The sequence below is a fragment of the Streptomyces sp. NPDC048523 genome (assembly GCF_043199815.1).
Lineage (GTDB): Bacteria > Actinomycetota > Actinomycetes > Streptomycetales > Streptomycetaceae > Streptomyces.
Genome location: NZ_JBICWQ010000001.1, coordinates 1 through 57,671, shown reverse-complemented (window position 1 = coordinate 57,671; position 57,671 = coordinate 1). Strand labels below are relative to the sequence as shown.

Here is a 57,671-nt window from a genome sequence, read left to right as displayed (position 1 = left end):
AACGACATGCCGATCTCCTGGGGCGGTTACTGGAAGGGGCCGGGGCCGAACGGGTCCGACGTCGGCGCGGACGCCATGGCCCTGCCGGTGACCGCGGCCGGCCACCAGGTCTTCGGCGTCAAGGTCACCCCCGGTGTCGGCTACCGGCTCGACCACGCGAGGGGAGTGCCCACCGGAGCCCAGCCCGAAGGCATCTACATGGTGACCTCGTCGAACTACACGAGCCAGTGGTGCTGCTTCGACTACGGCAGCGGTGAGAACTCCCACACCGACACCGGCAACGCCACCATGAACGCCATCTACTGGGGCACCGCCTGCTGGTTCGGCGGCTGCACCGGCAGCGGCCCGTGGGTCGAGGCCGACCTGGAGAACGGCATGTTCCACACCAACACCGGCTCCAACAAGGACCCGAACAACCCCGGTGTGCACTACCCGTTCGTCAGCGCGTGGCTGAAGAACAACGGCACCAGCAACTTCACTCTGAAATACGGCAACGGCGCGAGCGGCGGCCTGACCACCACCTTCTCCGGCCCCCTGCCGAACGGTTACTCACCGATGAAGGTCGACAGCTCGGTCCTGCTCGGCACCGGGGGCGACAACAGCCCCAACGGCGTGGGCGAGTTCTTCGAGGGCGCGATGACGGCGGGCTACCCTTCCGACGCCACCGAGAACGCCGTGCAGGCCAGTATCACCGCGGCCGGTTACGGCGCCGGGGGTGGCAGTAAGTCGACCGCGCTGCACGCGGTGGGCGCGGGCAAGTGCCTGGAGGTGCCGGGCGCGTCCACGACGCCGGGTACGCAGACGCAGATCCGGGACTGCACCGGAGCGGCGAACCAGACCTGGTCCCGGACCGACTCCCGCGAGTTCGCCGTGTACTCCGGCAGCAGCCGACTGTGCCTGGACGCCTCCAACCAGGGCGCCGGCCCCGGCACCAAGGTCATCACCTGGACCTGCAACGGCCAGACCAACCAGCAGTGGAACGTCAATGCCAACGGCACCGTCACCAGCGTCCAGTCGGGCCTGTGCCTGGACGTGACCGGCGCCGCCACCGCCAACGGCACCCCTGTCGAACTGTGGACCTGCAACGGCGGATCCAACCAGCAGTGGTCACTGAGTTGACCCCGGGAAGGCAGGAGGACCGCATGACGACGAGAGCGAGACCCGGCCGCCTGGTACTGGCCGTCGGCATCGTCCTGGCGTTCGTGCTGCAGCTGTCGGCGACTGCCGAGAGCCGGGCCGTCCCCGGCGAGGCGCTGAGCGTGAACCTGGCGTCGCCGAGAGGCCCGTCGACCGGTGTGGGTGAGGGATTCCTCTACGGCTTCACGCAGGACGGCAGTCAGCCGGCCGACCAGTTCATCAAGCCGCTGGGGATCAACGCGTTCCGCGGCGGGGGATGGTTCTCCGGCGGCTGGATCCGGGACAACTACCAGTACGGATCGGCCACTCGGGCCGACCTCGACTCGATCGTCGCGCAGGCGAAGCGGCTCACCCAGCCGCCGTATCACGCGCAGTACCAGGTACTGGTCAGCGACATCTACGGCGCCAACGGCGGGCAGCCGTCCAACACGAGGTACCCGTGCGACAACGGCGACTGCTCCAACTGGATCGGCTTCATCGACTCCACGGTGGGAGCACTGCAGGCATCGGGGCTGAAGTTCGCCTACGACATCTGGAACGAGCCGGACATCTCCGCCTTCTGGACCCGGGGGGTGAACAGCGCCCAGTACTTCCAGATGTGGGACACCGCCTACCGGGAGATCCGGCGCATCGCCCCCTCGGCGCAGATCGTCGGGCCGTCGCTCGCGTTCACACCGCAGAGCAACCCGGGGGAGTGGCGGACCTGGCTGGCGCACGTGAAGGCGGCCGGGACGGTCCCGGACATGATCACCAACCACGACGAGGGTGACGTCGACGACCCGGTCACCGTCTCCCAGTCCCTCAACAGTGCCCTGACCACGGCGGGCATCGGCCCGCTGCCGCTGTCCGCGAACGAGTACCAGCCCGCCGACCGGCAGACCGCCGGGGTGACGGCCTGGTACCTGGCGCGGTTCGCGCAGTCCGGGTACACCAACGCGATGCGCGGCAACTGGGTCTGCTGTGTCACCCCCAACCTCACGGGAGTCCTCACCCAGAGCGGCGGCAGTTGGCAGCCGACCGGCAACTGGTGGGCGCTGCGCGACTACGCCGACATGACCGGAACCCTCGTCGACACCTCCGGGCAGGTCGGCTCGACCGCGATCTCGGCCTCCGAGGACCCCGCCAACAAGCGCGCGGTGGCGATCATCGGCGACGCGAACGGCAACTCCGGTACCTCGTCCGTGACCTTCAACGGCCTGTCGTCCGTGCCCTGGCTGACGAACGCCGGCAGCGTGCACGTCACCGTGCACCGCATCCCGGACCAGGCGCCGCTCGCCGCGCCCCAGACCGTCTACGACCAGAACCTGAGCGCCTCGGGCGGCTCGATCACCGTGCCCTTGACGTTCCAGGCCGCGCACGACGCGTTCGCCGTCTATCTGACCCCGGCCTCCTCCGGCGGCGAGGGCTTCCCGACCGGCTACCACCAACTCGTCGTCGCCCACGACAACCTGTGCCTGGACGTGTACGGCAACTCCAGCAGCGCGGGCGCCGCGATCGACCAGTGGACCTGCAACGGGCAGAGCAACCAGCAGTTCCAGTTCGTACCGGCCTCGGGCGGCTACGGCGAACTGCGCGCCCAGAGCTCCGGCCAGGACGTGGCGGTCGCCGGCAGTTCCACGACGGCGGGCACCCCGGACATCGTCCAGCAGCCCCCCGGCACAGCGGCCAACGGCCTCTGGCTGCCGGTACGCCAGTCCGACGGCTCCTACGCCTTCCAGAACCGCAACAGTGGCCTGTGCCTGGACGTCTACGGCGCCGCAAGCAGCGCGGGCCAACAACTCGACCAGTGGCAGTGCAAGAACGCACCGGGCACCAACCAGGACTTCTTCGTCCGCTGAACCGTCCGCCGACCACACCGGCCGTGGACACCCCCCACCTGCGAAAGGAACCCACCGTGTCAGCATTCGGACGGCTGTTACGGCGCCTGCGCGTCCCGACGGCCGTACTCGCGGGCCTCGTCCTGGCCGCCGGCGGCGTCGTGGGCACAGCCGCCACCCCGGCCCGGGCCGCCACCTCCATCACCCTCAACGGCGCGTCCGGCGGACGGACCTTCGACGGCGTCGGCGCGATCAGCGGCGGAGGCGGCAACAGCAGGCTCCTGATCGACTATCCCGAGCCCCAGCGCGGCCAGGTCCTCGACTATCTCTTCCGGCCCGGCTACGGCGCCTCCCTGCAGATGCTCAAGGCCGAGATCGGCGGGGACACCAACTCCACCTCGGGAGCCGAACCCAGCCACCAGCACACCCGCTCCGACCTGAACTGCGACCGGGGCTACGAATGGTGGCTGATGGAGCAGGCCAAGGCCCGCAACCCGAACATCAAGCTGTACGGGCTCGCCTGGGGCGCCCCGGGCTGGATCGGCAACGGCAACTTCTGGTCCACCGACATGGTCAACTACCTGGTCTCGTGGCTGGGCTGCGCCAAGCAGCACGGGCTGAGCATCGACTACCTCGGCGGATGGAACGAGCGGGGCTACAACGTCTCCTGGTACCAGCAGCTGCGGAGCGCCCTCAACAGCAACGGCTACGGCAGCGTCAGGATCGTCGCGGCCGACTCGGACTGGTCCGTGGCGAACGACGTCAACTCCAACCCGGCGTTCGCCTCCGCGGTGAGCGCCATCGGCACGCACTATCCCTGCGGCTACCGGTCCTCCCAGTCCACCTGCTCGGTGCCGGCGGCCGCCATGTCGTCCGGCAAGCCGCTGTGGGCGAGCGAGAACGGCTCGGACGACTACAACGGGGGAGCGCAGGCCATGGCCCGCGGCATCAACCGCGGATACATCGACGGACGCATGACCGCGTACCTCAACTGGCCCGTGGTCGCCGCGCTCACCCCCAACCTGCCGTACCCCACCATGGGCATGGCCCTGGCCTCGCAGCCGTGGTCCGGCGCGTACTCGATCGGCAAGAACACCTGGGTGATGGCGCACACCAGCCAGTTCACCGCCCCCGGATGGCATTACCTCGACGCCTCCAGCGGCTACCTCGGCGGCAACCGCGCCAACGGAAGCTACGTCTCGCTCAAGTCCACGAACAACTCCGACTACTCCACGGTCATCGAGACCGTGGACGCCGGCAGCGCGCAGACGCTGAACTTCAACGTCACCGGGGGACTGTCCGCCGGAACCGTCCACGTCTGGTCCACCGACGTCGGGTCCGCCGACCCGGCCGACCACTTCGTGCACACCACGGACATCACCCCGTCCGGCGGCGGATTCAGCCTGACCGTCCAGCCCGGCCACCTGTACACCCTGACCACCACGACCGGACAGGGCAAGGGCACCGCCACCGGTCCCGCCCGAAGCGCGCTGAAGCTGCCGTACAGCGACTCCTTCGACGGCTACGCCACCGGCAACGAGGCGAAGTACCTCATGGACTGGCAGGGCGCCTTCGAGGCGGTGGGCTGCGGCGGCGGCCGCAGTGGGAAGTGCGTGCGCCAGATGAGCCCGCAGAAACCGATCACCTGGGACGCGCTGACCGATCCGCACGCCCTGCTCGGTGACACGAGCTGGGGCAACTACACCGTCTCGTCCGACGTGCTGCTCGAACAGCCCGGATACGCCGAGCTGATCGGCCGTGCGGGCGGGCACGACTACGACCGCACCGGCGGTCAGAACGCCTACCGGCTGCGGGTGAGCGACACCGGGGCCTGGTCGATCCTGAACTCGAACACCAACGGCAGCGTCACGACGCTGGCCCGCGGCACGACCGCGGCGCTGGGCACCAACCGGTGGCACGCCGTGGCCCTCACCTTCTCCGGCACCACGATCACCGCCGTCATCGACGGCTCCACGGTCGGTTCCGTGAGCGATCGCACCTGGGCGGCCGGGCAGATCGGCTACGGGACCAGCCAGGGCGAGACGGCACAGTTCGACAACCTGTCCATCACGCCCGGCAGCGGCGGGAACGACGGCGGCACGACCGGCGCGATCGTCGGAGTCGGCTCCGGCCGGTGCGTGGACGTACCGAACCAGTCGCAGACGGCCGGTACCCAGGTGGCGCTGTGGGACTGCAACGGCGGCAGCAACCAGCAGTGGACGAACACCTCCGCCGGTGAGCTGCGGGTCTACGGCAGCGACTGCCTGGACGCCGCGGGCCAGGGCACCAGTCCCGGCACCAAGGTGGACATCTGGGACTGCACCGGCGGCGGCAACCAGAAGTGGACGCTCCACGCCGACGGCACGATCACCGGCGACCAGTCCGGCCTGTGCCTGGACGCCACCGGCGCCGGAACGACCAACGGCACCCTGCTGCAGCTGTGGACCTGCAACGGCAGCAGCAACCAGAAGTGGACGCGCGAGTGATCCGGGTGCCCGGCCGACCATCAGCGACCGAAGGCACGACGTCCGTCATTTCCTCCTGAGAGGCCCCCACATGTCCTCCTCCTCCCTGCCGCTCAGCCGGCGCCGACTGCTTGCGGCGGCCGGCGCGTCGGCGGCCGCCGGCCTGCTGCGGTTCGCGCACGAGGCCGCCGCGACCGACGGCCCCGGAAGCTACACCGCGAGCTGGTCCTCGGTGGACCAGCACCCACCGGCCCCGGCCTGGTTCCAGGACGCCAAGTTCGGCATCTACTACCACTGGGGCGCCTTCAGCGTCCCCGCCTTCGGCAACGAGTGGTATCCGCGCAACATGTACATCGGCGGCTCGGCCGAGAACAACCACCACAAGGCCGTCTACGGCGACCCCTCGGCGTGGCCGTACCACAACTTCATCGACGGTGGCCGTGACAAGGCGGGCAACTTCGTCCAGTTCGCCCCCAAACTCGTCTCCCAGGGCGGCAAGTGGGACCCGGACGCCTGGGCCCGGCTGTTCAAGGCCGCGGGCGCCAGGTTCGCCGGCCCGGTCGCCGAGCACCACGACGGCTTCTCCATGTGGAACAGCCGCTCCAACCCATGGAACTCGGTCCAGCACGGCCCCAGGCTCGACCTCGTGGGACTGCAGTCGCAGTCGATCCGCGGACAGGGCCTGAAGTTCATGGCATCCCTGCATCACGCCTACCACTTCACCGGCTTCTACGACAACGTACCGTCCCAGTCCGACCCGAACCTGCGCATCCTCTACGGCCAGCAGGGCTCGGCCGCGGAGAACAAGCTCTGGTACGACAAGCTGATCGAGGTCATCGACGGCTACCAACCGGACCTGGTCTGGCAGGACTTCAACCTGCACCTGGTGCAGGAGTCCTACCGGCTCCAGTTCCTCGCGCACTACTACAACCAGGCCGTCGCATGGAACAAGGACGTGGTCGCCACCTACAAGGACGGCCTCAACAACAAGGGTGAGATCTTCGACTTCGAGCGCGGAGGCCCGGCAGGGCTGCTCACTCCCTACTGGCTGACCGACGACAGCATCTCCTCCTCCAGCTGGTGCTACACGGTGGGCATCGGCTACTACTCGACGCAGGCCATGCTCCACTCGCTGATCGACCGGGTCAGCAAGGGCGGCAACATGCTGCTCAACATCGCCCCGATGGCCGACGGCACCATTCCCTCCGGGCAGCAGTCCATCCTGCTCGCCATGGGCGACTGGCTCGGCCGCTTCGGAGAGGCGGTCTACTCCACCCGCGCCTGGTCCAGCTACGGCGAGGGCCCCACCAAGATGGGCGGAGGCTCGTTCAGCGGACCGGTGGCCGGCAAACCGCAGGACATCCGGTTCACCCGCAGCCGGGACAACAAGGTCCTCTACGCCACCGCCCTGGGCTGGCAGGGCGGCACCATGACCATCACGACGCTGAACTCCAACCAGATCAACCTCAGCAGCCTGACAGGCGCCCAACTGCTCAACAACACCGCCGGCACGTACATCAACCTGCCCGCACCGACCCAGGACGCGTCCGGCCTGCACCTCACCATGCCCTCGTCCAACGCGCCGTTCAATGCCCTGGCGTACACGGTCAAGCTCACGTTCTCCGGGGAGATCCCCGTCCTGGGCGCGCCGGGCGGCTCCACGACCTGGGTCAGGATCGCCAACGTGACCAGCGGACTGGTGCTCGACAGCGGGGGCAGCGTCGCCTCCGGCTCCAACCTCAAGCAGTGGAACTACGACGGCAGCACCAACCTCCAGTGGCAGCTGATCGACCTCGGCAACGGCTACTACCGCATCGTCAACCGCACCAACGGCATGGCCGCCGACAGCTGGGGCAACACCGCCAACGGCGCTCCCGCCCGCCAGGAGGCGTGGAACGGCGGCAACAACCAGCAGTGGTCGCTCAACAGTCTCGGCGACAACCGCTATCAGATCGTCAACCGGGGCACCGGCACCGCTCTTGACGGCAGCGGCAGCACCACAGCCGGCTCCACGACGGTGCTGTGGACGCCGAACTCCAGCACCAACAACGCGTGGACCATCACCGCCGTGTGAACCGGCGCTCCCCGTAGGACAGAAGAACTCGACGACGGAAGAAGGAGAGCATGGGACGTAAACCGCTCTTGATGTCCATCGCGGCCGCACTGCTTCTCATCCTGACCACCGCGGGCACCTCGTTCAGCAGCGCCCTCGGCGCACCCGCACCGGCCACGAAGTCCGCCGCGGCAGCGAGCGCCGGCTGCGGCAAGGCGCCGACGCTGACCAGCGGCAACCACACGATTCAGAGCGGCGGCCAGAATCGCAGTTACATCTTGCGGGTCCCGGCCAGCTACGACAGCAACCACCCCTACCGGCTGGTCTTCGGCTTCCACTGGCGGGGCGGCACCGCGAACGACGTCGACTCGGGAGGCACGGACGGCTACAACTGGTCCTACTACGGCCTCAGGCGCCTGGCGGACAACGCGAACAACAGCACGATCTTCGTCGCCCCCCAGGGCAACGGCAACGGCTGGGCCAATCCCGGCGGCCAGGACGTGGCCTTCGTCGACGCCATGGTCAACCAGATCGAATCAGGTCTGTGCGTGGACACCACCCAGCTGTTCTCCGCCGGCTTCAGCTACGGCGGCGCGATGTCGTACGCCCTTGCCTGCTCCCGTGCGACGGTCTTCCGCGCGGTCGCGGTCTACTCCGGCGCGAACATCAGCGGCTGCAACGGCGGCAACCAGCCCATCGCCTACATGGGCCTGCACGGCCTCAGGGACAACGTGCTGCCGATCCAGTCGGGACGAGACCTGCGCGACACCTTCGTCCGGGCGAACGGCTGCACCCCGCAGAACCCGCCCGAGCCGGCCAACGGAAGCCTGACGCACATCATCACCACCTACTCGGGATGCAGGTCCGGCTACCCGGTCGTCTGGGCCGCGTTCGACGGAGCGGGCCACGACCCCGGTCCCATCGACGGTTCCACCGGTGGCGGCTGGCGCACCTGGACGTCGGCGGCGGTGTGGCAGTTCTTCACCCAGTTCGGCTCGACCACTCCGCCGACGCCGCAGCCCTCCGAAAACCAGGAGATCGTCGGCCAGCAGTCCGGACGCTGCCTCGACATCAACAACTCGACCACGGCCAACGGCACGCAGGCACAGCTGTGGGACTGCAACGGCGGCTCCAACCAGCGGTGGACCCACACCACCGGAAAGCAGCTGGTCGTCTACGGCAACAAGTGCCTGGGCGTCGGCCAGGGCGCGGGCAACGGCACCCCCGCGGCGATCTGGGACTGCAGCGGGCAGCCGGACCAGCAGTGGAACATCAACCCGGACGGCACGATCACGGCAGCGCAGTCGGGGCTCTGCCTGGACGCCAACGGCCAGGGAACCGCCAACGGGACGAAAGTCCAGCTGTGGAGTTGCTCGGGCGGCGCCAACCAGCACTGGCGCCTGCAGAACTGACGGGCCGGGGCCAGGTCCGACACGGTACGGGCCTGGCCCCGAGGATCTGGCCTCCAGGCGGGTCAATCGCCGACGTTCCCTCGGACCACCTCCTCGACGGGTGCCGGCCCGGTCGCGTGAGGCAGCAGACCGGTAGTGCAGCCGTGGCTCCTGGTCGGCCGATGCCACGGGGCCGCGGGCACGTAACGGTGCAGGCGGACCCTTGCGGAGAAGGCGTACTTCAGGAGCTGGCGCCGTTGACCCCGGGGGCGACGAAGCGCCGGTGCAGGGGGTGGAACTTCGGCTCGGGGTCGCTTTGCACGCCCAGTTCGCCCTTGAGTACGGGGGCGATCCTGGCCGCGATGAACCGGTTGAAGTGGTCTTCCGACTCCCAGATGTCCATCACGTTGAGGCCGCCGTCGACGAACCAGGCGGCGTGCAGCACACACCCGTCCGGTGCGTCTTCTTCCCAGCGCACCTTCTTGCGCACCGCGTCGTACACGTCGGGTGTGATCTCCGGCCAGGAAAAAGTCATCACGACTGCCATGGAGTTTCCTTTCGCCGCCTGGACGCGCCGCGGCCGGACGGCCCGCGGTATGGCACTCCGAAGCTAAGCCGCTGGTAGCGACGGTGCACTCCGGGGCGTCCATCCGAGAAGGGGTACTGATCTCCGGTGCGTGCAGGACGTATGAGAACGTGGTCGACCGGGAGCTGCCGCCCGGCAGGACCGTACGCGCCGAGGTCGACCTTCCGGGGTGGTCGTCCGTCGGACGACGTGACAGCTCGTCAAGTAGAGGGTGTGACGGACCGAGACGTCCGGGGAGCCGCGTGCCGGGCGACCACCGCCCCGGCAGCGACCGTCAGAGCGATCAGCAGCGGATGTCCCACCAGCCACGTCTGTACGCCCTCGAACGGGTCGGAGTCGGTCAGCGTGGCGCGCTCCAGCATCCAGGACACCGAGAACACGAGCCCGACGACGGCCACCCCGATCCGGAACGCTGGATAGACGGCGGTGCGGGCCAGGACCAGCAGCGACGGCATCAGCAGGGCGACCACCAGAAGCTGGGTCAGCTCGATGCCCAGGTTGAACCCGAGCAGCGTGGTCACCAGCGACCCGCGGTCCAGGCCCAGTTCGCCGATCAGCGAGGCGAACGCCAGCCCGTGCACGAGCCCGAAGCCGCTCGCGATCAGCACCTCGCCGCTCGTCACCAGGGGCCGCAGCGCGTGGACCGCGGACACCGCGATCGAGAATGGGATCAGCGTCTCCACCGGCCGGGACTGCGCGTGGATCACCCCCGCCGCCGCCAGGGCGAGCGTGAGTGAATGGCCGACGGCGAACGCCGACACGACGTGCACGATCCGCACTACAGTGCGCCGCGCCGACGGGGTCCCGGCCCGCCACCGCCCCCCGGCCGCCACCAGGGGGGCCGGGACGAGCAGCATCAGCAGGAAGAGGAGATGGTCGGCTCCCTCACCGACGTGCTCGATGCCCAGTCCGGCGGTGGCGACGAAACCGCGCAGCCACGAGCCCTGGCCCGCGGGGACCTCCAGGCTCTTGGTGTTCCAGTCGATGACCCCGAGGGTCTCGGTGTCGCCGCTCTTCACTATGCCGCGGTCGAAGTCGTACCGGACGGTGACGATGATCCGGTGCGTGAGGAGTTCCTCGACGACGACGTCGTAGCGCAGGTCGAAGTCGGTCACGGACTGCCCGGCGGGCGGCCGGAACGTCAGCGGGTAGACGAGGTGCGGCGCCCCGTCGATCGTGCGGACCGTGCCGGTGCCGAGGGTCACCGCCCACGCCCGGCCGCCGTCGCCGACGGCGGCGATGTGCTCAGCCGTATAGCGCTTGAGGAGCGCCCGGTCGGCGCCGAGAACGCCGGCTGGGGTGAGGTCGCCGCCCCCGTAATTCACCAAGACGATGGAATGGATCTTCCAGACCCCGGGCGTTGCGATACCTGCTGGCCGCGTGAGGGAACTGACCGCCACGGTCGTTCGGGGCCCCGCGGGCGGCAGCTCTCGGTCGACGCCTGGACCTGAGTGGAGAGCATCGCGGAAGAGGAGGCGGAACCGGAACTCCTGACCGGTTCCGCACACCGACCCACCGGAGATCCAGCCCGACGGGGGCGAACGGCGACGCGCCAAGGCAGCTGGCTGAGACTGAGCTTGTCGTTCAACAGCACGAGGGCCCGCGTCCCTCGAGGAGTGCGGGCCGTCGTCCTGTCGCGTGACCCCGTCGGCCACGGCGGGCCGCGCGTCCCCCCGGCGCGTGGAACCGGGGGAGTTGGCGCCCGATTCCCTCGCCCGTCCCCGCGCCGCCGGTCAGCGCTGGCGAGGAAGCCATCGGGCGGCCCTTCAGGAGGCGGGGTGACAGGATGACCCGGTGTCCGACTCTCTCCGTGAACTGTGGCTGCGCGGCATCGCCTTCAACGCGGCGGCGCCCGCCGACGTGCTGATACGCCTCCTGGACGAAGCGGCCGGTGAGGTCGGCTTGCTGATGTGCGAGGGACGCGACCTGCCCGGCGCCGTCATCGACGCGGCCCTCTATCACCCGGTCGAGCAGATCCGCCGCGCCCTCGCCCGCAACCTGCACGTCGACCCGGCGCGACTCGCTCCCTTGGCATCGGACCCTTCGGGACTCGTCCGTGCGTATCTCGCACGCGGCCCCCAGCTCGAGCCCCGGTGGGTCCGGCCCCTGCCGGCCGACATCCTCGTCACCTTCCTGACCGCCCAGGACGGAGGCGAGGACGGCAGGGTCACCGAAAAAGAGATCGAAGGGGAGCTCTGGTCCTCCCGGCAGGTCCCCCTGTCCTTCCCGCGGGACATGGCCGGTCATGACCACCCCGCGCTGCGTCTGTACGCCGCATTCCAGTGGCAGTCGCTCACCGCTGCGCAGCGCCATGCCCTGCTCGACGACCCGGACCCCGCCGTACGGGAAGCAGCCAGGAGGGGTAGCCGTCAGCTGGACCCGGAGGCAGTGGAGGCCGAGCTGCCGCCCATGGGATCACGCTACGCGGTCTCTGTGCTCAGCACCTGTGCCCTGTCACCCGCGGTCGTTGAGCGGTGCTTCGCGGCCGACGAGGTAGACCCGCTGGCCCGGAACCGCCATACCCCGGCCGACGCCCTCGCCCGGCTCGCCCGCCACCCCGATACAGAGATCCGCAGGCTGATCGCCACCCGTCCCGACCTGGGACCGGCGGCGGCGGAACTGAGACACGATCCGGACGACGACGTGCGGATGCGTGCCCGTCTCCAGCCCTCCATCCGTACCTGGGTCGAATTCAAGGAGGTCCAAAAGGTCGTCGATCACGGGGCGGACTGCACCTGCCCGATCACGCAGCCGGCCCCCGAGCCGTCGCCGGACTGGTACGCCACCTGCGCTGCGTCCGAGGAACCGGTGCTCCGCCGGGTCGCGGCGAGCTGGCCCGGCCTGCCCGCTGAGCTCGTCGGGACACTGGCGCTGGACGACGACGAGGAGGTGAGGATCCGGCTGGCCTGCCACCACCCGCTGGCTCCGCCGCACCTCCTCCTGGACGTCTTCGTGACCCGCCCGGCCCACCGTCCGCACCTGCTGACGCTGCCCGCGTTTCCCCGCACCGGCCGGACCCACCTCATCGCCCACCCGGACCCCGAGGTGCGCGCCCTGGCCGCGGCCGACCCCACCCTGCCCGAACCTCCGCTGGGAGACCCCGACGATGCCGTACGCCGGGCAGCTGCCGCCAACCCGACCCTGACACCGAAGACCCTGGAAAGCCTCCTCACCAACCTCCGCACCGCAGAGGGCGCCGCGGCCAACCCCTCCCTCCCCGTCCACCGCATGCACGCACTCCTCGACCAATGCCTGAACGGCGCCGTCACCGCGCCGACGGCGGCCCGACGCCGAGAGACGACACCCACGTAGCGATACCGGGCATGGCAACCTCGCAACTCGTCTGCAAGCGTTCCTCTTCTCACCTACGCAGCCACAGCACGGTGCTCCGGCCGGGCCCGCAGGATCTGAGCGGTGAGGGCCTCGGACACGGCTGGACGGAGCGCTGTTCGACACCGTCGCCGCCGTGGCGCCCGGCTCCCGGGCCGTGCTGCGCCGCCTGGTTGACGTGGGCGGCACCGCCTCGTTCGACGACGTCCAGGACCACTTCGCCGGGCACCCCCAGGCGCCGATCGACCTGAGGCGGATCGGCGGCACGCTCACCAGCATCCGCGCCGCAGGGTGCCGGGCCCGCCCCGACAACCGGTTCAACCTCCTTGAGCGGGACGACCGCAGGCGCATGCTGTCGCCGGGCCGCACACACCTCGTGCGGGCCACCGGGAAGGACACGACGTGGCGCCACGACGGCGATAGCGCCGAGCGTCATGGCCAGCGGGATCTCGGCGATGACCGCAAAGGGCATTGCGGTGTACCAGTCGCTCCCGGCTAGTGCGGTCATCACGTCGGACCAGGCATCGACTTGCGCCGCAGTTCCAGCGGCGTTCGGGAGTGCGTCTCCTGCCGGCGGCGCAGCACGGTGGAGGTGTGGCGGCCCAGGGCCGACCAGGTGTGCCCCACACGCAGCGGCCGGACCTCGGTGCAACCGGGGTCGAGGACGGCGGCGACGGCGGCAGCGGCCCGGACGCGGAACGCCTGCCCCGCGTCGGTCAGTTGCAGGTGGTGGGTGGAGCGCTCGATGAGCCGGACCCCGCGGTGCTCCTCCAGCGCCCTCAAGGTGCCCGGCCCGGTGTCGTGACCTCGTGAGCGCACGGTGTGGGCAGTGTTGGGCCCGACTGAGCACCGCAGAGCATGGAGGTCGGGCAGTGGCGCGGCGCAGGGTTACGAGCAGAAGGACGGCGCCGCCGCCCACGTATCCCGAGGACCGGCCATGAGCATCCCCTACCTTGCGCAACGTCGTCCTCGGCCCTCCCCGCTGACGGCGCGACAGCCCGGCCGCGAGGCGAAAGCCATGAACACGATGCCGGGATGAGCGCCGCCGCGTGGAGCCCGGTGTCGCTGGCCGTCCTGTGTGCCGGCGTCGGCTACGGGCGCCCGACTCGCCTGCTCGCGGACTGGGTCGCGGAGGCTGTGTGCCGGTCACTGGCGGCTGGTGGTTCGCGCGCCGAGGTGGAGGTGCTGGAGCTGCACCGGCTGGCGGCCGACCTGGCCCAGCACGCCACGCACGACCGCGCCAGCCTCGACCTGCGGGAGGCGATCGCGGCGGTCGTGACAGCGGACGGGCTGGTGGTGGCGACCCCGGTGCTCGCCGTATCACCGAGCGAGGTGTTCGACGCGTTCCTCGCCGCTCTCGGGCACGGAGTCCTCTCTGGCATGCCGGTGCTGCTGGCGCTCAACAGCAATTCCGACCGGCAGCCACCCGACATCACACAGGTGATGCGCAGGCGCCTGACCGACGTGCGCGCCGACCCCGTGCCCACGGTCGTCGTCGCAGGCCCCGCCGACTGGCAGGCCACGGCGCACAGCGATGCGGCGCGGCTGCGCGCCTGCATCGACCGAGCCGCCGTCGAACTCGCCGTGGCGATGCGCTCGCACAGGGCAGTGACCGACAGCACTTGCTTCGAATTCGAAGCAGATGTATCGTCTTCAACAGTTACTTCGAATTCGAAGCAACTCCGATCGCGGTGAAAGTGAGAACCCCCATGAAGGCAGTGCGTTTCCACGAGTACGGCGACCCGAGCGTCCTGCGCTACGAGGACGTGGAGCAGCCCGTCCCCGCGGCCGGGCAGGTCCGCATCCGCGTCGCCGCGACGTCGTTCAACCCCGTCGACGGCAACATCCGCGGCGGCTTCATGCAGGGACCCATACCGGTGCAGCTGCCGCACACGCCCGGCATCGACGTCGCCGGAACCATCGACGCGGTCGGCGAGGGCACCGACGGAATCGCGGTCGGCGACGACGTCATCGGCTTCCTGCCCATGGACGGCACCGGCGCCGCCGCGGAGTACGTCCTCGCACCGGCCGATGTCCTGACCCGGGCCCCCAAGAGCGTCCCCCTGGCCGATGCCGCCGCACTCCCGCTGGTGGGCCTGACCGCGTGGCAGGCACTGTTCGACCACGCCAAGCTGACGGCCGGCCAACGCGTGCTGATCAACGGGGCCGGCGGAGCCGTCGGCGGCTACGCCGTGCAGCTGGCCAAGAACGCCGGCGCCGACGTCATCGCCACGGCCGGCCCGCGCAGCAGCGAGGCGGTCACATCGGCCGGCGCCGACGAGGTCATCGACCACACCACCACCGCCGTGACCGCGGCAGTGACCGAACCGGTCGACGTCGTACTCAACCTCGCACCGGTCGTCCCGGACGAAGTGGCCGCACTCATCACCCTGGTCCGTCCCGGCGGCGTCCTGGTGAACACCACGGTGTGGATGCCCGCCCCCAGCGACGAGGAGCGCGACGTACGCGGCATCAACCTGTTCGTCCGCAGCGACACCGACCAACTGGCCCAGCTGGTAGCGCTGACCGACCGCGGCGAACTGCGCGTCGACGTCGCCGAACGGCTGCCGCTGGCCCAACTCCCGGCACTCCACGCCCGGGCCACCGAAGGCACCGTGCACGGCAAGGTCATCGTCGTCCCGCCCGTCGCCTGACTCCGCTCCTCCACCGAAAGGAAAAGACCATGGCACTCAGTCTGGATCCCGAAATCGCCCAGGCGCTGGCCCCGATGGCCGGCGCGATGGCGGACGCCACACCACCGGCAGTGGGAGACATCGCGGCGCGGCGCGCCATGTGGGAACCGATCATCGGCGCCGCGGGAACGGCCCAGCCGATCCCGGACGACGTGAAGACCAGCGAGCACCACACGACCACCGACGACGGCGCGCAAATCACCATGCGCTGGTACACCAAGGACGGCGCTGCGCCGGGCCCGGCCGTGCTGTTCTTCCACGGCGGCGGATACATCTTCGGCCACATAGACCTGTTCGACGGCCCGGTCTCCCGCTACGTCTCCACCAGCGGTGTGCCGATGCTGTCGGTCGAATACCGCCGCGCCCCCGAGCACCCCTTCCCGACCCCGCTCGAGGACGCCTACACCGCACTGCGCTGGCTGCACGCACACGCCGCCGAACTCGGTGTCGACCCCGACCGGATCGGTGTGATGGGGGACAGCGCGGGCGGCGGCATGGCCACGGCACTGACGATCCTCGCCCGCGAGCGCGGCGGCCCGAAGATCGCCCGCCAGATCCTCATCATGCCGATGCTCGACGACCGAACCACCACCCCCGACCCGCACATCGTGCCCTACCTGCTGTGGTCCTACGACGACAGCCTCACCGCATGGCCGGCCCTGCTCGGCGAGGCCGTCGGCGGGCCCGACGTCCCGGCCACGGCGGCCCCGGCCCGGCTCGAGGACGCGACCGGCCTGCCGCCGGCCTACATCGAGGTCGGCCAGCTCGACGCCTTCCGCGACGAAGACACCGCCTACGCCACCAAACTCAGCCGCGCCGGCGTGCCGGTCGAATTCCACCTGCACCCCGGCGCCCCGCACGAGTTCGACTCCATCGCCTTCACCTCCGACATCGCCCGCCGCGCCATCGCCGACCGTATCCGAGTCCTCAAATCCATCTGAGCCGGCACCGAGCGCGCTCACCCCATGCCGCAGGAGGGGTGTGCAAGCCCGTCACACAGGCGGCCCCGGCCCCTCGCTCCGTTGCCCGCCGCGATGGGAGCCCCTCGGACACCGGCGAGAACACTCTGAAGTACCGCACGGCCGGGCCCAACTCCCACTACGCGCAGCATGCGCATCGACGGCCGCGAGACTGCCGGCCTCCATGAGAGCTACCCGGCACCTGATCCTCACCTGACTGACCTTCGAAGAGACGAGACCCCGATGATCCCCGACGACGACCCGTCCCGCTCGCTGACCGTGGCGGACCCCGACGATCCCGGCACGACGTACATCTCTCTGGTGGGCAACACGTACGCCATGCTGGTCACCGGCGAGCAGACCGACGGCCGGTACTGCCTGATCGACATGCGTGTCCCCGACGGCGGCGGCCCGCCGCCGCACCGGCACGACTTCGAGGAGATGTTCACGATCCTCGAAGGCGAGATCGAGTTCACCTTCCGCGGCGAGAAGCACACCGTACGGGCCGGGTCCACGGTCAACATCCCGGCCAACGCCCCGCACAACTTCCGCAACGTCTCGGGTGCGCCGGCCCGCATGCTGTGCATGTGCACCCCCGCAGGCCAGGACGAGTACTTCACGCGCATCGGCGATGTCGTCGCGGGCAAGGACGCGCCGCCACCACAGCTGTCGCAGGAGGAACTCGCGGAGCGCCGCCGCCGCGCGGCCGAGCTGGCCTCGGCCTACCGGAGCGAATTCCTGTGACTCGCAGGGCCGGCAAACCCGACACCGGTCGGCAGGGTGAAGTTCCCCGCTGAGCTGAGCAGCAGGACCAGATCGTTCGGGGGCCATCGCCTACACCCGACCGACAGTTTCTGGCTCACTGGAAAACCGCGATCCGGTGAAACCACGTACGGGCTCACGTCGCGGCGCGATGAGCCTGTTGCGGTAAGCGGCGTTGAGTGTGAGAGGAACAGGAACAGGGACAGGGACAGGGACAGGGACAGGCCGACGGCAGCGCGAGCCGATGCGCTGGTGCCCGGTAACGGGAGCGAGCCATGTTCGACGGGAGGCTGTCGGCAGCGACAGATGCTTCCCTTGGTGCGTACCTGTACAACCGGGAGGCATCGGCACGTCCACGTTGCTGCGCCACGCCGCCCCGGCAGGCGGAACTCGCCGGTCGCAACGTGGTGCCTCAAATCGAGGAGGCCGCCGCTGCGGCGTGCGTGCAATCCGGCGACGCTTGGTCAGACGAGCACAGGACGTATGGCGGCGAAACCGCCATCCGCCCGCCGCGCGTGCCCAGTTGGCCGAGAACGGCAGCGTTTTCGGTGTGGGCAGTGCTGAGCACGAGTGAACACTGCGAGACGCAAAGACCGGGCAGCGATGCAAGGCAGGGTGGGAGCCAGACGGACGGCCGCCCACGGACCTCGATGGACCAGCCATGACCATCCTGCAGCCCCTCGAACCGCGAGAAACAGGCAGGCCGCCCGCCGAACCCTCAGCCCCCACCCCGAAGGAGAGTGAGCGTGTCCGTCGAAAATCCCGACCCCGACAGATCTCTCTCTGCCGAGGCCGCTCCGGCACCGTCTCGGCGCACGTTCATCACCACAGCCACAGCCGTCTCAGGGACCGTCCTCGTCGGCGGACTGGTCACGGCGCCGACTGCCCTCGGCGGCCAGGAGGCGGTGGCCGCCGAAGGGCCTCCTGGCGGCACCGTCCATCTGACGATCAACAGCGTCCAGCACACCGTCACCGTCGACAACCGCACCTCTCTGCTCGACCTGCTGCGCGAACACCTCGACCTGACCGGTGCGAAGAAGGGCTGCAATGCCGGAGCCTGTGGCGCCTGCACCGTCCTGGTCGACGGCCACCGCGTCAACTCATGTCTGACCCTGGCCGTCCGGCTGGACGGCGTCGAGGTCACCACCATCGAGGGGCTGGCCGACGGCGACCAACTGCATCCGCTGCAGCAGGCGTTCATAGATCAGGACGCCTATCAGTGCGGCTTCTGCACCTCGGGCCAGATCGTGTCCGGTGTCGGCTGCATCAAGGAAGGCCACACCGGAACGTCCGACGAGATCCGGGAGTGGATGAGCGGGAACCTCTGCCGCTGTGGCTGTTACATCAAGATCGTTCGTGCGGTCGAGCAGGCCGCAGGCCAGAACTGAGGTGGACGATGCACCCCTTCACCCTCACCAAGGCGTCCAACACCACGGAAGCCCTCCAGGCCGGTGCGCGCGGCGGCCGGTACATAGCCGGCGGCACCACCCTCGTCGACTTGATGCGCGAAACCGTGGAGCGCCCTGATGTCCTGGTCGACATCACCGCTCTGCCGCTGCACGATGTGACCCGCACCGAGGACGGCGGCTTGCGCATAGGCGCCTTGGTCCGCATGGCGGAAGCCGCAGCACACCCCGCCATACGTGACAGCCACCCGGTCATCTCCCAGGCACTGGAGCTGAGCGCCTCCGGCCCAGTTGCGCAACATGGCCACCATCGGCGGGAACATGATGCAGCGCACCCGCTGCACGTACTTCCGGGACGTGAACGCCGACTGCAACAAACGCGAGCCGGGTTCCGGCTGCGCCGCACTGAACGGCTTCAACCGCAGCCACGCGATCCTCGGCACCTCCGACCACTGCGTGGCCACACATCCGTCCGACCTGGCTGTGGCGCTCACCGCATTGGAGGCGAGCGTCCACGTGATGGCTCCGGACAAGGGCAGGCGCACCCTCCCCATCACCGACTTCCTGCTTCAGCCCGGCAGCACGCCAGAGCTCGAACAGGCGCTCCGGCCAGGTGAGTTGATCACCTCGGTGGAGATTCCCGCGCTACCCCGCCCGCTGAAGTCCGGGTATCTGAAGGTCCGCGACCGCCAGTCCTACGAGTTCGCGCTGACCTCGGCCGCGGTGGCCCTCCACATCCGCGGCGGAACGATCCTCGATGCGAAGGTCGCCGCCGGCGGTGTGGGCACGGTGCCCTGGAAGCTGCCGGCCGTCGAACAAGCCCTCATCGGCGAGCGTCCCTCCGCCCGGCTGTGGCACAAGGCGGCAGGCCACGCGGCGGAAGGCGCGCACCCCCTCAGGCACAACGGCTTCAAGGCCGAGCTGCTCAAACGTACCGTCGAGCAGCAGCTGCGCACCGTCGGAGGCACTTCATGAGCCAGCCACAAGCCGCCGTCGGCGCGTCCGTGGCCCGGGTGGACGCACGGCTGCGGGTCACCGGGAAAGCGAAGTACGCCGGCGACAACAACCCCGACGGCGTCGTTCACGCAGTCATCGTCGACAGCAGCGTCGGCCGCGGCCGCATCACCGCGGTCGACGCAGGTCATGCCCTCGCCCAGCCCGGCGTCCTTGCCGTCATCAGCCACCTCAACGCGCCCAGGCTCCCGCCCGTCGAAAGCAACGGCTACCCACCGGGCAAGCCGCTGAGGGCCTTCCAGGACGACCAAGTGCGCTTCTTCGGACAGCCCGTCGCGGTCGTGGTGGCCACGGCACTCGAGGTCGCCCAGCATGCAGCGAGCCTGATGCGGGTCACCTACGACGCCGAGCGCCCCTCGACCGACATGAGCGCGGCGCCTCCCGCCGACGACCCCGAGACCTATGCGCGGGGCGACGCGGACCAGGCGCTGAAGTCCGCTGACGTCCAGCTCGACCTGTCGTACCGGATGGCCCGCCAGCACCACAACGCGATGGAACCGGCCGGCATCGTCGCCCGCTGGGACGGGGACAGGCTCACCCTCTGGGAGAAGACCCAGGCGGTCCAGTTCGCCGCGTTCAACATGGCGGCCGAATTCGGGATACCGCCCGAGAACATTCATGTCATCTCGCCCGTGCTCGGCGGTGCCTTCGGCAACGCCTTCCGTACCTGGGTGCACTCCGTCATCGCGGTCATGGCCGCCCGCCAGGTGGGCCGTCCCGTCAAACTCGTCCTCACCCGCAAGCAGTTGTACTTCGGGATCGGCTATCGGCCCGCGTACTCATACGGGCTTCGGATCGGCAGCGACCGGCGGGGCCGTCTGACCGCTGCCGTGCACGACGCCGCCTCCGAGACATCCAGCTATGAAACGCACCTGGAGGACACCCTCGTCCCCGGGCGGATGCTCTACAGCACGCCGAACGTCAAGCAGATCCACCGGTCCGTCCCCCTCGACGTCAACACACCGACGTGGATGCGTGGCCCGGGATACTCCAGCGGCGCCTACCCCCTGGAGTCGGCGATGGACGAACTCGCCCATGAACTGGGCATCGACCCGATCGACCTGCGACTGCGCAACGAACCCGTGGACGACCAGTCCAACGGTCTGCAATTCTCCACCCGTCGCCTGCGCGAGTGCTACACCACCGGCGCCCGCGCATTCGGCTGGAAACGGCGGAGCGTGAAACCTGGCTCCACGCGCGACGGCGACTGGCACCTCGGCATGGGCATGGCCGCCGGCGCATACGACACCCAGCGCGCCGCAGCCCAGGCTTCCGTGCGGCTGAATGCCGACGGCACCGCCCTGGTCCAGTCCGCGACCAGCGACATGGGGCCCGGCACGGCCACCTCCATGACACAGCTCGCCGCCGATGCCCTGGGCCTGACCATGCGCCAGGTGATTTTTCGACTCGGCGACTCGACCCTGCCTCCGGCCCCGGGACACTTCGGATCGCAGACCATGGCGAGCGTCGGATCCGCCGTACAGGACGGTTGCGACAAGCTGCGGGAAAAGGCCATCGCCCTCGCCGTCACAGACGCAGGCTCTCCGCTGTACGGGGCCGACCCCGCCAAGGTCGAGGTGCGCGCCGGCCGGCTGTACGTGAAGGACGCCCCGGGGCGAGGGGAGACGTACCAGCGCCTGCTAACCCGCAACAACTCCACCCACCTCGAAGTACTCGGCTCATGGACTCCGCCGGAAGGACCCGCACGGTACTCCCTGTACGCCTACGCGGCGACGTTCGCGGAGGTCGCCGTGCACGCCCGGCTCGGCTTGGTACGGGTCCGGCGCATGCTGGGCGTCTACGACGCCGGTCGCATCATCAGTCCCGCACTCGCCGACAGCCAGGCACTTGGCGCCATGATCGGGGGACTGGGCACGGCCCTGCTCGAACACACGGTCACCGACCATCGCGACGGCCGGATCGTCAACGCCAACTTCGCCGACTACCTGATTCCGACGCATGCCGACATACCTGATATCCAGGCGGTCTACCTCGCCGGCGGCGAGGACCGCATAGCCGACCCGATCGGCGTGAAGGGACTCGCCGAGATCGTCTGCGTCGGCGTCACCCCGGCCATTTCCAACGCCGTCTTCAACGCCACGGGCAGGCGCATCCGCGAGTTGCCCATCACTCCCGAGCAACTGCTCTGACTCCTCCGGGGGGTGCCTCTCCCGCGGGTCACCCCGACTTCCTCGGCGCCCGGGGCCGACGACGACTCGGCCCCGGGCATGAACGCCGCCGCCACGGACATCTCCCCGAGGGGAGCATGCCGGTGGCCCGACACTCCAACAATTCACCGCACGGGAGCCCGTCATGCTCAATATCGCGGACACACTGCGCCAATGGTGCCGCGAAGCAAGCCCATTTGCCCTGGCCACCGTCGTCGACGTCAGCGGCAGCGCTCCCCTGCCTCGTGGCACCGCGCCGGCGGTGGACAGGAACGGCAACGTTGTCGGTAATGTCTCCGGCGGCTGCGTCGATGGGGCCGTGTACGACCTGTGCCGGGATCTGTTGGCCACAGGCGGCGCCCCTGGCCGCGTTCGGTTCGGCTATTCCGACGACGACGCCTTCGCCGTCGGCCTGACGTGCGGCGGCGAAACAGAGGTTCTGGTGCAGCGCGTCGACCCTGCCGCCGAGCAGCACCTCGGCACAGCACTCGACCACGTCCTCCGGGGCCGGTCCGCGGCTGTGGCCCAGGTAGTGGACGGCCCTCAGCACCTCCTCGGCCGCACCCTCTCCGTGGCCGGCGACAGCGAGGAACACCACGGGACCCTCGGTGGCACGCGCGAAGACGAGGCCGTCGCGTCGAGGGCCCGCGCGCTGCTCCGGGCAGGCCGCACAGCAAGTGTTGAGATCGGCGGTGACGCCTCCACCTGCCCACAGCGGTTGACCATCCTGGTTCATACTCACGTCACCCGCCCCCGCATGCTGATTTTCGGCGCTGTCGACTTTGCCGTTGCCCTCAGCCAGGTCGGCCACTTCCTTGGTTACCACGTCACTGTCTGCGACGCCCGCTCGGTTTTCACCTCGCCCGCCCGTTTCCCCCATGCCGACCAGGTTGTCGTGGACTGGCCCCACCGCTACTTGGGGCGCACCGAGGTCGACACGCGCACTGCGATCTGCGCTCTGACCCACGACTCCAAGTTCGATGTGCCCCTGCTCCGCCGGGCCCTGGCTCTCCCGGTGGGCTACGTCGGTGCACTGGGGTCGCGGCGTACCCATGAGGAACGCCTGAGGCGATTGCGTGACGCCGCGGTTCCGGAGGACCGGCTCGTACGCCCGCACTCACGGCGCCACGGGCCTACCCCTGTCACAGGGCACCGGACCCATCCACCAAGCCGTCCGGACGGCGGACCGAACATTCGAAGAGGAGTCCCCGTCTTGATCCCGTACGGAACAGCGCAGATAGAAGACTGAACGAACAGGCGCCGGCGGGTGGGCCCAGGCTCCGTCGTTCTCGCGATCGGCCGGGAATGATCACCTGGGTCCGAGGGTCGCCAGTGGCCGGACCATGTCTCGCCCATGATGGCGCAGACCCTCGGCGACGCAGTCCGGTTCCCGGCGACCACCCCGCGAGCCCCCAGTTCCTGAAGCCTCATCGAACCGGGTAAATCGCCGACGCAGCCATCTCGGCCGGATCGACGTCGTGGTCTCCAACGACCAATCTCACGGCTTCGATCCAGCTCGCCCTGGCCGCTGCCCCGCATCTGCGCCGCCGGTTCTGGCCGAGCCCGCCGCCGACTCCGCCGGCCCTCACGGACAGAAAATCCCGGTCTCCATCTTCGACTCACCCCAGGTGGTCCCATGAGCGACGAAACGCCCCTCCCCGACGGATTCGAGAGCATCACCGTCACGGCGAACGGAACCGAGCTGCACGCAGTGGTCGGCGGGTCCGGTGCCCCCGTACTCCTGCTGCACGGCTGGCCCCAGACATGGCGGGCCTGGCGCCACCTCATGCCGACCCTCGCCGCGGACGGCTACCGCGTCATCGCTCCCGACCTGCGCGGCACGGGTGCCTCCGACCGTCCCCCGAGCGGATACGACAAGGACACACAGGCGGAGGACATGCGCGAACTCCTCGCACAGCTCGGCATCCACGGCGGCGTACGCGTCGTCGGGCACGACATCGGTGGCATGGTGGCCTTCGCCTACGCCCGCCGCCACCCCGAGGAGGTCGACCACCTCGTCCTCGTCGAACTCGCCCTACCCGGCTTCGGCCTGGAGCAGGCGATGGATGTAGCCTCCGGCGGTCTGTTCCACTTCGGCCTCTTCATGACCGAAGAACTGCCAGAGCTGCTCATCGAAGGCCGGGAGAGCGACTTCCTCACCTGGTGGTTCGACTGGTTGTCCGCGGTACCCGGAACCTTCCCGCAGGAAGAGGTCTCCACCGTCGCCTCCTCCTACCGCGGATACGACGCACTGCACGCCGGCTTCGCGCACTACCGCACCCTCCTCGAGGACGGCCGCGTCAACCGGGCCTGGCACGAAACCGGAGGAACCCTTCCCATGCCCGTACTCGCCGTCGGCGGCGAGCACAGCACAGGCGCCCGACTCGCCGGCAGTCTGGACACTGTCGCGACGAGGCTGACCGGGGCGGTGATTGCGGGCAGTGGCCACTTCGTGCCGGAGGAACGTCCCGACGCCTTCGCCCATGAGCTTCTCCCGTTCCTGTCCAGCCCACCCCGACCCGCCGGGCACGTCTGAAGACACACACCGCCGGTACTGCAACGGTGCTTGCCGTGACTGCGGGAGTGTCTGATCAACGGCGGATCCGATGATCAAGGAGACACGCCTGATGACGGAGACCGCCGTGGAGAACGAGCAGGCCGGCAAGAACAACGGCAACAGCCGCAACGGCACCCGGGCGAAGACCGTGTGACCGACGTCGGCTCGGTCGGGGTGAGGGTGCCCCGCGAGATTCCCTCCTTGCCGATCGGACAGGCCCTGGCCCTTCTGTAGGAGGCCGACACTGCTCGGACGATCGAGCGGACCACGGCGTGGCTCGGCGCTGCCACAGAATTTCACCGCCTTCACAGCCATCGCCTGCACCCTGGTTGGCTACCGTCGTCTCGCCAAGTGAGCCAACCTCTCTTCGGGTTGCGGAGATTCGTCATCAGGCCCGGATCGACGTTGTCCTGATCCGCGCGGTGTCCCGGCTTGACAGTGATGTGCGGGTTGGCCGCTTCCTTGGTACGGAGGTGACTCCCGGGGCCGGTGTGACGCAGGCCACGGGAACTCGCCCCCACTCGCAGTCAGTTCAGGACGTGACCACAGATATGCGAACCCGGGTGCGAACTGGAGATCCGGACGCCTTCGCGGAACTTTTCGACGCATACGCCCGTGCGGTGTACAACCATGCTTTCCGGCTGACCGCCGACTGGTCCGCGGCCGAGGACGTCATGTCGACCACGTTCATGGAGGCGTGGCGGCGTCGTGCGTCGGTCGAGGCCGACGGAGGCTCGCTGCGGCCGTGGCTGCTGGGTATCGCGACCAACGTCGCCCGCTCCCAGTACCGCAGCAACCGGCGCTACCGGAACGCGGCCGAGGCGGCGGCAGCCGCTGGCGCCGCGGAGGAGCAGGTCGAGGACCATGCCGAGGAGACCGCCGGACGGCTTGACGACCGGCGTCGGATCGCCGCCACGCTCACCGCACTCAGTCTGCTCAAGCGCCCCGAACGCGAGGTCCTGACGCTGTGCCTGTGGGAGGGCATGGAGTACTCCGAGGCCGCCCACGCCCTCGGCGTCCCCGTCGGCACCGTCCGTTCCCGGCTCTCCCGCGCCCGCGGCAAGCTCCGCAAGCTCGCCGACGCGGAACTGCTCAGTAAAGAACGGGAACCCACCACCGCGAACCGGCAGATAACAGGTGATCGCGGATACGTGATCCGGTCCGCACAGGAAGGAAACCGATGAACGCCAGCCCCTCCCAGCCAAGCCCGGCTGAGTGGACGGAGACGCAGGGTCTTCTGCCCTCCGTCGAGCGGGATCTGCCGGCGGGCCGTCACCAGTTCCACAAGGAGCAGATGATGACCCAGATCCACGAAGACCTCCGCACCGACCGCACCAACACCCGCCCGGCCCTCGCCTCGCGGCGCCGCAACCTGTTCCTGCGCCGTGCGATCCTGCTCCCCGCCGCGGCCTTCGCCCTGGCCGGCGCGGTCGTGGCCGGCGTCGCCCTGTCCGGCGGCAACGGCGGCGGCGAGACCGCCCTGGCCACCGGCCCCGCGCTGACCACCCAGATCGGCGCCGCCGACGCCAAGGGCGCCCCCCAACTGCTCGACCGCATCTCCCTGGCCGCCGCCGATGTCTCCGGACCCACCCCGCACGCCGGCCAGTTCGTCTACATCGCCTCCAAGGTGGCCGGCACCTACCCCCACACCGTTGACAACAACACCACGGTGGTCAGCCAGAAGCTGCACTCCCGCCAGGTCTGGAACTCCCTCGACGGCAAGAACGGCTGGCTGATCGAAGCGGGCGAGACGAGCGACCAGGGCATGACCCTGTCCAGCGACATCCCGATCGACTCGGCCTACGACGCCCTGGTCAAGCTGCCCACCGACCCCGCCCAGCTCCTGCAGCGGATCTACCGGGACTCGGACGCCGTCCGGGACCACGAAGTGCCCCGCGACCAGGCGGCCTTCGTCGCCATCGGTGATCTGCTGACCGAGAGCTACCCGCCGGCCGATCTCACCGCCGCCCTCTACAAGGCCGCGGCCAAGATCCCCGGGGTGGTGGCGGTGGACGACGCGGTCGACGCCGTGGGCCGTCACGGGGTGGCGATCGCCCGGCAGAACGACGCCGCCGGCGAGCGCACCGAGTGGATCTTCGACAAGAAGACCCTGCAGTTCCTCGGCGAGCGCAACGTGGTGGTCAAGAAGGTGGCGGACAGCCCGTTCAAGGTCGGCACCGTCACGTTCACCAGCGCGATCACGCAGCGCGCCATCGTCGACGCCAGCAAGCAGGTTCCGGGGCGGGCCGCCTGATGCGTATCGGATCCTCATCGGCGGCGCTGGCCGCCCTGCTGGTCGCCGGAGTGATGACCGGCGTCTCGGTGACGGACACCGGCACGGGGCTCGGGCTGCGCACCGCCGACACGAACACCGCCTCCGAGTTCGGCGCGCGGACCGCGGGGGCCTCCACCGCCGCAGCGGCGGGCGCCGGTTCCCCGGCCCGGTTCGTCACCCTGATCACCGGCGACCGGGTTCGACTGGACGCCCGGGGCCGGGTGACCGGCGTGCAGCGGGCGCCGGGACGCGAGGACGTCCCGGTGTCCGTCCGGCGCCTCGGCGGCAAGCAGTACGTCCTGCCGGCCGACGCCACCGCCCGCATCGGCCAAGGCACCCTGGACAAGCGGCTGTTCGACGTCAACGCCCTTACACGCGCCGGATACGACGACACCCGGCGCGGCACGCTCCCGCTCATCGTGACGTACGACGGTAAGGGCGCCCGACGCAAAGAGACCCAGAAGTCGCTGGTGGCGGACGCGCACGTCACCGTGCGCCGGAACCTGCCCAGCGTGGGCGGCGCCGCACTCACCGTGCCCAAGGCCCAGGCCGGCGACGCCTGGAAGACCCTTACCACCGCCTCGGGAGTCGCCCGGGTCTGGCTGGACGGCCGGTTCACGGCACGGGCGGTGCAGGGAGAGGCCGGCGGCAACGTCACACAGATCGGCGCACCCGGCGCCTGGGCCGCCGGGTACGACGGCAAGGGCGTCAAGGTCGCCGTCCTGGACACGGGCGTCGACACCACCCACCCGGACCTCGCCTCGGTGGTCACGGAGTCGAAGGACTTCAGCGGCACCGGCAGCACGGACGACCGTAGCGGCCACGGCACGCATGTCGCGGCGACCGTGGCCGGCTCGGGGGCCAGATCCGGCGGCCTGTACAGGGGCGTCGCGCCCGGCGCCGAGATCCTCAACGCCAAGGTGCTCGACGACAGCGGCGAGGGCAGCGCTTCCAGCATCATCGCCGGCCTGGAGTGGGCCGCCGCACACGGCGCGAAGGTGGCCAACCTAAGCCTCGGCCAGAGCGACACCCCGGGGAACGACTCGGTCGAGACGGCTGTGAACGCCCTCTCCAGGAGCACCGGCATGCTCACCGTCGCCGCGGCGGGCAACGAAGGTCCCGGGCCCAGGACTCTCAGCTCCCCGGGCACGGCGGAGTCTGCGCTCGCGGTGGGCGCGGTCGACGGCAAGGACCGTATCGCCGACTTCTCCAGCACCGGCCCGACCGCCGACAGCGCGCTGAAGCCTGACCTCACCGCCCCGGGCGTGGACATCGTCTCGGCGAAGGCGGCACACGGCGAACTGGGCGACCCGGCGGCTGACGGCTACGTCTCCATGTCGGGTACGTCGATGGCGACGCCGCATGTCGCGGGGGCCGCCGCGATCCTGGCACAGCGGCACCCCGAGTGGACGGGAGAGCGGATCAAGCAGGCACTGACCGCCTCCGCCGCCCCGACGGCCGGCCTGACCGGCTATCAGCAGGGCACCGGCCGGGTCGCCGTGGCGCCGGCGCTCACCCAGACCGTGGTGAGCCAGCAGACCTCGGTGTCCTTCGGCGAGCAGCGGTGGCCCCACTCCGACGACCAGCCGCTCACCCGGCGCGTCACCTACCGCAACGACGGCGACGGTCCGGTCATCCTGGACCTAGCCGCCACCGCGACCGGCCCGTCCGGGCAGACCGCGCCCGAGGGCATGTTCAGGCTCAGCGCCTCGCACCTCACCGTCCCCGTGGGCGGCACCGCGAGCGTCGACCTCACCGCGGACACCCGCACCGAGGCGGCGGACGGCACGTATTCAGGCGCGGTCATCGCCGCCGAGCCGGGCACCGAAACGGTCGTACGGACGGCTTTCGGCGTCGTACGCGAGGCCGAGGCACACGATCTGACCCTGAAGTTCCTGGACCGCGGCGGAAAGCCCGTCAGCTCACCGCTGACCGAGATCTTCGGCCACTCGGGCGACTACTGGACCACGGAACTGAACGACTCGCAGCAGATCGCCAAAGGCGTCTACAAGGTGCGCGTCCCACGGGGTGACTATGTCGTCGACACGGTGATGTCCGCAGCCGAAGGCGGAACCGGAGCCGAGGGCACCACGGCCCTCGTCCGGCCGAAGCTCTCGATCACCAGGAACACGACGGTCACCTTCGACGCCCGCAAGGCCAGACCGGTCGACATCACTGCGCCGAGGGGTGGCGGGAAGATGCTGGACGGCTGGCTCAACTTCGGCGTGGGCGCCGGAAGCGAGGCGCACAACACGACTCTGTTCTGGGGCCCGTTCACGAATCTGCGCACCGCGACGCTGGGGCCGGCCGCGACGCCCGGGAAGCTCAGCACGCAGCTCGGCGGCCTGTGGCAGAAGGGCAGCACCACCTACAACCTCCTCTACAACCTGCCCGACCGCTTCCCCACCGGCTATCGGCACACCGCGCGGATGAGTGAACTCGCCCTGCTGAAGCGGCACTTCGGCTCCTCCGTCGCCCACCGCAAGGGCATCGTCAACCCCCTGTGGCACGGGCCCTCCCTGTCGCTGGGCACGGTGAGCGCCCCGTTCCCGCTTCCGGCGACGGCGAAGACCTACGTCACCACACCCAAGGGCTTCCGCTGGACGGTCGGCCTCGGCCAGAAGGACGCCTCCGGGGACGATGACGACGTGTTCTACGGCGCGGAGAGCCCGGTGTCCTACCGGGCGGGCCGGACGTACGAGTCGACGTACAACGTGGGCGTCTTCAGCCCGCTCGTCGGCGGCGCGTACGGCGCGCGGCGCAGCGGTGACACGCTCGACCTGTGCGTCCCCGACCTGGCCGACGGCGCCGGCCACCCGGCGTCCTCCGTGGCCGCACGGCACACGAGGGTCACGGCGGGCGGCAGCACCCTCCTCGACAACGACGGCGACCTCTGCCAGACCGTCGACAACCTCCCGGCCGGGCCGACCCGTTACACGATCCGCACGGACCTGACCCGCCCGGCCACGGTGGCCGCAACCACCAGCCGCCTCACCGCGGCCTGGACCTTCACCTCGAAACACACGTCACAGCAGCCGGGTACCTCCACCCCCCTCCCTCTCTCCACCGTCCGCTTCCATCCCACCCTCACCCCCACCGGCACGGCCGCCTCCGGCCGCCGCACCACGGTCCCGCTCTCCATCGAGGGCCCGGCCGCCAAGCACCTGAAGTCCCTGGTGGTGAAGGTCTCCTACGACGCCGGAGCAACATGGTCCGCCGCCCGCGTAACCACCGACCACGGTAAGAAGACCCTTGCCATCACGCATCCGGCCAAGGCCCGCTCCGTCTCCTTCAAGACGACCCTGACCGACACCGGGGGCAGCACCTACTCGGCGACGATCCTGAGGGCGTACCTCCTCACCTGACCCACCGCCTCCGTGGCCGCCGGTCCGGGAGCGGCCCTCGGACTGATCGTCACGTCACTGACCGGCGGGCACCCCACTCCTTGAACCGGCGGCTTCACGCCCGGAGAAGAACAGAACCGAAGGAGAGATGGACATGGACGAACGAGCGGAAGCTCCGGGCGAGGAGACCGAACCGCAGGAGTCGCAGGAGTCGCAGGAGGCGATCAGGACCGCCCTTCGGGAGGCCTGGACGGCAGGGGGGCCGACAGAAAGGACGGACAGGAAGCGGGGCCCCCGTCGCGTCCGCCATGGGTCGTCGTGCAGTCTCGCCGAGTAGGGCTGGGCTCCCGGCGCCGAGGCGTGGGCCGCGAGGAGCCCGGATTGGGTGTGGTGGGTTTGGTGGATCGGCTGGCGGAGGCTCGGGCCGGTGCGTTGGTGGGAAGGGAGCGGGAGCGGGGGGTGCTTGACCGGATGCTGTCGGGGGCGCGGGATGCTCCGCTTGTGGCGTATCTGCACGGTCCCGGTGGTATCGGGAAGTCTTCGCTGGTGCGCTATGCCGCTCGGCAGGCGGAGCTGGCGGGGCGCCGGGTGGTGCGTGTGGATGGACGGTTCCTGGACGCGGATCCGCGCCGGCTGGAGGAGGCGGCCGCTGCGGCGTGCGTCGAACCCGGTGTGGTGCTGCTCATCGACACCTTCGAGCAGTGTCAGCCCCTGGAGGCGTGGTTGCGTGAGAGTTTTCTGTTGCGGCTTGCCGACCGGGTGATCGTGGTGGTGGCCGGCCGGACTGCTCCCGACGCCGAGTGGTCGCTGGATCCCGGGTGGGCGCAGCTGTTCACCGCACTGCCGATGCGGTCGCTGGATCCCGCCGAGTCCGATGCGCTGCTCGCGGCGCGGGGTGTTCCTGCCGAGCAGCGCGGTGCCTTCGTGGCCTTCGCGGGGGGCAGCCCGCTGGCTCTGTCGTTGGCCGCCTCTGTGCCCCCGGCCGCGCCGGGTGCGCCGTGGGAGCCCACGGGCGACACCTTGACGAGCCTGGTGGAGCGGCTGGTGGGTGACCTGCCCAGCGCCGTCCATCGGCGCGCCCTTGAGGTCGTTGCGCAGGCGTATGTGACCCGCGAGCCGCTGTTGCGCGCGGTATTGGGTGACGAGGACACCCATATGGTGTTCTCCTGGCTGCGTCAGTTGCCGTACATCGAGGTCACACCGGAGGGGCTGTACCCGCATGATGCGGTGCGGGCGACCCTTGAGGCGGATCTGCGCTGGCGGGATCCCGAGCGCTACGACGATGTCCGCGCCCGCGTCTCGCTCGCCGGTCTGCAGGCCGTGCGGTCCGCCACCGCCGACGACGCGCTCTTAACCGCCCCCGTGAGGGGCCCGGGCGATCAGCTGCCGCGCGCCGCGTTCGAGGAAGGCGTGCTGGAGGCGCTGCGCACCTGGCACACCCCGCGCGAATTCGCGACCAGTGTCCTGGTGCGTTCCCATCTCGTGGCGCCGGGTTCCCCCGATCCGGTCGCGGAGCTGCGCGGCGCCATCACCACGGCGCTCGACGCGATACAGACCGACCCGGCGGGCGTCAAAGCCCACGAGGCCCTCACCACCACCTACATCACAGCCCCCCGCACCCACAAAGCCGCCGCCCGACGACTCGGGGTGCCCTACGGCACCTACCGACGCCACCTCGCCCTCGCCAAGGAACGCCTGATCGAACAACTGCTGCGACAACCGGCCACGACACCCGTCACACCAGTTGCCGGTGGAGTGACCCGTGGGCAGCGCTGAGCACGGTTGAGCAGCCCACATGTGTGTCTCGGGCAGACGCCGGCCGCGATGCTCGTGGCATGACCAAAACAAGTGTCCCGATCACCGTCTTCGCCCGTACAACGTCCAGCCCCGCCCACACCTACCAGCTGGTTCACCGACGGCTCCAAGGCCGACGAGCGGCTTACCGAGATCGCGGAGGGGCACGGGTTCGCCCACGAGCTGAGTGGCTTCACCAACGTGCTGGCCAAGCTGACCTCCGGGGTGCGCGGCGAGTGGTCGTTTCTGCCCGATGGCACCGGCACATCGATCCGGTGGACCTACGACTTCCGGCCGCTGCCAGGGCGCCGCTGGATCCTCGCGGGGCCGTTCAAGCAGCTCTGGATCCGCTACATGCGCGCTGCACTCACCAGGATGGTGACCGTGGTGCAGGAAACGCCCAAGGACATCATGGGGGAGTGAGCGACCTAGCGCGGGTGGGGTAGCCGGAGAACTGCCTGTGTTTGATGATCAGGGGATGCGTCCGCTGAAGCACGGCTACACCAACCGCACCGTCGGCGATGGCGCCGTCGTGGAAAAGACGTACGAGGGCCCCGAAGCTGACCTCAGGTTCCGTCGTGAGCACGCGCTGCTGACCCGGTTGCAGGGCCGGTTGCCCGTGCCGCCGGTACAGGGAACGACGGAGGCCACGCTCACTCTGGGCTTCATGGCCGGTGCGCCTGGCCAAGAACTTCTTTCCACCGGTCAACCAGAAGCTGTGTTGGCGAGCTGTGGGGAGTTGCTGCGACGTATCCACGGAATCGCACCGAGCGTGCTGCCGGAAGACGCGCCCAGAGCGGAGAAAGTGCTTGTGCACGGTGACTTCGGGCCCAACAATGTGCTGCTCGACCCCGTCACCTTCGAGGTCACCGCAGTGGTCGACTGGGAGTTCGCCCACCTCGGCGACCCGGTCGAGGATCTGGCCTGGTGCGAATGGATCGTGCGCACCCACCATCCTGAGCACCGCATTGCACTCAACTCCTTCTTTCGGGCCTACGGCGGGGAGGTGCCGCCCTGGCCGGTCCGCAGGGCGGCCATGCTGACCCGGTGCGAGGAGCTGCGGCAGTTCTGCGACCGGTGGGAGCCGAACGGTCCGGGCGTGAGGCTATGGCAGGGGCGTGCCGCAGCCACAGCGGACTGGCAGGAGTAGCCCGCTATCAGGGCACCGGCAGAGCAGGCCGAGACTGTGGATGCCAGCGGAGCGCAAGCACTGCCGATTTTCGGGCTCTGGCTCACTTTCTGTGGAGGGCTGACTGAGCGTGATGTCAATGGCCCCCCAGGCTGTGAGCAACGGACAGTCGGAGTCACGTGCCCACGGCCTCGCTGCGACGCCTGATCGCCGTTCTCTTGGTGGCGTCGCGACGGCAGACTATGAAGGTGGACTCTGACCTTTACCCTGATCTGGCTGCTGCGGGCAGCCTGACCGCAGCGCTGGAACAGCTGGCGGCCGAACTCGGTACCGACCTCACAGTGGTACCCGGCGACTGGGGCCCATTCGTTTCGGCGGGCATCGCCTCGTCGGTCCCTGAACGCAAGCCGCTATCCGTTCACATCGGGGCGGAGAGCCGCTGGTTCGGTGTCTCCGGCTGGAGTCACGGAGTCGAACTCATCACCGGAGCCACGTCCGAGCTGGCGAATGTCGTCAGGGCCGGAGCGGCATGGGGGCAGGGCAGGAGCCTGCGGGAGCTGCGGGCGGAGCTGTCGTTTCTGCGCTCCAGCAAGCGCGCCGAAGCTTACGAACGGGGACCGGCCGCGGTAGTGGAGCTGCAGTGGCGCACAATGGGGGAACAGGCGGCCGAGGAACTGGGTTTCACAGGGTTCGGCGAACTCGTGGAAGCGGCTCATGCAGAATCACGGCTGCGACAGCTCTATGTATTCTCCAGCCACTGGACGCTCGGCTTCAGCTCCTGCACTGGATACCCGTTCCGCAATGAGGTTGCCATCGTCCCGTCACGCAGTGGCAGCCCATTCCGGGTGAAGAGGCATCCGCTCTCCGATGACGTTCTCGGCGAAGCCGCCACAGCCGAGGAAGCCGTCGCCCTGGCAGTGCGCCACCTCCCCACCGATCTCGGCCCGGCCGTCGCGGGAACTGCCGAACAACATGGATGACGAGCGCAATTGAGTCACGAACCGTCACCGGCCCCGTGGCCAGATCCAACTGGCCGTCCGACAACGGTCTGACCTGCGGTTCACGAGTAGAGCAGGACGCGCTTGCGGAGGAGGGGAAAGCCGGCGCGGCCGAACATCTGGCGTTTGCGCTGCATACAGCCTGACGGTTGTGGTCCTGGCCGTCGCGGATGTCGCCCGGAACCCGGGCGCCGGCCTGATGCCGCAACCGCAGCGCGACGACACCCTTTGCAGCGCCATGGGAAGAAGTCGTGCAGGACACGATGGAGATCTACAGCCGGTTGTTCTCACGTGTCGCCGCCAAGAACGCGGCACTCGCCAGAGGTCGGCCAACTGTTCGAGCACTTGTCCTCAACCGATCTGGCCGACGTGAGCCGCCTCATCAGCGGGGCCCGTTCCCTCTTCGCTGCCGCCGAGGCGGCAGAAGAAGCCCGGGACGACGCCGCGGCGTACCTCGCCGTGTGACTCCATCCTGGGCTTCACCGGTTTCCAGCAAATGGCCGGTCTGGCTGCGGACGCCTTGGGAGTTGGGGAGACTCCTTGCGGCGACGAACTTGAGCGGCGAACCTTCGGCCGTTCATGACCGGCCGTGGAGCCGGTCGTACTCCGCGACCTTCGGCTCGTTGTCCAACCAGTATTCGGGACCTGGTGGCAGACGCGTGTCACGGACGACGGCAGCCTTCGGATCCACTGGAGGGTATGCCAGGAACGGACTTGGCAAGCGGTCACGTTCCTGCGGCGGTGCCTGACCGAAGCTGGACCGGGCGGCCCAGTCCTGGCCGCGGCCCCGTGCCGGTGGTCGTCGGTCGGCAGGTCGCCAGCGGGCTCGCGCAGGTCCGGTGTGGCCGCGACTGCTGTCGGGACTCTTCCCCGGCCCGTGAGTTCGACGTACTTCTTCTCGCCCCGCTCCTCGCGTTCCGTACCAGGGGCACCCTGGGTTCGACGAAGTCGTACAACCGCGTCAGGACCCGGGACACCGCGCCTATGGGTGTGGGAGCCTACGGATCGGCACCACCGGCTCCTCGTCGTGGAGGACAGCCAGGCCGTGGTGAGCCGCGGTGGCGGTGATGGCGAGGTCCACCGGTGGCATGTCAGGTCGGCGCGGCAGCGCGTCGGCCCCTCTGCAGCAGTGTGCGCCGTGTCACGCATCGCACAACCTCCCAAGTTGCCCAGATCACAGCGCAAACGCCCCTGTGGCATCCATGCTCGAAACGGACATGGAGTCCCTAACCGGCGCGCATTGTCATGGACTTGGGTGAATAGCTCACAAGTGATCTGTGGCACAGCGTCCGTGACAATTCATCTCGTTCTCTGTAGAAAGGCGCCAATCATGGCCGCTTACCTGTGCCCGCCTGCCGTGATACACGGCAAGCACGCCGTGCGGACCAGTCAGATTGTGGACGAAGTGCGCGGTCGGCACCCGAACGCGGTGTGGGCGCCGCGGATCGACGGCATCGCGGCCAGTACGGGCATCGAAACCCGTGGCTGGATGCTGCCGTTGGAGGCCGCCGTCGCGCCCGGCAGCGGAAGCGGCCTGCCGGCCGCCGGCATCGGGCCGGCCCGAGAGGCGCTGGCCGGTGACGGGTTCGCCGAACAGGACGTGGATCGCGTGATCGCAGCCCTTGAGGCGATACCCGCGCCGCAGACCGTCCAGGAACGCACTGCGCCGGCCTGGTCGGCAGTGCAGTCCTACGGTGAGCGTGCGGCGCGCGGGGCCCTGCAGATCGCCGGGCTGGACGCCGCGGACGTCGACTGTCTGATCACCAGTCACTCCACCACCCCGGCGCTGCCGGGGCTGGACGTCTCCCTCGCCAACAGACTCCCGCTCCGGCGCGACGTGCTGCTGCTGCCCGCCACGCAGTGGGCGTGCATAGCCGGGACCCGTTCCCTGGCGCTGGCGGCGGATCTCGTGGCCGCGGACCCCGACCGGGTGGTCCTGGTCGTGATCGCGGAGGCACTGAGCACGACGTACCAGCCCGCGGACGACACTCTGGAATCCCTGATCGTCCGATTGCTGTTCGCGGACACTGCGGTCGCCACGGTGGTCACGGGCCGCCCGAGGCCCGAGTCGACGCTGCGGCTGGACACCGCCTGGCACCACACTCTGCCCGGCACCCAGGACCTGCACCGCCTGGAGACACGGGAGGACGGCACCCACTTCGTGATGGACCGGCGCGGGCCGCGCGCCGTGCAGGAGACGGTCACCGCCATGTGGGAGTGGTTGCGCCTCCGATACCAGGACGACCCCGACTCCTGGCACCCCGACCTTCTGCTCGCCCACCCCGGCGGGACGCGTGTGCTGGAGTACATGGAGCAGACGATGCCCGACGGGTGGCCGTCGGGGCTCCTGCGCTACAGCCGGGACAGCTACACCAGCGGCAACCGCGGAGGCGCCGCCGTGTTCGACATCATGCGGAGGGCATACGACGCCGGGCAGAAGGCGGGCAGCCGTGCCGTCCTGTACGCGGCTGCCCCGGGCCTCACGGCCACCGCCCTGGAAGGGGAGTGGCTGTAGTGCGGACTCGCGCCCCTCGTAACGCCGGTGCCGCCGCCTGACGAACAGCTCCCGCGCCGCCCGGCCAAGCGCCCCGTCACCACCCGGCGGAGCCTCGCCACCAGCCCGCTGACGCCTCATCACCGCCCGGCCGACACCCCGTCACCGCTCGACCCAAGCCCACACCACCTTCCCGGTGTCGGTCCACCGCACCCCCCACCGGGTGGTGAGCCCATGCACTACGTGCAGGCCACGGCCGGCGTCGTCGAGGAGACCGCCCGGGCCCAGTCGCGGCCTGCCGTTGCCGGTGTCGCCCACCTCGCACAGCAGCCCGTGACCGGTCCTGATCAGCCGGACGGTGATGGGTCCGGCGGCGAAGCGGACCGCGTTGGCGACCAGTTCGTCGACCACCAGCAGCACGCTGTCCCTGGTGTGCTCTCTGGCGCTCCACTGCCCCAGCAGCTCGGAGACCAGTGTGCGGGCCCGGGCGGCCGCGTCGCCGCGGGCGGACAGACGCCACGTCGCGGTGTCCTCCTTGCGGTAACCGATCATGCGGGCGATCAGCAGAGTCACGTCGTCGCGCCGACGCGTGGGCGCCACCGCCGAGACCACGCGCCGCGCCGCCTGGTCCAGGGCGTCCCACGGGTGCACCGAGGATACGGCGTCCGTCAGCCTGTCGATGCCCTCGTCGATCGACAGGGCGGGATCCTCCACCAGGCCGTCGGTGTAGAGAGCGAGCAGCGAGCCCGGGGGCGCACAGAACGCGTGCACGTCGTAGGGCTCCCGCAGCGCGAACTCGGCGCCGAGTCCGGGGTGGGGGCGTATCGCGACCGGACCGGCGGGGCCGTCCGGAGGTACCAGGACCGGGGGGAGGTGGCCGGCGCTGGCCACCGCCACGTGGTGGCTGACCGGGTCGTACACGGCGATGCAGCAGGTCGAGCCGAGGGCGCTGTATCCGGCCGCCAGCCCGGAATCCGCGTCGTCCAGCAGCGACACCGTCTCGTCCAGGTGCTCCAGCACCTCGTCGGGCGCCAGCCCCGCCGACAGCAGCGCGCGGGCCTCCATGCTCAGCTGTCCCATGGTCGCCGCGGCGCCCAGCCCGTGCCCGACGACGTCTCCGACCACCAGAGCGGTACGGCCGTCCGGCAGTGGAAAGCTGTTCACCCAGTCGCCGCCGACACCCGCACTGTCGGGGGTGGCGGGCTGGTAGACGCTGGCCGTCTGGATGGTGTCGCCGCCGGACCGTGGCAGCAGTCGGCGCTGCAAGGCCAGTACCTGTGTGTGCTCGCGCTGGTGCTGACGGGCCAGGTCCACGTGGTGGGAGGTCCTGGCCACCAGTTCCTGCAGGTCGATGAGCTCGTTGTCCGAGAAGGGGCGGTCCGCCCGCCGCCAGACTTCCGCGACACCCAGGACGACTGGCGGCGTGCCGTCCAGGACCAGCGGTATGCACACCACGGCCGCCGCCTGGTCGCCGGGCACCAGGGCACGCACCAGCCGAGGACTGTCGAGCACCCGTTCGATCGCTTTTCGGTCGGGTATGACGATGGCCTGCGCGGCATCGTCACGCCGTATGGCCTGCGACAGCAGTCGACTCGCATCGCCGGGAAGATCGTCGCCCGGGGTCACGTAGCCGTCGGGCCACGCCCGGTCCGGCACCAGGGCCGCCCGCCGCAGCCGGAGGCGCCCCTGCGGCTGCTCGGTGACCGCCTCACCCGTCCACACGGTGAAGTCGAGGTCGATGGCGGTGACGTCACCCCAGGCCAGCAGGGACTTCGCCAGCGACTGCGCGGTCTCGCCGATGTCCAAGGAGGTGCCGATCGCGGTCTCGGCGGCGTACAGGTGCAGTCTCCTGGCCATGGCGATCAGGGAGACGGTCAGGCCCTCCTGAGGCGCCGCGGCGGACAGGATGCTCATCGAGACCACCAGCTCCGACCCGTCGCTGCGTCGCAGGCGCTGGACCCGGGCGACGTGCGGCTCACCGGTCCCGAGGACCTGCCGCAGGCGCCGGGTGACCGTCGGTACGTCCGAAGGAGGCAGGAGATCGACGAAAGGGCTCCCGGCCACGGCCCCCACCCCCGCGAAGACCGGGGCGTCCAGATTGCAGCGGGTGATTCTCAGATCCCGGTCCAGATTGACCGCGCCGAGGATTTGCTCCTGACCGGCGGGGGTCGGGTTGTCGGATACGTCTCGGCGGGCGGCGTTGTCCCCCTGTGGGTCGGCGGAACCGGCGGCCGCTGCCGCTCCGTCGACTGGCATGTACTGCCCCAAAGCGCTGCTGACCATGTCGAACGGTGACGCAGACGAGGGGGGTGGGGTGGAGTCCATGCGACTCTCTCAGCTCGCTCGCCGACCCCGGCACCACGTCGGAGCCGTACCAGAACCCGGGCGACAGAGTCCCGGGATTCTTGACCGCAAACCTCATTCAATAACACTCGGGGCCGCTACGCCCACACCAGCGGGCCGCAGGACCTACTTGGCGGAACGGACCCGCCGAGAGGTCGATGCTGACGTGCTGCGCGATCGCCGACTGGCGGCGGTCGGATCCGTCTGAGAGGCACTGCGTCCGCTGGGGGTGGGCCTGCACGAGGCCGAGCGAGTGGTGCACGCGCGGTATGAGGCCCTTGGCGATCGAGTGCAGCGCACACCGCCGGATCCGATCGACCTCCCCTCACTCGCAGCCCGCGCCGCGGCTCTCCCGGGCCGTGCGACGGCTGTGGAGGCGCTGTGGGACGGCGATACGGTGCACGACTGGTTCGTGCTCCTGGTAGCGATCTTGGACGGCCCGCACGGGGAGGGACACCTGGGCACTATCTACCACCGCCCGGACGGCGTTCCCGCGGCCGATGCCGCCGCCAAGGCCGGCCGGGCGCTGGCCAGCCACCTTGGTGTGCCGTTCCATTTTGCGTCTCCGGACATCCCTGATGACGGCGCCCCGCGCTGGCGGGCGGTACAGCGGTTGGGGGAAGGGCCGTGCCATGGGAGCCATGGGTAGAGCGAGGCGACCCCGAGGAAGGGGGGGTTGATTGTCCACGTACTCGCCCGATCGGTATCGCTCGCTGTACGAGATCGTGCATCCGTGCCCCGAGCTGGTCCCCTCTCACCGCAGATGCCCTCCCACAGCGTCCTCGTACGCGATGCCCTGCATGTGTCTGAACGCGAAGTGCTGCACGGCCATGCCCCCTGTTGCTGTGTGCGCCCGTGGAAGCTCAGTCGTGCATACAGGGGAGATCGGTGGAGGTAGCGCCAGTTCAGGGCAATGTTGCGCAGTGCCTCGCTGACCACGGCCTGGAGATCGTCGGCGGCCACACGTTCGGCAGGAAGGGTATGCGTTGCCCCGACCGAGGTTTCCGGTGTCGTTGCGGAGACCGATGACGTCCGTGTTGAGCAAGGAGTCCAGCTGCAGGCGCTGCTCGCCGGTGGCGATGTGCAGTTCGACGGGCGGCGTCGGCATGAAGGCGGTGCCTCCTCCGTGAGTGCCGTGTTTTTAGTGACGCCGTCGGAAAGCCGGAAGCAGCACGCCTCCGCGAGAGCGTCACCAACGTCGAGCCCTCATACAGCTGCCCCAGAACGCCTAGCGGCAACATCTCGGCGCCGGTCGCGAGGAGACCTTGGGGAAGCCAACGGCCTCGCCTGCGCCCACGACGACTTCCGGAAGTATGAGCGCGCCGGCGCCCACCATGAGAACCTTCTCCGACGCCGCCGCCGACGCCGTATTCCTCGTGGTGGGTTCCGGCGGAGTCGACGCATCAGGGATGTGGGGGCGGCGGGCTCACCTCTTCCCGTGCATGACCTCCCGCCGTGCTCAGCGCCAGCCCAGGGCCGGAGCGACGTGGGTCAGGATGCTCTCGATCACGTGGGCGTTGTAGGCGACTCCGAGCTGGTTCGGGACGGTGAGGAGGAGCGTGTCGGCGGCGGCGACCGCTTCGTCCTCGGCGAGCTGCTTGACCAGCACGTCGGGCTCGGCGGCGTAGGAACGGCCGAAGATCGCGCGAGTGTTGGCGTCGATGTAGCCGATCTGGTCCTTGGAGTTGCCCTCACGACCGAAGTAGGCGCGGTCACGGTCGTCGACCAGCGCGAAGATGCTGCGGCTGACCGACACCCGCGGCTCGCGGGGGTGCCCGGCCTCGCGCCAGGCCTCACGATAGGCCTCGATCTGCTTGTACTGCTGGACGTGCAGCGGTTCGCCGCTCTCGTCGTCCTTGAGAGTCGAGCTCTGCAGGTTCATCCCGACCGTGGCCGCCCACGCAGCGGTGGCGTTCGAGCCGGATCCCCACCAGATACGGTCCCTGAGGCCTTCGGAGTGCGGCTCGATGCGCAGCAGTCCCGGGGGGTTGGAGAACATCGGATTGGGGTTGGGCTGTGCAAATCCCTCGCCCGTAAGCACGTCGAGGAGCCGCTCGGTGTGGGCGCGTGCCATGTCGGCGTCGGTGGCCCCTTCGGCGGGCAGATGCCCGAAGTGGCGCCAGCCGTCGATGACCTGCTCCGGGGATCCCCGGCTCAGGCCGAGCTGCAGTCGGCCTCCGGAAATCAGATCCGCGGCTCCAGCGTCCTCGGCCATGTACAGCGGGTTCTCGTAGCGCATGTCGATCACGCCGGTGCCGATCTCGATCCTGCTGGTACGTGCGCCGATGGCGGCGAGCAGGGGGAACGGCGAGGCGTACTGCCGCGCGAAGTGATGGACACGGAAGTACGCGCCGTCGGCGCCCAGCTCCTCCGCGGCGACCGCGAGATCGATCGCCTGGAGAAGGGAATCCGCCGCTGAGCGGGTCTGCGAGTGCGGCGATGGCGTCCAGTGTCCGAAAGACAGGAACCCGATCTTTTTCATACCGCTTTCAACAATCAAGGTCGGCGTTCATTCCCGCAGAGTCGGCGGTCATCTGCTGTTCGTGAACCGGCACACGGTCGCTCGACAAGGTGAAGTAGGCAGACAACGCTGTCAGGCAGTCGACAGGGCAATGGGGAAGTCTCGGGAGGGGGCGGATCCACCAGTTCGTTACGGCGCACCGATCAGCACGGCCGCAGGGTTGGTGCCGGCGCCGAAACGCTGGGCGCATCTCGCTGGCGACTGGTCCGGGCGAGCCGGGGGAGCGGGCGGGCAGGCAGCGGCCGACCTTGGATCGACATGTCCCGGCCACCTGAATGAGCAATGTCCTGGAGCCTGAACTGCGCATTGTTCAGTTCGGAGTGCCTTTGCTCGACGGCCAGGTGAATCTTCGTGCTCAGCCTGCCTCGGGAGCGTCCGAACCCGTGGGCAGCCGGCTCGACGGCAATGCCGCCGGGCGGCTCCTTCTGAAGGTCCCTATTTCGACGCCCCGGCGGCATGCTGATGGGCCCGGCAGACGGGGGAGTCGACGTTCAACTCCCAGGTGATCAGCGCCCTTGGCGCCGCCCTGAGCCTGGAGCTGGGTGGCGCCCCTGGCCCGGGTGCCGTCGTGCTGCCATCGTCTGAACAGTCGTAGACCCGGTCCCACGGGCCGTACTGCTCGGGAACATCCCGCCGGGGGCACGCCGCGGCAACAGCGGCTCCGCGTGGGCCCGCCGGCCTTCGTCAGATCACCATGCCCCACAGAGCATGATCATCCATGCCCAAGATCCACATTCGTAACAGCCCTTAGGCCCGTGTCACGTTGCGGTCGAGGATCTCGCGGAGGCGGTCGGCGTCGACGGGGTCGGTGAGGCCCCGCTTGGGTAGGACGGTGAGGCAGGTGGCGTTCTGGTCGCCGCTGAGCAGGACGAAGACGTCCCGGCCCTCTCGGTAGCGTGGCTGCGCCGCCCAGTTGAGCGTCGCGGTGCTGTGGTCCGTGACGACCGTCAGTCCCTCGTCGGTCACCGTCGCCCGGTACTGCCCGTTGCGCTCGGCCGCGCGCAGCAGCTGGCGGCCCTGCCGTCTGGGCATCAGGAAGATCAGGGCGGCGGAGACGAGCGCCCAGACCGGCAGGAACACCGGTATCTCCCCCCGGGCCAGCTGGGCGGCGGCGCCCAGGCCCGCGCAGACGAGCGCGGTACCGATGAGCCACTTCTGTCTGCGTGCCGACCGGCTGGCCTGTCTGCGCTCGCGCAGCCCGGCAACGAAGTCCTCCAACGTCGGCCGGTACGCCAGCTCGACCACGCCCTGTTCGGCGTCCCGCCCCATGTTCATGACCATGGGGCGGGATCGTACAACGATGCGACACTGGGGCTGTCCGGCAGACCAGCCGCAGGAAAACGACGGCACCCTGTAGATGCGGGTGAGCGGGGTCTGGTGCGTCGAGCTGCGAGGCGAAGGAGGCTTCGACGCGGAGCGTCGGCAACCGACGACAACGGTTGGTGAGGATTCTTGGAAATGGCCCTGTCCGCAGTTCCGTGAATTCCGTCGCCGTGGCGGGCCCGGCCGTTGTGCTCTGTGCCGAGGCCTGTGACCTGGGGATTCACGGAACTGCGGACAGAGCCGAATGCACAGACCCCATCACGCATGGCGAGCTGGGCGGTCGACGGTCTGGACGAGACGCCCCTCGCTGGCCGAGCGCGTCCGCAGGCACCGGGCCCGCGGCGATGTGACCCAGATCTCGGGCAGCGACAACAGGTCTGACATACCCCGAGTACTGCGCGGGACTGCCGGGTGACGAAGGTGCAGCGTTCGAGGTCGGCGTTGGACAGGCCGGGCTGTTTGCCGAGGAGTTCCCCGCCACGAGGCGAACCACACGTATCGGCGGGTCCCGGCACTCCGGGGCCCGCCGACCGGTCATCCGGCTATGAGCAGGAAGCGCGCCAGCGGCGGGAGCGGATTTTGGTGTTGAAGTCTGATCCGAAGCCACCGTTCTGCGCCCAGCAGTAGTGGTCGCCGGTGTAGTTGGCGCCGGTGTAGAGAACGACCCAGTTGTACGAGGAGGACGTGCCGCGGTTGTAGATCGACTTGACTACCTGGTCGTCGGCCCACGAACACCGGACATCACCGCTGTGCCAGTCCGGGTCGGCGTTGCTCCATGAACATCGGCTGCCCGTGCCGTTGATGCCGCTGTAGACGCACACGCTGCCGCTGTTGCACTCCCACGCCTGTGCCGTGGCATTCGCGGAACTCGGTGCGATCAGGCCCAGGGCGGCCGTGGCGAGGGTGAGCGCCGCGGCGACGAGGCCCCGGCGGTCCCGACGGAGGGTGCGGCTGGTCTTCGGGTCGTGCTCCTGCTCGTACGGGAACATGTCCAGAGCTCGGCTGTTCTGCGGAGCCGGGCTGATGTCACGGTTTTGGGCTGGGCCAGGGCGTCGCCGGGGCGTACGACTCGGACCGGACAGGGGGCCGTCATCGGATGCGGATCCGCCGGCGCAGGCTCATGGCGGGTGCGAGATAGCCTGTGACCTCACTGGAGCCTCAGTACTTGGGGACAGCTCCCGTGCGGGTTGCTGCTGGGCGGCTGTGGCGGGCAGCTGAAGACAAGCCGTATACCGACCGGGTGCCATCCGCTCCCCGGCGAAAGCCTGCCGCCACTTGCCCGCAGTCTCGGCCTGAACACCAATGGCCCGGACAGCAGCTGCATGTGACATACCGTCAGTGCATGCCACGCACGCCACGCATGCCACGCACGCCTGGATAGTGCGGGCCTTCTGCGCCGAGTGCCGGTGCGGCAAGAGGTCCTGCCGGTCCCGCAGGCACCACCCACCGTCCAACCTCGTCGGACGCAGCGAGCGTTTCGAGTTGCGGCTTTGCTGTGATGTGCTGAAGTTTGCTGATCGCCTGACAAGTCGCGCTGTGCCCCGTTGGTGCGGGCAGGGCGCGGCCGGGCGGCAGGCCCCTTCTCCGCCGTACTCTCTGCTGCTGCGGTCTCGCCCAGGTGGAGGCAGACTGGAAGGGTGAGTGACACACGCTTCGAGGGTGCTGGCATCACGCCCGCGCCTCGCTCGGTGCATCAGCAGACACTGGCTCTCGCGGCCATGATGTTTGCGGTTGCGATGACTTTCATCGATCAGACCATCGTCTCGATCGCCGCCCCGGACATCGTTCGGCAGTTGGACCTCTCAGCGTCTGGCATGCAGTGGGTGATCAACGCATATCTCCTGGCACTGGCCGCCTTCTTCGCCGTCGGCGGCCGCCTCGCCGACCTGTACGGTCCGCGCCGGATCGTGGTCATCGGCGTGCTGGTGTTCGTCGTGTCCTCGGTGATGTGCGGCTGTGTCCCCAAGGGGGAGGCCGCGCAGGGCTGGCTCATCGGCTTCCGTGTTGTCCAAGGGGCCGGGGCGGCGCTGCTGTTCCCCGCCGCGCTCGCGGTGGTCGTGGCGGTATTCCCGGCCGAGCGGCGCGGCCGTGCCCTCGCGCTGTTCTTCGGGCTGTCCGGCGCACTGACTGCCGTCGGACCGCTGCTGGGCGGCTGGCTGACGGCGGCATGGACGTGGCGTGCGGTGTTCTGGGTCAACGTCCCCGTGGCCGTGGTGGCGCTGGTACTTACCGCGATGGCGCACATCGCCGACCGCAGACGTGCGGGCACCCCGGACATCGTGGGAGCCGCTCTCATGGCAGCCGGCATGGGACTGAGTGTTCTCGGGTTCCAGCAGGCCTACTCCTGGGGCTGGGACAGCCCGGCCACCTGGCTTTGCGTCGTGGGCGGCCTGGCGATTTTCGCTGTCTTCGTCCGCTACGAGCGAGGCGTCCGACATCCTCTGATCGACCTGCGCGTCTTTCGGGACCGGGGCTTCACCGTTGATGCGGCGGTGCTGTTCTTCGCCATGCTCGCGTTCGTTCCACTGTTCTTCTTCGCGTCCGTGTACGCCCAGGTCTCGCTCAGCGCCTCGCCCAACCAGGCAGCACTGTTCCTGCTGTACGTCTTCGCGGGCTTCGCCATCGCCTCGCAGTGGGGCGGGCAAATCCTCGATCAGCGGGGCGCTCGCCCGGCGCTGAAGGCGGGCGCCGTCGTGGGCTGCGTCGGATTCGCCCTGTGGGCGGGCAAGCTGACCGACCTGTCCATGCACGACCAGTGGCCGTACGCGGCTCTGGCCGGAGCGGGCATCGGCTTCATTCTGGCTCCCGCCTCCACGGACGCCGTCAACCGTGCGATCGGGCCGTCCTACGGCGAGGTCACCGGCGTCACACAGACGGTGCGGAACTACGCCGCGAGCGTGGGCATGGCCGTCTTCGGCACCATGCTCACTCATGCCACGCGTGCGAATGTGACGGACACCCTGCAGGCGCGGGGCCTGTCGGCCGAACAGGCCCGGGACACCGCTCACCGAGTCAGCAGCTCCATCACGGGCAGCGGCGACGCCAACCCGCCTTCGGGCACCGGCGCGACGGCCGACCAGATGCACGACATCGTCAGCGCGGTGCGCTTGGACTTCGCGGAGGCGAACCAGTGGGTCTTCTACGGTATGGCCGTCGCCCTGGGGATTGCGTTCTTGTGCGCGCTGCGGCACCCGGGCCGGACCGAGACCGCGGCCGGGGCCTCATCCGTCGAGGCGCCGCATCGGCAGGCCGCCACGAAGACTGACTGATCGTCACCGGGCGCCCGTGTCAGGCGAAATTTGCAAGAGCTGCCGCCGTCCCAAGGAGCGGCCGACTGCGTGCGAGTCGGCGGCCTCTGGTGAGGCCCGCGGGAGATCCGTTCCAGATCGGCAGCCAGGGAGGCCAGCCACTCGACGACGGCGTAGTGCCGGCGGGGCGCGCCCGCCGGCACTGCGTCGAACTCGGGGTGCACGGGATCGATCGGCGGTACAGGCGTGAGCGGGTTGCCCCGCCGGGATCCAGGGCCGCGGAGACCAGCAGTATCCGCCCGGCCATGCGTTCGCCGAGCGCCTCCACCATCCGCGCTGTCGCCGCGGGCAGCACGGTGACCGGCGGAGCCGGGAGCCGTTCGGAGTCCGACAGGGTGTGGTGGCCGGCAATGAGCGTCGCCTGCCAGTCCACCGACGCCGGGTAACGGCGCCCTGCGCCCGTCAAGATCTTGGGCCCGCTCTGAGCCGGTAGACCGTGGCGACAGAGAAGTTGCACGCCTTCGCCAGTTCCGGACCCACGCGTCGGCCTCGTACTGCGCCCGCAGCCAGAGCGCGAGCTTCGTCCGCTTTGCCTTCGACGGCGCGGAGCGGATCGCGCGCGTCTGCCGCGTGGTCCGTACTTCTCCACCGGCCTCGATCAGAAGGCGTCGTGTGGCGGGTTTCGACTTGCCCGCTCTGCGGGCCAGTTCGTCGAGGGTCGCGCCCTTCGTCTCGTAGAGGACACGCAGCCGGGCCGCCAGACGGGAGCGGGCTTGCGGATCCTCGCGGAGCCTGCGGGTCTGCCACGACGTCCGCATGAGCGTTCCGGCACCGTGCAGCCGGTTCAGCAGCGTGCCGTAACTGATGGCTACGGCGCTGCGGGGCGCGGACCGGCGGGCCGACGCACTCGATGCTCTGCGGCGCAACCGGCGGGTCCTCCACGACGAGCTCCGCCTGTAGCCCAGACCCGCGCTGGTCGACCTAGAGCGGGCAATCCTCGGACGACGGGGCGACCACCGGACGGATCCGGCCGCCCGTCCCGAGCGGCTGGAACGGCAGGCCATGCCGCCGGGGTTGGCCCCCACGAGCAGACCACTCACCGGCGGCGCCGCTTCGGGCACGGGCGGCCGACGCGGTCCCGCGCCCGATGCTCCGGCGGTGCACGAGGTCGGCACCGGCCCGGCGGGCGCGTCCGTAAAGCTTCTCGACGATCATGGGGCGGCCTCCTACGCTGGTGCGGACGAGCTGTTCGTCGGCCGGGACGGCGAATTGACGACTGGGCCGGAGACGGTCATGCGGTGTGGTGGGCCCGGCGGCGGTGTATGCCGCCGGGCCCGTGCACTTTGCCGCCCGGCAGTTGGCAGCCCTGGCCGAACAGGCCGTAGCCCGTCTTGTGCGCGGTCGTGTGTGCGGGGGCGTGGGTGATGTGGGTGTGCGCGGGTGTTGCCGGTCCTGCGCTAGAAGGTCAGGTTCCAGGCGTCGATCTTGCCGGTGTCGGAGGCGGCGTTGTCGTTGACGCGCAGTCTCCAGGTGCCGTTCGCGACCTTTGAGGAGGCGTTCACGGTGTAGGTCTGGGCGATGTTGTCGGCGCTGCCGCCGGTGTGGTTGTGCAGCGGGTAGACGGTGCCGTCCGGCGCCACCAGGTCGACCTTCAGGTCACCGATGTAGGTGTGCTTGATGTCCACGCCCACCTTGAGGGTGGCCGGGGCATTGCCGGTCACGCCGGTGACGGCGATCGGGCTCTCCACGGTCGCGTTGTCGTTGATGGCGGAGTCGGCGAGGTTCTCGAAGTACTTGCCGGGCGGCGGGGTGGTTCCGACGGCCTTGAGGGCGTCGACCTGTCCTTCGCCGAAGAACGAGTTGTTGGCCGTCGTGCCCGTGCAGCGGCTGTCCGAGGGACAGGCGATGTCGTTGGCCTGCTCGGCCAGCTTGGCGCGGAGCTGCGCCGGCGTGATGCCCGGATTGGCGCTGGTGATGAGTGCCGCCACGCCGACCACGTGCGGAGTGGCCATCGAGGTGCCGCTCTTGCTGCCGTAGCCGCCGCCGGGGACGGTGGAATACACGTTGCTGCCCGGCGCCGCGACGTCGACGACGCCCTGACCGTAGTTGGAGAAAGAGGCCTTGGTGACGCCGGTGCCGTTGGCCGCGACCGTGACCACGCCCGGCAGCTCGGTCGGGATGTCGAGGCAGGCATTGGTGATGGTGCGGGTGACCGGCGTCGAGTCGTTCGGGCTCGCGGAGTCGGTCGTCTTGTGGGCGAGGTCGTAGTTCTCGTTGCCCGCGGCGGCGATCTGGAGGGAGCCCTTGCTCTCGGCGTACTCCTGGGCGCGCTTGACGCCCTCGATGATGGCGGCCTGGTCGACGTTGTCCGGGCAGTTGAACTGCCACGGGTCCGTGTAGTAGCTGTTGTTGGTGACCTTGAAGCCGTGGTCACCGGCCCAGACGAACCCGCAGATGGTGTTCTCGGCGAAGAAGAAGGAGTTGCCCGGCTCGGCGACCCGGACCGCGGCGATCTTCACTCCGGGTGCCACGCCGACGACGCCCTTGCCGTTCTTGGCTGCGGCGATGGTGCCCGCTACGTGAGTGCCGTGCGTGTCGACGTCCCGCCAGGCGCCGGCACGGGTGTCGGGCTTGCCGTAGGCGCAGGAGACCGAGTCGGCCGCGTCGAAGTTGGGCGCCAGGTCCTGGTGCTGGTCGTCCACACCGGTGTCCAGGATGCCGACCTTGACGGAGGCGGACCCCGGGTTCACGGCCCAGGCCTGGTCGGCCTTGATCTGGCTCATGTCGGCCCGGACCGGTTCTCCGGCCGGGGTCGAGGCCTGAGCCGGATTGGCCGGGAGCGCCGGGTTGTAGGCGTCGGCCGGGACGTCCGAGGTACGCGTGGCGCCGACCTGTTGCACGCCGGCGACGCCGCGCATGGTGGCGGCGAATGAGCTGGACGCCGAGTGGGCAACGATCACACCGATGGCGTCGAAGTTCGAGAACACGGTGCCGCCGTTGGCCGTGATGGCCGAGCGGACCGCCGAGCTGTCACCGGGGGCGGTGATCACGAGGTAGGCACGCGTCCCGGCCACCCAGGTCGCACTCTGGGAAGCCGACACGGCGGCCGGAGCATGGGCCTTGGCGGCCGGCGCGGTGGAGGGGGTGACGGGGAGCGTGCCCGCGAGGGCGCCCGGGGCGCCGAACGCGAGGGCGGCGCTGACCATGGCCGCCAGGACCAGCGTGCGTCTGGGGCGGCTGGATATGTGGGGTATCAATGCATCCTCCGGAGACGGCCCGGCCGTGCTGAGGGCGCGGGCCGGGCCGTACGAAACGAGTGGTGGATGCAAGATGTCAGGTGCATGATCCTATGCGGAAGTACCTTTCCGTGCAGGAACGTCAGACAGGCATGGCTGAAAAGAGACGTACTCCGGGCAGCGGGTATCGGGATTTACCGGGAGCGCGGCGGCGTACTGCCCTCTCGTGTGACAAAAACGCGCCGCCGGGCTTGCGGCGGGGCAGCCGTCGCGCCCGAGTCGGCTGCAGTGCCGAACACGGCGCGCGCTCGATTCCGCACGCCGGTGTCGTACGACTTGTTGTCGATCTCGTCGATCACGACATGCGGGGTCATCACAGAGGTGCCGGCTGAAGCGCTCCTGAAGCCGGCGCAGTTCGTTGGCCAACTCCATGAAATAGGTGCGGAGTTCCTGCAGCTCGGTATGCGTCAGATTGGCGTGCCGGTCCGGACTGAACTGACGGTGCATGATCGCGTCGTAGCGGTCGCCCCGAAGACGGCCTGCCACCGACCGGTCCGCGAACACCGCCAGCAGCTCAGTCCCGGCATCAAGCGTCCAGTCAGCAACGGGCCCCAGCTCCTCGACGAACACCCCGCGTGACACCTGCCGGTCTTTGCGCGCCGCGGTTCAGGCGAGTTCACGCGGATAGCGAGCGCGGTGGGGGCGGGTGTGGCACGGTGGACGCAGGCTGGCTCCGTCGCTTTCCCCCGTAGCGACGGAGCCGGCCTCACTCTGTGCTCCCGCGCGCCCGCTCCGGTGAGAAGCGTTCGTCGGATACCTGGCGCAGGTCGGCATACATCCGCAGCCGCACACCTGGCTGTCCGGCATCCAGGGTGGTGGGCTCGGCGGGCGTCGTTGCCCGGATGCGGGCGATCGCCGCAGCCAACGGCGGCGGCCGGCTCGATCCCGCTCCGAAAACCTGTACGTACTACTGCCGGCCGAGTGCAAGGCGCCCACCTCTACCACGCCCGGGAACCACACCCACGCCAGGATCCGCTGCCTCGGCGAGCGGGCCATGGCATGAACAACGGGAGTACCGCGAAGGATTCCGCGAAGCCCATTCCCGGTGGGGGGACCGCCCGCCTTCCGCATCGCGGCAGGCGGCGTCGGAGCAGTTGGGCGGACTGGCCGCGTCACAGCCGTTCTGCGATAGGCGCCGAGAGAGACCCAGGTGTTGGTCGGCCCTGAACGCAGTGATGTCGGACCCCGAGGTTCAGCACCTCAAGGAGGAGATCGAGGAGTTGAGGCCTCCTTGGCGCGGGGGCTCAGTCCCATGCTCCGGCGCTTCCAGGAGCGGTACGACCGCGCGGTCCAAGACGCCGACCTCGACGTTTTGAACCGATCGTGCGGGTGGGGGAGGACCTGCGTCCTGGACGCCGAACCGGCCCGCTCTGGAGACAATTTCTAGCCGACCAGGCGGCGGCGCCAGTCCAGGGGCGTGACGGTGATGGCCCGGTCGGGGTCGCGGTCCCACTTGACGGGAAGGCCGGCCGCTTCGAGGGCGGCCACGACCTCGTGGCCGATGGCTTCGGTGGTCTCGGACGAACCGTCGAAGCCACCGAAAAGCAGCATCAGTCCGTGGCCGGCAGCGGCGGAGTCCGTGCACTGCGTGTGAAAGTAGACGAAGCCTCGGGCGTCGGCCCCGCCCTCACCTGCGATCTCGGACTGGCCGCAGTTGCGGCAGCAGGTGAAGTTCTCGCGGGCGGTGATGCCAGCCTCCTCCAAGGCGGCGAACGCGCGGGTGAGCCGCTCAGGATCAGTCTCGCCCCGCCAGGCGGCCTGCTCCGCGACACGCTCCAGCCACAACCGGTCAGCCAGCGCCTCGGCCTGCTCTCGCGAGACGGGTCGGCGGTCCGCAGTGACCAGGTACTCCTCGGCGAGCTCCGCCAGTTCGGCACGGTCGGCGTAGCCGCCGACCAGCACCTCGCGGACGCGCTCCTCCAACTCCTCGCGCTCGTCTTCGCCCAGGTCGAGCGGCGGTACCTCACGGGTGGGGCCCATCTCCAGCAGCGACCAGGCCAGACCAGTGCTCCAACCGGACTCCTGCCGGGCCCAGCCAGTCATCGCCTCAATCACGGCCTCGGAACCATCGACCATCACCTGGAAGTGCCGGTCGGCGACACCGTCGCGGTGCTCCAGCGTGTAGTTCCCGCCGACTTCGTGCCAGACCTGGGCGAAGACGTTGGGCAGGTCGGGTATCCGTTGGACCACCAGAAACCGGTCACCATCACCGCCGATTCGCCGAACCAGCCCAGCCAACTCCTCGGCGGACACGCGAACGTGCCGCTCCCCGTTCTCCGTCTTCACCACGAGCTCGAGCATGCGCAGACTCTGACACATCCCTCTGACAGCAGACCTCCCGGGACCACGACGCAGCTCACTTCGACAGCCCAGGGCACCCGGAACCCGCACAAGGGTCCGGTCTCTCAGTTCTCTGCACCCCTGAGCGGCCCCTGGCCAAGTACTGACCGTAGTTTCCGGGACCAGGCGGCCCGGGGCACAGCCCACACAGATCTCAGATCACGGCACCGAAGCCGAGCGGTGCCACGTGGTCGAGCACGACGATGCCCTGCTTGGTCCCGTGCTTCGTGACGAAGTTCGGTCCCAATACGCCATTGATCTGGCGCAGCCTCGCGACGGGAACCCTGGCGACCGCCCGACGTCCCAGTGCGGGCCGGTACGCGCGGCGACCCTGGGAATGGCTGCCGAGCCGATCACGTAGAGCGCGAATCCGATGAGCATCCGCAGGCGCTCGTCCTCGCCGTCGGAGACTCCGTGGACTTCGGCGATCGACAGCGCGAAAAGGGATCTCAGCTGAAGAGACGAGACGACCTCGCCCGTCGACGCGACTCCCGAGCCGAGGCCGGGCGCGACCGCACACGCTCCCACCACGACGCCCCTCCCGGCGGATTGCCTGACGTACTTGCAATCCAAGTCGCGGATGATCTTTGCCGGTGCAGCCCTCGTGCGAGGCGGTGCGCGACCCCAGGATCTGTCAAGCCACCTCAGTGCGAGGAACGGCAGGTGTTGTGGTGGGCGATGTCGAGGACGAAGCGCTCGGGGTGGTGTAGCTGCTTCGTCGTGTAGGTGGGCTTGCTGTCGAATGCGGCCCCGAAGGTGACGACGCCCTCGAAGTCGCCGGTCAGTGCGAAGCCCTTGAGTTTCGGCAGGCTCAGTTTGATCAGGCGCGGGCCTTTGTAGACGTTCCTGCCCGCGTTGTTGTGGGCTGCGGCTGGGGAGAGCTTGATCTCCAGGAAGTGCTTCCCGGCCAGTGGGACCTTCTTCCCCGAGCTGTCGTAGCGGAGTTCCTTGACACGCGTGACGGTGGTCGGCGGCAGTTTGCCCTTCACATCGATGACGACCCGGTCGAAGGAGCAGTGACCGGCGATCCTGGCGTTGACGATCAGGCTCGTGGACGGTGCCGGGGGCGTGGCGGCGGCAGAGGCCGATGCCGCGGTGCCGGCCAGCAGGAGTGCGCTCGCGGTGATGGCCATGAGGCGATGGCGGGTGTACATGACACCCCCTTATGAGACGTCGGGGACTGGTGGTCACAGTATGAGACATATGTGAGGGTCATACGGTTGCACGCTTTTGTGAATGACTCTTGTACTGAAGTGCGACCGCCGACCTCGATGATCGACGGCATAGCCGCGGTCGGCACAGACCCGGCTGATCTGCGGCTGGGCGAGGCGCAGCCGCCAGAACACGTCGCGGGCAGCGTCGCGGTCCATCCCCTCCAGGACGGCGCGCACATCCTGGGGCTCCTGCGGCATCGCCACCAGTAGGAGAAAACCGCCGCTTCCCACGAAGCGGCGGTCAAACTCGCGTCATTCCTGTTCTGGAGGATGCCCGCCGGCTCCTGGGTGGGCCAGCCGCATCGCGGCGATGGCACCCGCGACGTGCGAGGGTGCGCGGCCCGGGGGGTTGCCCCTGCATGGCTCCGGCTCCCGGTGACGCGAGGTCGCGGAGCGCCCCGGCCGGCTGGTCGGGCACACCGCCGCCGTATCAGCTCGGGTCGGTGTAGCCGGGAAGGCCCAGGGGGCTGGGGATGAGGGGGAGGTTGTCGTCGGGGGCGTCGGCGAGGTAGATGCGGTTGTGCTCGCCGTCTTGGGGGCGCACGACGACTTTCATGCCGACGGCCTGCCCGGCGTGAAGGGCTTCGATGGCTTGGAGGCCGTTGTCGGCGACGACGCGCGCGTGAGCGTATCGAGGTCGGAACCGAGCTCCTTGCCCACGCCAGTCGACAGCCTGGGGGAGGACCAGGTACGCAAGGTGCTCGAGGCAGCCGAGCGGATCGTCGTGTCGCTGACCAGCTACGCGGGCTTCGACCGCGACCTGTCGGAGGAGATCCTCGCGGTCGTCCTCAAGTCCGTCGGTGCCGAGGAACAGGAGGGCTACGTACGGCAGTTGGAGGCCTTCGCTGACGCCAACCGTGAACGCCTCGGACAGCTGTACGGGAAGTACGCGCCGGGCGGGAAGTTCGCGGACGAGAGCCACTACTGCCTGAGTCATCAGCCCGCCAGCGTCGTGGTCTGTGAGCGCCTGGACACCGTCCCCATGTGGCTCGAATCCGTGTGGAACGAAGAGATCGACGCCGAGCTCACGCTGCAGCGCTTGACGTAGCACTGGCGTTTCGGGCTGGGACCCACATGAGTGACGTCAGCCGGGATCTTGGCTGCGAGGATGTTGGTGGCTGCGCGAGCAGCTCAGGGAGTCGGGCCAGGTGGGCACGGCCGGCTTCCAGGCTTCTTCCGCTCCTGACTGGCAGGCAAAGGGCTGCCTGAGCGTTCGCAGCGTGCAGGCGGATGGCCCTCGCACGGCACACGATGTTGGGAGGCGTCGGGGGCGCGGCATGTTCGATGTTCATGAGAAGCGAGGGCACCCGCGCGCGCCGACGAGCGGAGTGCCATATCGGATGGAGTCTGGCGCCCGCGAGCTACTGGGTGCTCCAGCGGTACGGGTGGTCGGGATGGGTGGGGCAGGCGAGGACGTTGAGTTTGCCGACTCGGCCCACGGTGATGTCGGTCCCGAGGCGGCTGCACCTAGAGGTTGTCCCGTATGGGGCGTGAGCTATCCGGTGAGGGCCAGGTTGTGTAGCCGGGCGATGCCGAGCATGGCCTGGTGAACGCCGTTGTCCTTGAGGCGGCAGTCCCGCAGGATCTTCCAGTTCTTCAGCCGGGACAGGGCGTGTTCGACTCGTACCCGTGCCCGGCGGTGGACGGCGTTCTCTGCTTCCTGTTGCGGACTCAGGTATCTCTGACCTCGTCGCCTGCGGTGCGGGATGAGAAGGCCGGTGCCCTGGTAGCCACCGTCGGCGATGGTCGGGGCACCGCGGCAGACCCGGTCCACACCGGACTCGGTGAACGCCCGGCAGTCGTTGCGACTGCCGGGCAGCGGCAAGCCGATCGCCACCACCAGGCGGCTGTTGGCGTCGATGACGACCTGAAGATTCGTCGAGTACCGATAGTTCTTGCTGGACGCGGCGACGGTGCGGTCCCGGGTAGGCACCAAGGTGCCGTCGACGATGTAGACGGTGTCCCTGCGCGGACGTCGGGCCGGCGAGATCGCCAGCAGCGGTGACAGGTGATCGAGGATACGGTCGGCCGCGGACTTCGAGACCCCGAACAACGGTGCCACCTGCCGCAACGTCAGGTTCGTGCGCCAGTACGTCGCCACCAGCAACACCCGGTCCTCCAGCGGCAACCGCCAGGGACGGCCCCGCTGAACGTCACCCCCACGACGCCGCACCAATGCCACCAGCCTGGCGAACTGCACCTCGCTCAACCCGGAGAACGGCTCGATCCACTTCGGATCATCAGCTGAAATCACCCCACCCATGCCCAGCCAACGCACCAACCGCCCCACCGGTTACGGGACAACCTCTAGGGCGCGTATCGAGTCGTGATCAATATGTGGGCTTTCCCTAGTTGATCGTCGTTCTGGTAGATCGTCTGGCGTGGGCGGTGTTAGCGCTTGTACCGGCCGGAATACGCACTCACGGTCGCCGGTTGCAGGGGAACGTGCACCATCCTCAGGAGCCGTACAACGGCATACACCCACTGCTTGCCAGGCGCTTCAGCCCCTACCGGTTTGACCCGTCGGCGGTGGTCGACGACCTTGCCCTCGGGCTGCTGCTGGAAGCCGCGCGGTGGGCACCGTCGGCAGGGAACTCTCAGCCGTGGGGCTTCTTCATTGGCAGGCCCGGTGAGCCGGAGCATGACCGGGTGCTCCCCTACCTTGCGCCGAGCTCGGCCCCCTGGGCGACGGATGCGGGCCTGCTCGTCGTCACTCTGACGCGCCGATACGTCGATGACACACAGCTGCTCTACTCCGAGTTTGCAGACTACGACCTCGGCCAAGCCATCGCCCACATGACTGTTCAGGCCCAGGCCATGGGACTCGCCGCGCACCAATTCCGGGCCTTCGACCTGGAAGGGCTCACCAAGGAACTGGACCCGAACCCGGGCTGGGTGATCGTCTCCATGGTCGCGGTGGGCAAGGCAGCTGATAGACCTTCAGAGGTCCGCGACCGGCGTAGCGTCGCGCACTTGCGCTCCGCTCCCTGGTCACCAGCAGAATAGGCGACGGGTCGAGTCCGGGTCGCGATGTCAGTGGGCTGGGTTAGGTTCGCTGGTCATGGACTCGGAATCTCTGCTGCAGCACCTGAGTAACGAACTCGACGCGTTCCGCGCATGCCTCGATGGTGATCTGTCTGTACCCGTCGAGCACTGCGGCGAGTGGACGCTCCGCGACTTGGCCGAGCACCTGGGCAGCTCAAATCTGTGGGCGGCGGCCGCAGTCACCGAGCAGCACGGCAAGCACGAGGCCACCTCGGCTCCGCGTGATCCCAATGAGTTTCTGCGGTGGTTTGAGGAGAGTTCAGGGACTCTACTCAAGGCCCTCGACACCGACCCGAGTGCGAGCGCCTGGACTTTCCATCCGCCGCACACGGTGGGTTTCTGGCAGCGGCGCCGTGCGCTGGAGGCGCTCATTCACCGCTGGGATGCCGAGAACTCACTGGGCAGTAGTCGACCGCTCGACCCGGGCCTGGCCGGCGAAGGTGTGGCCGAGGTCTTCGACACGATGGCACCAAGGCAGATAGCCCGGGGACGAGCCCAGCACCCGCAGCACGCCCTGCGTCTGCATGCGACGGACATCGGGAAATCCTGGGTGCACGGCCCTGGCACTGCCGTGGCCACGCTCACGGCGACGGCGGAACAGCTGGTGCTGCTCCTGTGGGGTCGGATGCGCAGCGCGGATGCCGCCTTTAGCTGGTCCGGCGATCAGGAGGCGGGGCTGCGCATCCTGGCTGGCACGTTGACGCCCTGACACTGTTCAGGAGCGTAGCCAGAGGCGGATTGTGGCGATCTAGGACCTGTATCGGATCGTCATCATGCGGTCCGGATGAGGTCCTTGATCCAGATCATGGAGGCGCGGAGGTGGAGTCCGGCTTGGCAGCTCTCGGGGGTCTTGTCGAAGCGGGTGGCGATGCCCCACCACGCCTTGAGTTGGTTGATCAGGCGCTCGACGGTGTTGCGCTCCTTGTACAGCTCGGCGTCGTGGGTGACCGGGCGGCCGCCCCGGCTGCCCTCCTTCTTCCGGTTGGCGGCCTGGTCCTTCTTCTCCGGGATGACCACTTGATGCCGCGTTTACGCAGGTGGGCGCGGTTGGCGCGGGAGGAGTAGGCCTTGTCTCCCGCCACCGCGGCAGGGCGCTTGCGCGGACGACCGACCGGGCCGCGGACCCGTACCTTGTCCAGTACGGGGATGAACTGCGGGCTGTCGGCTGCCTGCCCGGCGGTCAGGATGATCGCGAGCGGGCGGCAACGGCGGTCGGCTGCGAGGTGGACCTTGCTGGTCTGGCCGCCCCGCGAGCGCCCCAGTAGGGCGGCCTTCAGCCGGACTCGGTGTCGGCGCCGGATGCGTCTTCGCTCCTCGCGGCGAGGGTCGGCGTCCTGTCCGCTTTGTCCGTCCGGGTCACGCCCTTTTACCGGGCCTTCTCCTGCTCGGCGGCGGCCTTCTCCAGGGCGGTCAGGACCTCGTCGTCCATGTGCATTCCGGCCGCGTCGTGGTGGGCACGGGCGGTGGTGGAATCCACGCTGACCAGCGACAAGTCCACCCTGTCGCGCTTGGCGGCTTCGGCGATCAGGCACTCCAGCAGGGCTTCGAAGACACCGGCGTCGCGCCACTGCCTAAAGCGGTTGTGCACGGTCGACCAGGCGCCGAACTCGGCCGGCGTCTCCCGCCACTGCGCTCCTGAGCGAAACTTCCAGATCACGCCCTCGAACTGCTGCCGCAGCCTGGCGGGATACGGGCCGTACTCACCAACCGGCAGATATGGCTCGACGTACTCCCACTCCTCATCGCTCAGTTGCGCACGCGTCATGCGCTCCGGACTACCGGATCCGCCCCGCCGCGGAGGCGAAACCCACAGATTGATCACGACCCGATACAGGCCCTAGGTGTATGAGCTTGTTCTTTATGGTCGGCGGCTACGTTGAGGCCAGCAGCGCACGCGGGCGGTGTCACCCTCGATACGGACGATGCACTCTTTGAAGAGCGCCATGGGCCGACCTTCGTCTTCGGGCAC

General features: G+C 69.2%; 41 protein-coding genes and 3 pseudogenes (1 of these 44 running past the window's edge). 30 read left to right on the top strand and 14 right to left on the bottom strand.

The features are described from left to right. The 5 genes from ACGFWE_RS00220 to ACGFWE_RS00200 all read left to right on the top strand — a co-directional run. Positions 1-1,119, top strand: partial view of an arabinofuranosidase catalytic domain-containing protein gene (locus tag ACGFWE_RS00220; protein ID WP_393596747.1) — the 3' portion only. 408 nt of this gene lie to the left of the window's left edge; only the last 1,119 of its 1,527 coding nucleotides appear in the window; its start codon lies off the left edge, out of view; its stop codon occupies positions 1,117-1,119. 23 nt (positions 1,120-1,142) lie between these two features. Then, on the top strand, positions 1,143-2,975 hold the full coding sequence (locus ACGFWE_RS00215) for an RICIN domain-containing protein (protein ID WP_393596745.1): 1,833 nt from the start codon (positions 1,143-1,145) through the stop codon (positions 2,973-2,975). Positions 2,976-3,031: 56 nt separating this feature from the next. Further along, a complete protein-coding gene (locus ACGFWE_RS00210) occupies positions 3,032-5,440 on the top strand; it encodes a ricin-type beta-trefoil lectin domain protein (protein ID WP_393596743.1) in 2,409 nt (802 codons plus the stop codon). A gap of 70 nt (positions 5,441-5,510) precedes the next feature. After that, positions 5,511-7,493 (top strand): alpha-L-fucosidase, encoded by a 1,983-nt coding sequence (locus ACGFWE_RS00205; RefSeq protein ID WP_393596741.1) that lies wholly within the window; start codon positions 5,511-5,513, stop codon positions 7,491-7,493. 71 nt (positions 7,494-7,564) lie between these two features. Further along, entirely contained in the window at positions 7,565-8,884 is a 1,320-nt protein-coding gene (locus ACGFWE_RS00200) for a ricin-type beta-trefoil lectin domain protein (protein WP_393598869.1), read from the top strand. Between the two features lie 220 nt (positions 8,885-9,104). Here the strand turns inward: ACGFWE_RS00200 and ACGFWE_RS00195 are convergent, their stop codons facing one another. Further along, a complete protein-coding gene (locus ACGFWE_RS00195; RefSeq protein ID WP_393596739.1) occupies positions 9,105-9,410 on the bottom strand; it encodes a hypothetical protein in 306 nt (101 codons plus the stop codon). A 239-nt stretch (positions 9,411-9,649) separates the two neighbouring features. Then, on the bottom strand, positions 9,650-10,774 hold the full coding sequence (locus ACGFWE_RS00190; RefSeq protein WP_393596737.1) for a HupE/UreJ family protein: 1,125 nt from the start codon (positions 10,772-10,774) through the stop codon (positions 9,650-9,652). A gap of 469 nt (positions 10,775-11,243) precedes the next feature. Here ACGFWE_RS00190 and ACGFWE_RS00185 point away from each other — a divergent pair, with 469 nt between their 5' ends. Together ACGFWE_RS00185 and ACGFWE_RS00180 are read left to right on the top strand one after the other, a co-directional pair. Beyond that, entirely contained in the window at positions 11,244-12,761 is a 1,518-nt protein-coding gene (locus ACGFWE_RS00185) for a hypothetical protein (RefSeq protein ID WP_393596735.1), read from the top strand. 154 nt (positions 12,762-12,915) lie between these two features. Then, positions 12,916-13,278, top strand: a complete 363-nt coding sequence (locus tag ACGFWE_RS00180) for a hypothetical protein (RefSeq protein ID WP_393596733.1) — start codon at positions 12,916-12,918, stop codon at positions 13,276-13,278. A gap of 32 nt (positions 13,279-13,310) precedes the next feature. Here ACGFWE_RS00180 and ACGFWE_RS00175 read toward each other — a convergent pair. Continuing rightward, a pseudogene (locus ACGFWE_RS00175) lies at positions 13,311-13,565 on the bottom strand (LysR family transcriptional regulator); the annotation flags it as partial. Between the two features lie 249 nt (positions 13,566-13,814). Between ACGFWE_RS00175 and ACGFWE_RS00170 the strand changes: the two are divergent. The 17 genes and pseudogenes from ACGFWE_RS00170 to ACGFWE_RS00090 all read left to right on the top strand — a co-directional run bounded on the left by ACGFWE_RS00170 (position 13,815) and on the right by ACGFWE_RS00090 (position 36,393). After that, positions 13,815-14,474 (top strand): NAD(P)H-dependent oxidoreductase, encoded by a 660-nt coding sequence (locus ACGFWE_RS00170; RefSeq protein WP_393596731.1) that lies wholly within the window; start codon positions 13,815-13,817, stop codon positions 14,472-14,474. 14 nt (positions 14,475-14,488) lie between these two features. Then, positions 14,489-15,433 carry an NADP-dependent oxidoreductase gene (locus ACGFWE_RS00165; protein WP_393596729.1) on the top strand — a complete coding sequence of 315 codons (945 nt, stop codon included), beginning with the start codon at positions 14,489-14,491 and terminating at the stop codon, positions 15,431-15,433. A gap of 29 nt (positions 15,434-15,462) precedes the next feature. Further along, positions 15,463-16,413 (top strand): alpha/beta hydrolase, encoded by a 951-nt coding sequence (locus ACGFWE_RS00160; protein ID WP_393596727.1) that lies wholly within the window; start codon positions 15,463-15,465, stop codon positions 16,411-16,413. A 261-nt stretch (positions 16,414-16,674) separates the two neighbouring features. Next, complete coding sequence (locus tag ACGFWE_RS00155) at positions 16,675-17,175, top strand: cupin domain-containing protein (protein WP_393596725.1); 501 nt, start codon at positions 16,675-16,677, stop codon at positions 17,173-17,175. A 764-nt stretch (positions 17,176-17,939) separates the two neighbouring features. Beyond that, entirely contained in the window at positions 17,940-18,581 is a 642-nt protein-coding gene (locus ACGFWE_RS00150) for a (2Fe-2S)-binding protein (RefSeq protein WP_393596723.1), read from the top strand. An 8-nt stretch (positions 18,582-18,589) separates the two neighbouring features. Continuing rightward, positions 18,590-19,574: pseudogene (locus ACGFWE_RS00145) on the top strand (FAD binding domain-containing protein). Continuing rightward, positions 19,571-21,763 carry a xanthine dehydrogenase family protein molybdopterin-binding subunit gene (locus ACGFWE_RS00140; protein ID WP_393596721.1) on the top strand — a complete coding sequence of 731 codons (2,193 nt, stop codon included), beginning with the start codon at positions 19,571-19,573 and terminating at the stop codon, positions 21,761-21,763. Before ACGFWE_RS00145 ends, ACGFWE_RS00140 begins: the two are co-directional and overlap by 4 nt. Positions 21,764-21,926: 163 nt before the next feature. After that, on the top strand, positions 21,927-23,030 hold the full coding sequence (locus tag ACGFWE_RS00135) for an XdhC family protein (RefSeq protein ID WP_393596719.1): 1,104 nt from the start codon (positions 21,927-21,929) through the stop codon (positions 23,028-23,030). Between the two features lie 387 nt (positions 23,031-23,417). Beyond that, entirely contained in the window at positions 23,418-24,317 is a 900-nt protein-coding gene (locus tag ACGFWE_RS00130; RefSeq protein ID WP_393596717.1) for an alpha/beta fold hydrolase, read from the top strand. A gap of 572 nt (positions 24,318-24,889) precedes the next feature. Further along, positions 24,890-25,522 carry an RNA polymerase sigma factor gene (locus ACGFWE_RS00125; protein ID WP_393598867.1) on the top strand — a complete coding sequence of 211 codons (633 nt, stop codon included), beginning with the start codon at positions 24,890-24,892 and terminating at the stop codon, positions 25,520-25,522. After that, positions 25,519-26,592 (top strand): CU044_5270 family protein, encoded by a 1,074-nt coding sequence (locus ACGFWE_RS00120; protein WP_393596715.1) that lies wholly within the window; start codon positions 25,519-25,521, stop codon positions 26,590-26,592. The genes ACGFWE_RS00125 and ACGFWE_RS00120 overlap by 4 nt, the downstream gene beginning before the upstream one ends. Further along, positions 26,592-29,978 (top strand): S8 family peptidase, encoded by a 3,387-nt coding sequence (locus tag ACGFWE_RS00115; protein ID WP_393596713.1) that lies wholly within the window; start codon positions 26,592-26,594, stop codon positions 29,976-29,978. The genes ACGFWE_RS00120 and ACGFWE_RS00115 overlap by 1 nt, the downstream gene beginning before the upstream one ends. A 339-nt stretch (positions 29,979-30,317) precedes the next feature. Next, the gene (locus ACGFWE_RS00110; protein WP_393596711.1) at positions 30,318-31,733 is read left to right on the top strand and encodes an AAA family ATPase; all 1,416 of its coding nucleotides are present in this window, start codon (positions 30,318-30,320) and stop codon (positions 31,731-31,733) included. 72 nt (positions 31,734-31,805) lie between these two features. After that, positions 31,806-32,174, top strand: coding sequence for an SRPBCC family protein (locus tag ACGFWE_RS00105; protein WP_393596709.1), 369 nt, complete (start codon positions 31,806-31,808; stop codon positions 32,172-32,174). Positions 32,175-32,229: 55 nt separating this feature from the next. Further along, positions 32,230-32,901: a phosphotransferase family protein gene (locus ACGFWE_RS00100; protein ID WP_393596707.1), complete on the top strand. Its 672-nt coding sequence runs from the start codon at positions 32,230-32,232 to the stop codon at positions 32,899-32,901. Positions 32,902-33,128: 227 nt separating this feature from the next. Then, the gene (locus tag ACGFWE_RS00095; RefSeq protein WP_393596705.1) at positions 33,129-33,860 is read left to right on the top strand and encodes a DUF6193 family natural product biosynthesis protein; all 732 of its coding nucleotides are present in this window, start codon (positions 33,129-33,131) and stop codon (positions 33,858-33,860) included. 1,348 nt (positions 33,861-35,208) lie between these two features. After that, complete coding sequence (locus tag ACGFWE_RS00090; protein ID WP_393596703.1) at positions 35,209-36,393, top strand: type III polyketide synthase; 1,185 nt, start codon at positions 35,209-35,211, stop codon at positions 36,391-36,393. Positions 36,394-36,534: 141 nt separating this feature from the next. Here ACGFWE_RS00090 and ACGFWE_RS00085 read toward each other — a convergent pair whose 3' ends face one another. The 4 genes from ACGFWE_RS00085 to ACGFWE_RS00070 all read right to left on the bottom strand — a co-directional run bounded on the left by ACGFWE_RS00085 (position 36,535) and on the right by ACGFWE_RS00070 (position 43,548). Further along, entirely contained in the window at positions 36,535-38,697 is a 2,163-nt protein-coding gene (locus ACGFWE_RS00085; protein ID WP_393596701.1) for a SpoIIE family protein phosphatase, read from the bottom strand. A gap of 1,477 nt (positions 38,698-40,174) precedes the next feature. Then, entirely contained in the window at positions 40,175-41,197 is a 1,023-nt protein-coding gene (locus ACGFWE_RS00080) for an LLM class flavin-dependent oxidoreductase (protein ID WP_393596699.1), read from the bottom strand. Between the two features lie 786 nt (positions 41,198-41,983). Then, entirely contained in the window at positions 41,984-42,517 is a 534-nt protein-coding gene (locus ACGFWE_RS00075; RefSeq protein ID WP_393596697.1) for a YcxB family protein, read from the bottom strand. 584 nt (positions 42,518-43,101) lie between these two features. After that, positions 43,102-43,548: a peptidase inhibitor family I36 protein gene (locus ACGFWE_RS00070; protein WP_393596695.1), complete on the bottom strand. Its 447-nt coding sequence runs from the start codon at positions 43,546-43,548 to the stop codon at positions 43,102-43,104. A gap of 729 nt (positions 43,549-44,277) precedes the next feature. On the opposite strand from ACGFWE_RS00070, the gene ACGFWE_RS00065 reads away from it, so the two are divergent. Next, entirely contained in the window at positions 44,278-45,828 is a 1,551-nt protein-coding gene (locus ACGFWE_RS00065; protein ID WP_393596693.1) for an MFS transporter, read from the top strand. A 1,436-nt stretch (positions 45,829-47,264) separates the two neighbouring features. Here the strand turns inward: ACGFWE_RS00065 and ACGFWE_RS00060 are convergent. Continuing rightward, a complete protein-coding gene (locus ACGFWE_RS00060; RefSeq protein ID WP_393598865.1) occupies positions 47,265-49,013 on the bottom strand; it encodes a S8 family serine peptidase in 1,749 nt (582 codons plus the stop codon). Between the two features lie 354 nt (positions 49,014-49,367). Here ACGFWE_RS00060 and ACGFWE_RS00055 point away from each other — a divergent pair, with 354 nt between their 5' ends. Continuing rightward, the gene (locus ACGFWE_RS00055; protein ID WP_393596691.1) at positions 49,368-49,682 is read left to right on the top strand and encodes a hypothetical protein; all 315 of its coding nucleotides are present in this window, start codon (positions 49,368-49,370) and stop codon (positions 49,680-49,682) included. Between the two features lie 127 nt (positions 49,683-49,809). Here ACGFWE_RS00055 and ACGFWE_RS00050 read toward each other — a convergent pair whose 3' ends face one another. From ACGFWE_RS00050 to ACGFWE_RS00040, 3 genes are all read right to left on the bottom strand, one after another. Beyond that, the gene (locus ACGFWE_RS00050; protein ID WP_393596689.1) at positions 49,810-49,968 is read right to left on the bottom strand and encodes a DUF6207 family protein; all 159 of its coding nucleotides are present in this window, start codon (positions 49,966-49,968) and stop codon (positions 49,810-49,812) included. A 518-nt stretch (positions 49,969-50,486) separates the two neighbouring features. Continuing rightward, complete coding sequence (locus ACGFWE_RS00045) at positions 50,487-51,404, bottom strand: DUF6891 domain-containing protein (protein WP_393596687.1); 918 nt, start codon at positions 51,402-51,404, stop codon at positions 50,487-50,489. A 683-nt stretch (positions 51,405-52,087) separates the two neighbouring features. Further along, entirely contained in the window at positions 52,088-52,597 is a 510-nt protein-coding gene (locus tag ACGFWE_RS00040) for a hypothetical protein (RefSeq protein WP_393596685.1), read from the bottom strand. Between the two features lie 99 nt (positions 52,598-52,696). On the opposite strand from ACGFWE_RS00040, the gene ACGFWE_RS00035 reads away from it, so the two are divergent. Next, on the top strand, positions 52,697-52,867 hold the full coding sequence (locus ACGFWE_RS00035; RefSeq protein WP_393596683.1) for a hypothetical protein: 171 nt from the start codon (positions 52,697-52,699) through the stop codon (positions 52,865-52,867). Positions 52,868-53,087: 220 nt separating this feature from the next. Here the strand turns inward: ACGFWE_RS00035 and ACGFWE_RS00030 are convergent, their stop codons facing one another. After that, positions 53,088-53,213, bottom strand: coding sequence for a hypothetical protein (locus tag ACGFWE_RS00030; RefSeq protein ID WP_393596681.1), 126 nt, complete (start codon positions 53,211-53,213; stop codon positions 53,088-53,090). 96 nt (positions 53,214-53,309) lie between these two features. Between ACGFWE_RS00030 and ACGFWE_RS00025 the strand changes: the two genes are divergently transcribed. Next, the gene (locus ACGFWE_RS00025; protein ID WP_393596679.1) at positions 53,310-53,705 is read left to right on the top strand and encodes a hypothetical protein; all 396 of its coding nucleotides are present in this window, start codon (positions 53,310-53,312) and stop codon (positions 53,703-53,705) included. A gap of 447 nt (positions 53,706-54,152) precedes the next feature. Here the strand turns inward: ACGFWE_RS00025 and ACGFWE_RS00020 are convergent, their stop codons facing one another. Then, positions 54,153-54,920 (bottom strand): transposase, encoded by a 768-nt coding sequence (locus tag ACGFWE_RS00020; RefSeq protein WP_393596677.1) that lies wholly within the window; start codon positions 54,918-54,920, stop codon positions 54,153-54,155. Between the two features lie 182 nt (positions 54,921-55,102). Here ACGFWE_RS00020 and ACGFWE_RS00015 point away from each other — a divergent pair, with 182 nt between their 5' ends. Continuing rightward, positions 55,103-55,663, top strand: a complete 561-nt coding sequence (locus ACGFWE_RS00015; protein WP_393598863.1) for a nitroreductase family protein — start codon at positions 55,103-55,105, stop codon at positions 55,661-55,663. Between the two features lie 55 nt (positions 55,664-55,718). Further along, complete coding sequence (locus ACGFWE_RS00010) at positions 55,719-56,411, top strand: maleylpyruvate isomerase family mycothiol-dependent enzyme (RefSeq protein ID WP_393596675.1); 693 nt, start codon at positions 55,719-55,721, stop codon at positions 56,409-56,411. Between the two features lie 62 nt (positions 56,412-56,473). On the opposite strand, the pseudogene ACGFWE_RS00005 reads toward ACGFWE_RS00010, so the two are convergent. Then, positions 56,474-57,467: pseudogene (locus ACGFWE_RS00005) on the bottom strand (IS5 family transposase). Positions 57,468-57,671: the final 204 nt, after the last annotated feature.

Excerpts from the sequence above, each read along its gene's own strand:
- ACGFWE_RS00215 (WP_393596745.1), top strand. The coding sequence starts at position 1,143 with ATGACGACGAGAGCGAGACCCGGCCGCCTGGTACTGGCCGTCGGCATC.
- ACGFWE_RS00205 (WP_393596741.1), top strand. The coding sequence starts at position 5,511 with ATGTCCTCCTCCTCCCTGCCGCTCAGCCGGCGCCGACTGCTTGCGGCG.
- ACGFWE_RS00200 (WP_393598869.1), top strand. The coding sequence starts at position 7,565 with ATGTCCATCGCGGCCGCACTGCTTCTCATCCTGACCACCGCGGGCACC.
- ACGFWE_RS00195 (WP_393596739.1), bottom strand. The coding sequence starts at position 9,410 with ATGGCAGTCGTGATGACTTTTTCCTGGCCGGAGATCACACCCGACGTG.
- ACGFWE_RS00170 (WP_393596731.1), top strand. The coding sequence starts at position 13,815 with ATGAGCGCCGCCGCGTGGAGCCCGGTGTCGCTGGCCGTCCTGTGTGCC.
- ACGFWE_RS00165 (WP_393596729.1), top strand. The coding sequence starts at position 14,489 with ATGAAGGCAGTGCGTTTCCACGAGTACGGCGACCCGAGCGTCCTGCGC.
- ACGFWE_RS00160 (WP_393596727.1), top strand. The coding sequence starts at position 15,463 with ATGGCACTCAGTCTGGATCCCGAAATCGCCCAGGCGCTGGCCCCGATG.
- ACGFWE_RS00155 (WP_393596725.1), top strand. The coding sequence starts at position 16,675 with ATGATCCCCGACGACGACCCGTCCCGCTCGCTGACCGTGGCGGACCCC.
- ACGFWE_RS00140 (WP_393596721.1), top strand. The coding sequence starts at position 19,571 with ATGAGCCAGCCACAAGCCGCCGTCGGCGCGTCCGTGGCCCGGGTGGAC.
- ACGFWE_RS00135 (WP_393596719.1), top strand. The coding sequence starts at position 21,927 with ATGCTCAATATCGCGGACACACTGCGCCAATGGTGCCGCGAAGCAAGC.
- ACGFWE_RS00130 (WP_393596717.1), top strand. The coding sequence starts at position 23,418 with ATGAGCGACGAAACGCCCCTCCCCGACGGATTCGAGAGCATCACCGTC.
- ACGFWE_RS00125 (WP_393598867.1), top strand. The coding sequence starts at position 24,890 with ATGCGAACCCGGGTGCGAACTGGAGATCCGGACGCCTTCGCGGAACTT.
- ACGFWE_RS00120 (WP_393596715.1), top strand. The coding sequence starts at position 25,519 with ATGAACGCCAGCCCCTCCCAGCCAAGCCCGGCTGAGTGGACGGAGACG.
- ACGFWE_RS00115 (WP_393596713.1), top strand. The coding sequence starts at position 26,592 with ATGCGTATCGGATCCTCATCGGCGGCGCTGGCCGCCCTGCTGGTCGCC.
- ACGFWE_RS00100 (WP_393596707.1), top strand. The coding sequence starts at position 32,230 with ATGCGTCCGCTGAAGCACGGCTACACCAACCGCACCGTCGGCGATGGC.
- ACGFWE_RS00090 (WP_393596703.1), top strand. The coding sequence starts at position 35,209 with ATGGCCGCTTACCTGTGCCCGCCTGCCGTGATACACGGCAAGCACGCC.
- ACGFWE_RS00085 (WP_393596701.1), bottom strand. The coding sequence starts at position 38,697 with ATGGACTCCACCCCACCCCCCTCGTCTGCGTCACCGTTCGACATGGTC.
- ACGFWE_RS00080 (WP_393596699.1), bottom strand. The coding sequence starts at position 41,197 with ATGAAAAAGATCGGGTTCCTGTCTTTCGGACACTGGACGCCATCGCCG.
- ACGFWE_RS00075 (WP_393596697.1), bottom strand. The coding sequence starts at position 42,517 with ATGGTCATGAACATGGGGCGGGACGCCGAACAGGGCGTGGTCGAGCTG.
- ACGFWE_RS00070 (WP_393596695.1), bottom strand. The coding sequence starts at position 43,548 with ATGTTCCCGTACGAGCAGGAGCACGACCCGAAGACCAGCCGCACCCTC.
- ACGFWE_RS00065 (WP_393596693.1), top strand. The coding sequence starts at position 44,278 with ATGATGTTTGCGGTTGCGATGACTTTCATCGATCAGACCATCGTCTCG.
- ACGFWE_RS00060 (WP_393598865.1), bottom strand. The coding sequence starts at position 49,013 with ATGGTCAGCGCCGCCCTCGCGTTCGGCGCCCCGGGCGCCCTCGCGGGC.
- ACGFWE_RS00045 (WP_393596687.1), bottom strand. The coding sequence starts at position 51,404 with ATGCTCGAGCTCGTGGTGAAGACGGAGAACGGGGAGCGGCACGTTCGC.
- ACGFWE_RS00040 (WP_393596685.1), bottom strand. The coding sequence starts at position 52,597 with ATGTACACCCGCCATCGCCTCATGGCCATCACCGCGAGCGCACTCCTG.
- ACGFWE_RS00030 (WP_393596681.1), bottom strand. The coding sequence starts at position 53,213 with ATGAAAGTCGTCGTGCGCCCCCAAGACGGCGAGCACAACCGCATCTAC.
- ACGFWE_RS00020 (WP_393596677.1), bottom strand. The coding sequence starts at position 54,920 with ATGGGTGGGGTGATTTCAGCTGATGATCCGAAGTGGATCGAGCCGTTC.
- ACGFWE_RS00010 (WP_393596675.1), top strand. The coding sequence starts at position 55,719 with ATGGACTCGGAATCTCTGCTGCAGCACCTGAGTAACGAACTCGACGCG.